Annotated in this window: 62 protein-coding genes, 1 tRNA gene and 1 pseudogene (1 of these 64 only partly in view); 26 read left to right on the plus strand and 38 right to left on the minus strand. The window is 61.6% G+C overall.

Translation table 11 applies throughout. From position 1 onward, the window contains the following. A protein-coding gene (locus CK222_RS09655; RefSeq protein WP_095800189.1) for an AGE family epimerase/isomerase crosses the window boundary here: on the minus strand, positions 1-714 show its 5' end (the start). It extends 1,524 nt beyond the left edge of the window; the window shows 714 of its 2,238 coding nt (coding positions 1-714); its start codon is at positions 712-714; the stop codon falls past the left edge of the window. Positions 715-724: 10 nt separating this feature from the next. Then, a complete protein-coding gene (locus CK222_RS09660; RefSeq protein ID WP_095800190.1) occupies positions 725-2,245 on the minus strand; it encodes a phosphomannomutase/phosphoglucomutase in 1,521 nt (506 codons plus the stop codon). Between the two features lie 200 nt (positions 2,246-2,445). On the opposite strand from CK222_RS09660, the gene CK222_RS09665 reads away from it, so the two are divergent. Then, a tRNA-Pro gene (locus CK222_RS09665) sits at positions 2,446-2,522 on the plus strand. 89 nt (positions 2,523-2,611) lie between these two features. Here the strand turns inward: CK222_RS09665 and CK222_RS09670 are convergent. Next, positions 2,612-2,797 carry a hypothetical protein gene (locus CK222_RS09670; RefSeq protein WP_095800191.1) on the minus strand — a complete coding sequence of 62 codons (186 nt, stop codon included), beginning with the start codon at positions 2,795-2,797 and terminating at the stop codon, positions 2,612-2,614. Next, positions 2,794-3,075, minus strand: coding sequence for a hypothetical protein (locus CK222_RS09675; protein WP_141247044.1), 282 nt, complete (start codon positions 3,073-3,075; stop codon positions 2,794-2,796). The genes CK222_RS09670 and CK222_RS09675 overlap by 4 nt, the downstream gene beginning before the upstream one ends. 594 nt (positions 3,076-3,669) lie before the next feature. On the opposite strand from CK222_RS09675, the gene CK222_RS09680 reads away from it, so the two are divergent. The 3 genes from CK222_RS09680 to CK222_RS09690 are packed head-to-tail and all read left to right on the plus strand — an operon-like array spanning position 3,670 to position 5,046. Continuing rightward, on the plus strand, positions 3,670-4,101 hold the full coding sequence (locus tag CK222_RS09680) for an Hsp20/alpha crystallin family protein (protein WP_095800193.1): 432 nt from the start codon (positions 3,670-3,672) through the stop codon (positions 4,099-4,101). 12 nt (positions 4,102-4,113) lie between these two features. After that, a complete protein-coding gene (locus tag CK222_RS09685) occupies positions 4,114-4,518 on the plus strand; it encodes an Hsp20/alpha crystallin family protein (RefSeq protein ID WP_095800194.1) in 405 nt (134 codons plus the stop codon). A gap of 27 nt (positions 4,519-4,545) precedes the next feature. After that, the gene (locus CK222_RS09690; protein WP_095800195.1) at positions 4,546-5,046 is read left to right on the plus strand and encodes an Hsp20/alpha crystallin family protein; all 501 of its coding nucleotides are present in this window, start codon (positions 4,546-4,548) and stop codon (positions 5,044-5,046) included. Between the two features lie 478 nt (positions 5,047-5,524). Here the strand turns inward: CK222_RS09690 and CK222_RS09695 are convergent, their stop codons facing one another. Then, complete coding sequence (locus CK222_RS09695) at positions 5,525-6,118, minus strand: SOS response-associated peptidase (protein WP_095800196.1); 594 nt, start codon at positions 6,116-6,118, stop codon at positions 5,525-5,527. Positions 6,119-6,491: 373 nt separating this feature from the next. On the opposite strand from CK222_RS09695, the gene CK222_RS09700 reads away from it, so the two are divergent. Together CK222_RS09700 and CK222_RS09710 are read left to right on the plus strand one after the other, a co-directional pair. Then, positions 6,492-6,713 (plus strand): hypothetical protein, encoded by a 222-nt coding sequence (locus tag CK222_RS09700; RefSeq protein WP_141247045.1) that lies wholly within the window; start codon positions 6,492-6,494, stop codon positions 6,711-6,713. Between the two features lie 863 nt (positions 6,714-7,576). Then, entirely contained in the window at positions 7,577-7,774 is a 198-nt protein-coding gene (locus tag CK222_RS09710; RefSeq protein ID WP_141247046.1) for a hypothetical protein, read from the plus strand. Positions 7,775-8,173: 399 nt separating this feature from the next. Here the strand turns inward: CK222_RS09710 and CK222_RS09715 are convergent, their stop codons facing one another. Beyond that, positions 8,174-8,401, minus strand: a complete 228-nt coding sequence (locus tag CK222_RS09715; protein WP_067320813.1) for a DUF768 domain-containing protein — start codon at positions 8,399-8,401, stop codon at positions 8,174-8,176. Then, positions 8,398-8,574: a hypothetical protein gene (locus tag CK222_RS32240; RefSeq protein WP_095800199.1), complete on the minus strand. Its 177-nt coding sequence runs from the start codon at positions 8,572-8,574 to the stop codon at positions 8,398-8,400. The genes CK222_RS09715 and CK222_RS32240 overlap by 4 nt, the downstream gene beginning before the upstream one ends. An 815-nt stretch (positions 8,575-9,389) precedes the next feature. Between CK222_RS32240 and CK222_RS09725 the strand changes: the two genes are divergently transcribed. After that, positions 9,390-9,599 carry a cold-shock protein gene (locus CK222_RS09725; protein ID WP_095800200.1) on the plus strand — a complete coding sequence of 70 codons (210 nt, stop codon included), beginning with the start codon at positions 9,390-9,392 and terminating at the stop codon, positions 9,597-9,599. A gap of 103 nt (positions 9,600-9,702) precedes the next feature. After that, positions 9,703-9,927: a hypothetical protein gene (locus CK222_RS31550; protein ID WP_141247048.1), complete on the plus strand. Its 225-nt coding sequence runs from the start codon at positions 9,703-9,705 to the stop codon at positions 9,925-9,927. Positions 9,928-9,982: 55 nt separating this feature from the next. Here CK222_RS31550 and CK222_RS09730 read toward each other — a convergent pair whose 3' ends face one another. After that, on the minus strand, positions 9,983-10,174 hold the full coding sequence (locus CK222_RS09730; protein ID WP_095800201.1) for a hypothetical protein: 192 nt from the start codon (positions 10,172-10,174) through the stop codon (positions 9,983-9,985). Between the two features lie 1,320 nt (positions 10,175-11,494). Between CK222_RS09730 and CK222_RS09740 the strand changes: the two genes are divergently transcribed. Next, entirely contained in the window at positions 11,495-11,725 is a 231-nt protein-coding gene (locus CK222_RS09740) for a hypothetical protein (RefSeq protein WP_095800203.1), read from the plus strand. A gap of 225 nt (positions 11,726-11,950) precedes the next feature. Here CK222_RS09740 and CK222_RS09745 read toward each other — a convergent pair whose 3' ends face one another. Continuing rightward, positions 11,951-12,856 carry an RNA ligase family protein gene (locus CK222_RS09745; protein ID WP_095800204.1) on the minus strand — a complete coding sequence of 302 codons (906 nt, stop codon included), beginning with the start codon at positions 12,854-12,856 and terminating at the stop codon, positions 11,951-11,953. A gap of 301 nt (positions 12,857-13,157) precedes the next feature. Between CK222_RS09745 and CK222_RS09750 the strand changes: the two genes are divergently transcribed. Further along, positions 13,158-13,835: an outer membrane protein gene (locus CK222_RS09750; RefSeq protein ID WP_095800205.1), complete on the plus strand. Its 678-nt coding sequence runs from the start codon at positions 13,158-13,160 to the stop codon at positions 13,833-13,835. A gap of 73 nt (positions 13,836-13,908) precedes the next feature. Here CK222_RS09750 and CK222_RS32865 read toward each other — a convergent pair whose 3' ends face one another. The 3 genes from CK222_RS32865 to CK222_RS09770 form a co-directional block, all read right to left on the minus strand. Beyond that, complete coding sequence (locus CK222_RS32865) at positions 13,909-14,046, minus strand: hypothetical protein (RefSeq protein ID WP_245432986.1); 138 nt, start codon at positions 14,044-14,046, stop codon at positions 13,909-13,911. A gap of 195 nt (positions 14,047-14,241) precedes the next feature. Continuing rightward, positions 14,242-14,634 carry a hypothetical protein gene (locus CK222_RS09765; RefSeq protein WP_245432987.1) on the minus strand — a complete coding sequence of 131 codons (393 nt, stop codon included), beginning with the start codon at positions 14,632-14,634 and terminating at the stop codon, positions 14,242-14,244. Between the two features lie 106 nt (positions 14,635-14,740). After that, on the minus strand, positions 14,741-15,592 hold the full coding sequence (locus CK222_RS09770) for a glycoside hydrolase family 108 protein (RefSeq protein ID WP_095800208.1): 852 nt from the start codon (positions 15,590-15,592) through the stop codon (positions 14,741-14,743). A gap of 150 nt (positions 15,593-15,742) precedes the next feature. Between CK222_RS09770 and CK222_RS31555 the strand changes: the two genes are divergently transcribed. Further along, a complete protein-coding gene (locus CK222_RS31555; RefSeq protein WP_245432988.1) occupies positions 15,743-15,913 on the plus strand; it encodes a hypothetical protein in 171 nt (56 codons plus the stop codon). Here CK222_RS31555 and CK222_RS09775 read toward each other — a convergent pair. From CK222_RS09775 to CK222_RS09820, 10 genes are all read right to left on the minus strand, one after another. After that, on the minus strand, positions 15,910-16,926 hold the full coding sequence (locus tag CK222_RS09775) for a contractile injection system protein, VgrG/Pvc8 family (protein WP_095800209.1): 1,017 nt from the start codon (positions 16,924-16,926) through the stop codon (positions 15,910-15,912). The genes CK222_RS31555 and CK222_RS09775 overlap by 4 nt on opposite strands. Then, complete coding sequence (locus CK222_RS09780; protein ID WP_095800210.1) at positions 16,923-17,153, minus strand: tail protein X; 231 nt, start codon at positions 17,151-17,153, stop codon at positions 16,923-16,925. Before CK222_RS09780 ends, CK222_RS09775 begins: the two co-directional genes overlap by 4 nt. Positions 17,154-17,183: 30 nt before the next feature. Next, complete coding sequence (locus tag CK222_RS09785; protein WP_095800211.1) at positions 17,184-17,573, minus strand: response regulator; 390 nt, start codon at positions 17,571-17,573, stop codon at positions 17,184-17,186. A gap of 80 nt (positions 17,574-17,653) precedes the next feature. Continuing rightward, the gene (locus CK222_RS09790; RefSeq protein ID WP_095800212.1) at positions 17,654-18,073 is read right to left on the minus strand and encodes a phage tail protein; all 420 of its coding nucleotides are present in this window, start codon (positions 18,071-18,073) and stop codon (positions 17,654-17,656) included. Next, a complete protein-coding gene (locus tag CK222_RS09795; RefSeq protein ID WP_095800213.1) occupies positions 18,073-19,080 on the minus strand; it encodes a hypothetical protein in 1,008 nt (335 codons plus the stop codon). The genes CK222_RS09790 and CK222_RS09795 overlap by 1 nt, the downstream gene beginning before the upstream one ends. A gap of 210 nt (positions 19,081-19,290) precedes the next feature. Next, on the minus strand, positions 19,291-19,983 hold the full coding sequence (locus tag CK222_RS09800; RefSeq protein WP_095800214.1) for a DNA methyltransferase: 693 nt from the start codon (positions 19,981-19,983) through the stop codon (positions 19,291-19,293). Continuing rightward, a complete protein-coding gene (locus tag CK222_RS09805) occupies positions 19,980-20,219 on the minus strand; it encodes a hypothetical protein (RefSeq protein WP_095800215.1) in 240 nt (79 codons plus the stop codon). The genes CK222_RS09800 and CK222_RS09805 overlap by 4 nt, the downstream gene beginning before the upstream one ends. Further along, entirely contained in the window at positions 20,209-20,496 is a 288-nt protein-coding gene (locus tag CK222_RS09810; protein WP_095800216.1) for a hypothetical protein, read from the minus strand. Before CK222_RS09810 ends, CK222_RS09805 begins: the two co-directional genes overlap by 11 nt. After that, positions 20,474-20,764 carry a hypothetical protein gene (locus CK222_RS09815; RefSeq protein WP_095800217.1) on the minus strand — a complete coding sequence of 97 codons (291 nt, stop codon included), beginning with the start codon at positions 20,762-20,764 and terminating at the stop codon, positions 20,474-20,476. Before CK222_RS09815 ends, CK222_RS09810 begins: the two co-directional genes overlap by 23 nt. Beyond that, positions 20,761-21,009: a Cro/CI family transcriptional regulator gene (locus tag CK222_RS09820; protein WP_095800218.1), complete on the minus strand. Its 249-nt coding sequence runs from the start codon at positions 21,007-21,009 to the stop codon at positions 20,761-20,763. Before CK222_RS09820 ends, CK222_RS09815 begins: the two co-directional genes overlap by 4 nt. Before the next feature lie 81 nt (positions 21,010-21,090). On the opposite strand from CK222_RS09820, the gene CK222_RS09825 reads away from it, so the two are divergent. Both CK222_RS09825 and CK222_RS09830 read left to right on the plus strand, forming a co-directional pair. Further along, the gene (locus CK222_RS09825) at positions 21,091-21,795 is read left to right on the plus strand and encodes a helix-turn-helix domain-containing protein (protein WP_095800219.1); all 705 of its coding nucleotides are present in this window, start codon (positions 21,091-21,093) and stop codon (positions 21,793-21,795) included. Positions 21,796-21,987: 192 nt separating this feature from the next. After that, positions 21,988-23,640: a DNA repair ATPase gene (locus tag CK222_RS09830; protein ID WP_095800220.1), complete on the plus strand. Its 1,653-nt coding sequence runs from the start codon at positions 21,988-21,990 to the stop codon at positions 23,638-23,640. A gap of 87 nt (positions 23,641-23,727) precedes the next feature. Here the strand turns inward: CK222_RS09830 and CK222_RS09835 are convergent, their stop codons facing one another. Together CK222_RS09835 and CK222_RS09840 are read right to left on the minus strand one after the other, a co-directional pair. Then, positions 23,728-24,489, minus strand: a complete 762-nt coding sequence (locus CK222_RS09835) for a thermonuclease family protein (protein WP_245432989.1) — start codon at positions 24,487-24,489, stop codon at positions 23,728-23,730. A 92-nt stretch (positions 24,490-24,581) separates the two neighbouring features. Beyond that, positions 24,582-24,959 carry a hypothetical protein gene (locus tag CK222_RS09840; RefSeq protein WP_245432990.1) on the minus strand — a complete coding sequence of 126 codons (378 nt, stop codon included), beginning with the start codon at positions 24,957-24,959 and terminating at the stop codon, positions 24,582-24,584. 382 nt (positions 24,960-25,341) lie between these two features. On the opposite strand from CK222_RS09840, the gene CK222_RS09845 reads away from it, so the two are divergent. Then, the gene (locus CK222_RS09845) at positions 25,342-26,061 is read left to right on the plus strand and encodes an HNH endonuclease (RefSeq protein WP_095800222.1); all 720 of its coding nucleotides are present in this window, start codon (positions 25,342-25,344) and stop codon (positions 26,059-26,061) included. 177 nt (positions 26,062-26,238) lie between these two features. Here CK222_RS09845 and CK222_RS09850 read toward each other — a convergent pair whose 3' ends face one another. Both CK222_RS09850 and CK222_RS09855 read right to left on the minus strand, forming a co-directional pair. Beyond that, a complete protein-coding gene (locus tag CK222_RS09850; protein WP_095800223.1) occupies positions 26,239-27,093 on the minus strand; it encodes a plasmid partitioning protein RepB C-terminal domain-containing protein in 855 nt (284 codons plus the stop codon). After that, positions 27,090-28,655: a recombinase family protein gene (locus CK222_RS09855; RefSeq protein ID WP_245432991.1), complete on the minus strand. Its 1,566-nt coding sequence runs from the start codon at positions 28,653-28,655 to the stop codon at positions 27,090-27,092. Before CK222_RS09855 ends, CK222_RS09850 begins: the two co-directional genes overlap by 4 nt. Positions 28,656-28,716: 61 nt before the next feature. On the opposite strand from CK222_RS09855, the pseudogene CK222_RS32870 reads away from it, so the two are divergent. From CK222_RS32870 to CK222_RS09890, 8 genes and pseudogenes are all read left to right on the plus strand, one after another. Beyond that, positions 28,717-28,923 (plus strand): annotated as a pseudogene (locus tag CK222_RS32870) (type II toxin-antitoxin system HicB family antitoxin); the annotation flags it as partial. A gap of 525 nt (positions 28,924-29,448) precedes the next feature. Then, complete coding sequence (locus tag CK222_RS32245; protein ID WP_176477606.1) at positions 29,449-29,595, plus strand: hypothetical protein; 147 nt, start codon at positions 29,449-29,451, stop codon at positions 29,593-29,595. 162 nt (positions 29,596-29,757) lie between these two features. Beyond that, on the plus strand, positions 29,758-30,075 hold the full coding sequence (locus tag CK222_RS09865; RefSeq protein WP_095800226.1) for a YMGG-like glycine zipper-containing protein: 318 nt from the start codon (positions 29,758-29,760) through the stop codon (positions 30,073-30,075). A 114-nt stretch (positions 30,076-30,189) separates the two neighbouring features. Further along, complete coding sequence (locus CK222_RS09870) at positions 30,190-30,807, plus strand: methyltransferase domain-containing protein (protein ID WP_095800227.1); 618 nt, start codon at positions 30,190-30,192, stop codon at positions 30,805-30,807. Positions 30,808-31,066: 259 nt separating this feature from the next. Further along, a complete protein-coding gene (locus CK222_RS09875) occupies positions 31,067-32,653 on the plus strand; it encodes a hypothetical protein (RefSeq protein ID WP_128203375.1) in 1,587 nt (528 codons plus the stop codon). A gap of 81 nt (positions 32,654-32,734) precedes the next feature. Next, positions 32,735-33,757, plus strand: coding sequence for a phosphatase PAP2 family protein (locus tag CK222_RS09880; protein WP_067327943.1), 1,023 nt, complete (start codon positions 32,735-32,737; stop codon positions 33,755-33,757). A 9-nt stretch (positions 33,758-33,766) separates the two neighbouring features. Then, positions 33,767-35,314 (plus strand): S8 family serine peptidase, encoded by a 1,548-nt coding sequence (locus CK222_RS09885; protein WP_095800228.1) that lies wholly within the window; start codon positions 33,767-33,769, stop codon positions 35,312-35,314. Positions 35,315-35,479: 165 nt separating this feature from the next. Continuing rightward, on the plus strand, positions 35,480-36,181 hold the full coding sequence (locus CK222_RS09890) for an adenylate/guanylate cyclase domain-containing protein (RefSeq protein WP_095800229.1): 702 nt from the start codon (positions 35,480-35,482) through the stop codon (positions 36,179-36,181). Between the two features lie 163 nt (positions 36,182-36,344). On the opposite strand, the gene CK222_RS09895 is transcribed toward CK222_RS09890, so the two are convergent. Both CK222_RS09895 and CK222_RS09900 read right to left on the minus strand, forming a co-directional pair. Continuing rightward, on the minus strand, positions 36,345-36,596 hold the full coding sequence (locus CK222_RS09895; protein ID WP_095800337.1) for a hypothetical protein: 252 nt from the start codon (positions 36,594-36,596) through the stop codon (positions 36,345-36,347). A 176-nt stretch (positions 36,597-36,772) separates the two neighbouring features. Further along, the gene (locus CK222_RS09900; RefSeq protein WP_141247049.1) at positions 36,773-37,084 is read right to left on the minus strand and encodes a hypothetical protein; all 312 of its coding nucleotides are present in this window, start codon (positions 37,082-37,084) and stop codon (positions 36,773-36,775) included. A gap of 184 nt (positions 37,085-37,268) precedes the next feature. Between CK222_RS09900 and CK222_RS09905 the strand changes: the two genes are divergently transcribed. The 3 genes from CK222_RS09905 (at position 37,269) to CK222_RS09915 (ending at position 39,996) form a co-directional block, all read left to right on the plus strand. Next, positions 37,269-37,784 carry a hypothetical protein gene (locus tag CK222_RS09905; protein WP_141247050.1) on the plus strand — a complete coding sequence of 172 codons (516 nt, stop codon included), beginning with the start codon at positions 37,269-37,271 and terminating at the stop codon, positions 37,782-37,784. A gap of 35 nt (positions 37,785-37,819) precedes the next feature. Further along, positions 37,820-38,467, plus strand: a complete 648-nt coding sequence (locus CK222_RS09910) for a hypothetical protein (protein WP_141247051.1) — start codon at positions 37,820-37,822, stop codon at positions 38,465-38,467. A 233-nt stretch (positions 38,468-38,700) separates the two neighbouring features. Then, positions 38,701-39,996, plus strand: coding sequence for a tyrosine-type recombinase/integrase (locus CK222_RS09915; RefSeq protein ID WP_095800233.1), 1,296 nt, complete (start codon positions 38,701-38,703; stop codon positions 39,994-39,996). 280 nt (positions 39,997-40,276) lie between these two features. On the opposite strand, the gene CK222_RS09920 is transcribed toward CK222_RS09915, so the two are convergent. The 6 genes from CK222_RS09920 to CK222_RS09945 form a co-directional block, all read right to left on the minus strand. Continuing rightward, entirely contained in the window at positions 40,277-42,067 is a 1,791-nt protein-coding gene (locus CK222_RS09920; RefSeq protein WP_095800234.1) for an alpha/beta fold hydrolase, read from the minus strand. Then, on the minus strand, positions 42,064-44,601 hold the full coding sequence (locus tag CK222_RS09925) for a glycoside hydrolase family 2 protein (RefSeq protein WP_245432992.1): 2,538 nt from the start codon (positions 44,599-44,601) through the stop codon (positions 42,064-42,066). Before CK222_RS09925 ends, CK222_RS09920 begins: the two co-directional genes overlap by 4 nt. 37 nt (positions 44,602-44,638) lie before the next feature. After that, positions 44,639-45,637: a DUF1839 family protein gene (locus CK222_RS09930; RefSeq protein ID WP_095800235.1), complete on the minus strand. Its 999-nt coding sequence runs from the start codon at positions 45,635-45,637 to the stop codon at positions 44,639-44,641. Position 45,638: 1 nt separating this feature from the next. Beyond that, entirely contained in the window at positions 45,639-46,562 is a 924-nt protein-coding gene (locus CK222_RS09935; protein ID WP_095800236.1) for an amino acid--[acyl-carrier-protein] ligase, read from the minus strand. 1 nt (position 46,563) lies between these two features. Further along, positions 46,564-47,703: an acyl-CoA dehydrogenase family protein gene (locus tag CK222_RS09940; RefSeq protein ID WP_095800338.1), complete on the minus strand. Its 1,140-nt coding sequence runs from the start codon at positions 47,701-47,703 to the stop codon at positions 46,564-46,566. Between the two features lie 68 nt (positions 47,704-47,771). Next, positions 47,772-48,017, minus strand: coding sequence for an acyl carrier protein (locus CK222_RS09945; RefSeq protein WP_066997751.1), 246 nt, complete (start codon positions 48,015-48,017; stop codon positions 47,772-47,774). A 351-nt stretch (positions 48,018-48,368) separates the two neighbouring features. On the opposite strand from CK222_RS09945, the gene CK222_RS09950 reads away from it, so the two are divergent. Further along, the gene (locus tag CK222_RS09950; protein WP_095800237.1) at positions 48,369-48,692 is read left to right on the plus strand and encodes a hypothetical protein; all 324 of its coding nucleotides are present in this window, start codon (positions 48,369-48,371) and stop codon (positions 48,690-48,692) included. A gap of 27 nt (positions 48,693-48,719) precedes the next feature. Here the strand turns inward: CK222_RS09950 and CK222_RS09955 are convergent, their stop codons facing one another. The 4 genes from CK222_RS09955 to CK222_RS09970 form a co-directional block, all read right to left on the minus strand. Continuing rightward, entirely contained in the window at positions 48,720-50,336 is a 1,617-nt protein-coding gene (locus tag CK222_RS09955) for an ABC transporter ATP-binding protein (RefSeq protein ID WP_095800339.1), read from the minus strand. Positions 50,337-50,353: 17 nt separating this feature from the next. Next, positions 50,354-51,478: an ABC transporter permease subunit gene (locus CK222_RS09960; RefSeq protein WP_067327929.1), complete on the minus strand. Its 1,125-nt coding sequence runs from the start codon at positions 51,476-51,478 to the stop codon at positions 50,354-50,356. Next, entirely contained in the window at positions 51,471-52,394 is a 924-nt protein-coding gene (locus tag CK222_RS09965) for an ABC transporter permease subunit (RefSeq protein WP_066997760.1), read from the minus strand. Before CK222_RS09965 ends, CK222_RS09960 begins: the two co-directional genes overlap by 8 nt. A 174-nt stretch (positions 52,395-52,568) precedes the next feature. After that, positions 52,569-54,161, minus strand: a complete 1,593-nt coding sequence (locus CK222_RS09970; protein ID WP_095800238.1) for a peptide ABC transporter substrate-binding protein — start codon at positions 54,159-54,161, stop codon at positions 52,569-52,571. Positions 54,162-54,385 lie beyond the last annotated feature (224 nt).

Here is a 54,385-nt window from a genome sequence, read left to right on the forward strand (position 1 = left end):
CATGTAGAGCCCGGAAAGATCGTTGGTCGCCGCGTGATAAGCGGCTTCCGTCGCCTGCCAGATCCTGGGCTCGAAGGCGGCGAAGGCAGCGCGCATGGCGCCGGCGCGAAACAGGAAAATGCCGGTATTCCAATAGAAGCTGCCGGCGTCGAGATAAGCCCGCGCGGTGGCGAGGTCGGGCTTCTCGACGAAGCGCGAGACGTCGAACACGCCGTCGCGATCGGCCGCGACCTCGATATAGCCATAGCCGGTTTCGGGCTGCGTCGGCTTAATCCCGAACACCACCAAGCGACCGGTTCTCGCCGCCGCAGCACCCGCTTCAACGCTCCGCCAGAACTGCCGCGCGGTGGAGATTTCGTGGTCGGAGGGCACCACGAGAACAAGCTCATCGCCAAATTCGGAGAGGGTGCGCAGGCTGGCAAGCGCCACGGCAGCGGCGGTGTTGCGCCCCGTGGGCTCGAACAATGGGCCGCCGCCGGCGAGATCAATGCCGGCAAGATCGGCATGGACGCGGTCGGCATGGCGCTCCGATGCGATGAGAAAGATCGGCGTCTGCCCTTCAGGCCGCGCGGCCAGCCGGCGCAAGGTCTTGGCCAGCATCGAACCGTCGCCGGAAAGGTCGTGGAATTGCTTGGGATTGTCCTCGCGCGACAGGGGCCATAACCGCGAGCCGACGCCGCCGCTCATGACGAAACTGACGATGCGCTGGCTCATGGCTGCCCTGTCAGAAGGTCTGGTTGTAGGCGCCGACTTCGGGACTGCGGCGCAGCACGGCGTCGACGGCTTCGAACATCTGCCGGCGCCGCTCGGACGATACCGGGCTCTCCACCACCACGACAAGCTCGGGCTTGTTCGAGGAGGCGCGCACCAGGCCCCAGGTGCCGTCCTCCGCAACGACGCGCACGCCGTTGACGGTGATGAGCTTTACGATCTTCTGGCCGGCAAAGTCAGCACCTTCGCGGTGCATCGTCTGAAAATCCGCCACGACGCGGTCGACCACGCCGTACTTCACCTCGTCGGGGCATTGCGATGACATGGTCGGCGTATCGTAGGTCAGCGGCAACGCGCGCCAGAGATCGGCCATCGAGCTCCGCGGATTGCGGTCGAGCATCTGGCAGACGACGATCGCAGTGATCAGCCCGTCGTCATAGCCGCGGCCGATAGGCGGGTTGAAGAAGAAATGCCCGGATTTCTCGAAGCCGGCGACGGCACCGAGCTCGGCAACGCGGCGCTTCATGTAGGAATGGCCGGTCTTCCAATAGTCAGTTGTGGCGCCGTTCGCCTTGAGCACATGGTCGGTGGCGAAGAGCCCCGTCGACTTGACGTCGACGACGAAGGCCGAGCCCGGATGGAGCGATGAAGTATCGCGCGCGAGCATGAGGCCGACCTTGTCGGCGAAGACCTCGTTGCCCTCGTTGTCGACGACGCCACAGCGGTCGCCGTCGCCATCGAAGCCCAGTCCGACATCTGCGCCCGTCTCCAGCACCTTCTCGCTGATGGCACGCAGCATCTGCATGTCCTCGGGATTAGGATTGTAGCGCGGGAACGCGTGGTCGAGCTCGACGTCGAGCGGGATCACCTCGCAGCCGACACGCGCCAGCGCTTCCGGCGCGAAGGCGCCGGCCGTGCCGTTGCCGCAAGCGCAAACGACCTTGAGCTTTTTCGAGATGTGTTTGCCCTTGGTAAGATCATCGACATAGAGCTCCCGGAAACCGGAGATGAACTCGTAGGCACCGGCGCCGCGGAGGTCGAAGTCGGCTTCGAGCACGATCTTCTTCAACGCGCTCATCTCTTCCGGACCAAAGGTGAGCGGCCGCGCCGCCCCCATCTTGACGCCGGTCCAGCCATTCTCGTTATGCGAGGCGGTAACCATGGCGACCGAGGGTGTATCGAGCGCGAACTGCGCGAAATAGGCCATGGGGGACAAAGCCAGGCCGATATCCTTCACCCGGGCGCCCGCCGCCATCAGGCCGGAGACCAGCGCCAGCTTGATCGACAGCGAATAGGAGCGGAAATCATGGCCGGTGACGATATCCGGCCCAACGCCCAGGCGCCGGATCAGCGTGCCCAGACCCATGCCGAGCGCCTGGACGCCGATCAAATTGAGCTCCGGCGCCTTGGTCGAGCCGGGATGGCCGACCCACCAGCGCGCGTCGTACTCGCGAAAGCCCGACGCCTTGATCAGCGCCGAGGTCTCGAATTCGAAGCTGTTGGGCCGGGCTTCGCCAACAATCGTGAAGGTCAATGGTCGAAACTCCAGAGAGCCGGAATGCCGATTTATAGAGGGCGCGGCTTATCACGAAAGCCTTTAAGCCGGGCTTTATCCGACGGCTAAATCGCATGCCATCCGGGCAAGATTGGTGAAAGCCGAGAAATGCGACAGAAGTGCAGCCATTGACGCTTGCAGGATCGGAAAGTGGCGGCTATAAGCCCGCCGTCTGGTCACGGAGTGTAGCGCAGTCTGGTAGCGCACATCGTTCGGGACGATGGGGTCGCAGGTTCAAATCCTGCCACTCCGACCAGAAAAAACAATCAGTTAGCTTCCTCCCGATTTTACCTCCCACCTGATATCCCACCTGAAACTCAGGGTCAGGCCGTCGCCCTGCTGGCTTCAGAGGTCAAAACGTATCGCCCTGCCCCGTTCGGCTGCGAACGTTCCGACCAGCGATTGCAGCTCGCCATCCGGCTCGTCGCTCCCGATCGCGCGCAGCGCGGCTACGCCGGCCTTGATCGACACCGGCCCGGGGTCGGCTGCGAGCAGAGCCTCAAGCGCGCGTTCGAATTGGTCGTTCGTCATTTCGGACCTTCCTCCTTCCAAACCGGCACCCGGTTGATCTTGATCGCCACCAGGCGCCGGATGCGCAAGCCGACGCCTTCGCGGCCGGTCGGGACGAAGGCCTCGACATCGAGCATGCCGTGATCGCCGCCGTTCTCGCATCTCATGCGGTAGGCGAGCGAGTCGACGTCGACATCACCGAAGATCTGGATCAGATCCGACGGGTGGTAATTGTGCTGCCGCTTGCAATACCGGCACCGCACCCGAACCAGGCGCATGGTGTCGTTCAGGGTCGACAACGGATAGTCCCGCCGCTTCGGGTCATAGGTCTCGGGCATGAGAACAAAAGAGGAACATTTTCCTTGATCGTCAAGACCGCCGTGTAATCTTTTAGGTCTGTCCCATAGATCACACAGACCAGCAGGCCATGCGAAGGAGTTGTAGCGAGCCGGCCTTGTGTCCGCGAGGCGCCAACCCGCTCGATCGTTTGCAGCGCCCGAGTAGGCTTGCTGCGGGCTGATTCGTTCGTGATGTAGGATTGCTCTTCGGGTCGCCCGGAAATCTCCGGGCGGGCTCTCGCCGCGCCTTTCGCCGAGCGTCTCATCACATCTTGAAACGCAATTTGCCTTACCTAACTCATTTTTGCCGGATGCCGCTATCGGGTCCTGGCACGGGAACGACGGTCCTATCATGGATCGAGTTCGGTTCATGTCGCTCGCATAGAGGATGTGTTCCGGCGTTTGCCCGAACCTCCCTCCTCGCGATTGCGAGTTGGCGCTTTCGGCCGTCTCGGTCATGCCTGATCGCGCCCCGATTGCCTTCGACCCAGTTCGCTTCCGGTGCACGCGTGCTTCGTGCGTTGCAACGTCTGGTTCAATCGAAGGAGGATACCCATGCTGCTATCGGATTTGGGCCGCGTCGGATTCGATCCGTTTCTGGAAATGCGGCGCATGCAACAGGAAGTGAATCAGCGCCTGGCCGGCCTGACCAGTGCCGCCCAGGAGTTTCCCCCGGTCAATCTTTGGGTCGGAGAGGATAGCGTAGCGCTGACAGCCGAACTGCCTGGGATCGCGCCCGATGAGATCGATCTTACGGTGCGCGAGAACACACTCACATTGAAGGGCGAATGCCAAGCTGGGGCGGAGGACGAGAAATCCGTCTGGCACCGTCGCGAGCGCCCCTATGGAAGCTTCGCGCGGACGGTGCAATTGCCGTTCCGCGTCAATCCGGAACAGGTCGAGGCACGTTTTGCCAATGGGCTGCTCGAGGTCGAGCTGCGTCGACCCGAAGCCGATCGGCCGAAGAAGATCGAGATCAAGGGATGAGAGGAGGAAAACATGGCTCAGGAACTGAAGACCACCGAACGCCAGGTCCCCAGCAAGCTTGACGGAGGGGAGCGGACCCGCTCGCGGCCCGTGTTCATACCGCGCGCCGACATCTATGAGACGCAGGACAACGTGGTCCTTCTCGTCGATATGCCAGGCGTCGCCTCGGATGGGGTCGATATCACCCTTGAGAAACGGACACTGGCGATCCGCGGCTACGCGGCCGATCAACAGCATGAGAATTATCGTCAGGTCTATGCGGAATATAGCGCCGGCGATTATGAGCGCGTCTTCACCTTATCCGAGGACATCGACCGCGATGGCATCGAGGCGTCGCAGAAGAACGGCGTCCTGCGACTGGTGTTGCCCAAGGCGGCGCCGGCCAAGGCTCGCAAAATCCAACTCAAGATGGCTTAAGCAATGGAGGGTAAAAGGAGGTTGACGATGCAAATCAGAGACCAGATTCCATGGAGCAACAATAAGGGCGGCGAAATTGCGAAGCGGGAGGAGGACAACCCCGTCTCTTCCCTGCAGCGCGACGTGAACCGCATCTTCGAGGATTTCTGGAGACGGTTCGATCAACCCTTCGGGGCGCTCGGCCGCCGGGAAGTCGGGAGCCCACGAACCGACATCGCCGAAACCGACAGCATGCTGGAGGTTTCGGTCGAGCTTCCCGGCATTGACCGGCAGGACGTCGATGTCTCGCTGACGGACAACACCCTCACCATCAAGGGCGAGAAGAAGAGCGAGCGTGAGGAGAGCAAGAAGGGCTACCACCTGTCGGAGCGCTCATACGGTTCGTTTTATCGCTCGATCCCGCTGCCCTCCATCGTGGACACGGACAAGGCGAACGCCGAATTCAAGAATGGCGTCCTGACGGTGACGCTTCCAAAGACCCAAGAAGCACTTTCGCGGGTGAAGAAGATCGAGGTGAAAACCGACTGAAGCCGCGAAGGGCAAAGAGGTCGATGCGGCGGACGCCCCCGCCGCATCTTCAATACTACGCCAAGCTGCAAGTGGACCGTGAGCGCTGCTCGTGCACGCGCCAGACCTTCGCGGGCCACTAGCAGCCCCGTGGTACAGTCCCTTTGTCTACCCGCGAATCCATGGTTCCTAGATAGGTAGCAAAATGGGAGACCGCCTGAATTGGGAGAGCCCGCTCGCGAGAGAGGGTCGAGCGGGGCTCTGTCGGGCCGGTCCAGCCTGCGACAGGGGCCCGGCCTGTCGCACGGGGTGAGAGAATTGCGGAGAAGGAGGTGACTATCGAGCTCGAGATGCGCAACAAGGCGCATGCCCTGTCCGTTCGAACGGGTCCTGCGAATTCGATCGAGATTGGCGCCATATCACCTCCTTTACCTTGGACGGACTGCGTAGGCAGATCCTGTAAGTAGCGCCCGGATGACCGAAGCGCTGCGGAGCTGAACTATTCTCTCTCCTGCCTCACCGTCTCGACGGCAAGCGACCCGCCCGGAAGCGGTCGCAACAGATCGCTCTCTGCTTTGGTCAGATTCAGCCAGGCGGACCAGTTCTCCGGCTCAAGAACCACGACCTGTCGGTTGTGATACGGCGCCACATCCGGACTAGGATCTGTCGTCAGCATCGTGAAGCTGGGCGGCTTGTTGCCGACCGCCTCGCGCCAAAGCCCGGCAATTGCCATGAACGGCGCGCCGTTGAGGGTGAAGCGGTGTTTCGCTTTCGGATATTTCGTTCCGGTGAATTCGAAGAATGCGGAAGCCGGAACCAGGCAGCGCTTGCTGTGGCCAAACTGTCGGCCCTCGGAGCGGAAATTGAAAACCGGCCCGCCTTTGGGACCGGCCGGCGGGAAGCCGAAGGTCATTGAGGCCAGCTCGATTGCCTCGCCGGCAACGCGCATTATTGGCGCCGGGTCGTTTATGCGGATGTCGTCAGCTTGCGGCAGATCGAGCTCCGTCTGATGGCTGGAGATCTGCAACGCGAGCGACTCCATCATGCGGCAGTATTCAGCCCAAGCAATGTGCTGCTCGTAATCGTTGCACATACCGGTCTCGCAGGAACTTTGGACCTCCCCTTCACGCGGGAACGCTCTGTCCGAACCGAACGTTCCCAGGCGGCTTCGCGGGTCAGCATATTTGCAGTTCCTAATGAAACGGGCGCTCTTGCTGCCAGTTTGAAGCTGCAGGCGGTCCTATCCAGCTGTCACTGGGGATTTGCCGCTCAGCCCGGCGTCTGTTCCCCCAAAGCCTCTCGGCGACGGGCTTTTTGCCAATCAGAGCCACGAGGGAAATATCATGAGCGGCGTCTGGTGGCATTGAGCCGCCTTGCGCGGCCTGCCGAGCCCGGCTGTCACATTTTCGTGAGCTTGGCTGGAACCTTCCCGACTGGGCACGGTTGCTCCAGAAACGGAGCCGAGCATGCCACAATTTCATGTTGAAGAGATGGCCGGTGAAACTGTCATCGCGAGACACGTGACCCGTGCTGCCGACGCGCTGAGCGCCGTCAGAGCAGTCACCGGGGGCCAAATTTCTGCCCGAACTGACCACCAGCGCTGGTTTCGCGTCGTCGACGAACGGAGCGCCAGCGTCCACGAGTTCGGCGTCGAAGAGCCGCCGTTGCGCACAGACTTCGCAAAATGATGAAGCCGTCTAGGCGCCCCGGCCGCTATCATGGTGACACAGGATTTGGCGGCCGGGCGCGCCCAGTAGGGCCAGGTTTGCCTAGCCTACCTTTTCGAGTTCTATCAATAGCTGGTCACCGTCGGTCACACCACGTCCGAACAAGCACATGACTTTGATCGCGACGCTTTCGCGCTCATCCACGCGTTCAATATTGTGACTTGAGCAGTAATCACTCACGGCTTTTGCAAGAATGCTGACCTCGGCTGGTTCGACTATTCCGTATACCGCTGTCCTGAGCGGGACAGCATTATGCTCGCTTCCACGCATCGTTTACCCTCTACCCCGATACCCAACAACGCGAAGAGGATACACCTGATAGAAGTCAGCTTCGAGTCAATTAGCGTCGGACTGAGGTCCGAAGCTGACCCCCTCTTTCGAACTTCTTGAAGCGCAGTACGGGTCACCGAAATTTCCGCTGCGAACGCTCGCTAGGAGGATTTTTCTAGCCGGGAAGCACACAGAGCATTTGCAGCCGGAACATTTTAGTGTTCCACGCCTATGGACAGCCGTGAAATACTCTCAGGACAACAATCAAAAGCCGCACGAGCTCTATTGAACTGGTCGCGAGTGCGGCTCGCCGACAGGGCCAATCTCAGCGAAGCGACGATCAGCGAATGGCGATTATGTATTTGACAAACCCGAACCGATAGTGCCGGAACCTTGTTGCCCCATCGAAGTTAGGTCTAAGCGGCGCGCTTCCCAGCAGATGATGCGCCGCAAGAGGCGCTATCCCGAACGGATTGGCGGGATAAGAGGGCCTCCAAAAGAGCCCGCTCTGGGGCATGGAGCGGGCTCTTTTGGGCGTCATTGGAGTGTTGGCCGTGGACGATGTCGGCTATTTCTTGGCGGTTTATAACGAAACGCTCAAGCTGCGCGCCGAGCGGCAGAGGATACTAGCGGTCGCAAATACTGAACAAGAACGCGCACAGCGAACGCGCCTCGAAATCCGAGCAATTTTTGAAGGGCAGCGCGCGACCGACGACGCGCGGTCGTCTAATCCTTCGAAGCAGGTGACTTAGCCACCTTCTCCGGTAGCGGCGGGGCCTTTCCCCTTGGTTGCGCTCCCTTGACCACCTTCTTTAGCACGCGGTCGAAGTTTTCTTCGCTGTCGTCGGTTTCGAGTTCGCGGGCGGCTTTTGGCAAATATATAATCGCCTCAGCGAATGCGAGAACGGGTTTAGAACACCGAATCCCCGCAATGTTGCCGCCATACCCGGGCCCTGGAGGGCGCGGGGATCGTCTTTCGTCTTCAAGGGAGCCCATCACTTACCCGCTCTGAAGCTCAGCATCGGACTCGCGATCCCGACGATAGAACGTGGCGGCGGCGGCAGGCAAACCGCTGCCCCCTAGGCCCGTGGAGACCGAGCGCTGCACGCCGGTTGAGGGCGTGCCTTGGGACAGCGCTTAGCTGCCAAGGGTCAATCCGTCTTCTTGACTTCTTCGGTGCCGACGATCGCGGCCAGGATCGCCTCGTAAGCGCTCCCGGTTTCCTCCTCGATCTCGCGCTCAGAAATCCCGGCAACCCTTGCATCGGTGAATAGCTTAGTCGTCAATTCCGCGACGGAAATGATGTCAGCGCCGACGCTGCCGCGCAACACGTTGTCGGTAATCCATTCGCCAAAGAATTCTGCCCCGCGTTCGCTCAATGCCGCGCCTTCAGGAAATGAGCCTCTCGAAGCAGGGCATTCCAGTCGATCCCGTTCAACTCCATCAGTTCGCGGGCTTGCTCTTCGGCAATATCTGCCTCTCTAGCCAATCGGCCGGCTAGGATCTCGTCGGGGCCGTCGCCCAACTCCCCATCGCCAGTGTCTTCGTTCATGGAACCTCCTGCCTTCCAAACTACCGAAAAGCCAACAGGTTCAGGCTTGGATTGAAAATTCTGAGCGGCCGCGGGGCGGTCGCAGGTCGGTCCGCTGATGCCGATGCCATGCGGACGGTGCTGGAACGCTCCTGAGACGAAAGAAGCTGCTCTGATCCCACAGCACCTAAAGGTTGCCGGCGTAGCGGGTGCGCCACCCTGCCAGTTGGGCCCTTGAATCCAGGCTTGCTGAACTCCGCACGGCAAGGGGCAGGCAGCCGCGTCGGTCAGGAAAGCAACAGCCCTGCCAGCAGCACAGTCAGGGCAAGCGAAGCGGGCACGGCGAGAAGCCAACGAGCTTCCAGGACACTGTTGCGAGGGTCTTGCATTTCCTTCACTCCTACCAAGACGGCTCCAGCGCATACCCGCCAAGCGCTGGAGCCGATGCTTGCGCTCAACCGCCGTTAGCGGGAGCTGCCGGCACCCTTTTCAACGGTGCCTCTATCCATTCGTTCCGAGTTCGGGCACACAGCCGGCCGCTAGGTACGACCGAAGCCCTGTCACCGCGCGCATAGGTCCATACGGTGAAACATATAGCCCGCTGTCGCATTGGCTTTCGGACGGCGACTAATCCCTTTGTCGCTTCCGGGCAGTATTAAATCGCAGCCCTTGCCTCCGATGGGATTGAGCGTTATATCTTTTAAATCGATCTTGCTGAACGAACGTTGTTCTGGCGCAATCTGCGCTCCTACGATCTTCCATCTCAATTTCGAAATTGCATCGTTTGGCAGTTGCCGAGCGAACCTAATTTTGCGTCGATTTGAAAGGAGATCGCAATGACCACTGGAACCGTAAAGTTCTTCAACTCCACGAAAGGCTTCGGCTTCATCGAGCAGGGCACTGGCCAGCCGGACGTGTTCGTTCATATCTCGGCCGTGGAGCGCGCAGGAATGCGTTCTCTCGTCGAAGGCCAGAAGGTTAGCTTTGACGTGGTGAAGGATACTCGCACCGGCAAGAGCTCGGCCGACAACCTGCAAGCCGCCTAATCACAGCGCTTTAGGGGCCTTTGACCACGGATGTACTGGCATTGGCCCCAGAGGCGCGTTTGAGAAGGTCGGGCTTGCCCGGCCTTTTCGGTTAAGGAGAAAAATGAAGTCCCTTCCCGCTGGTATCTTTAAGCCGGTTCCGTCCCGAACAGAAGCCAAGACCGATGCGACCACGCGCATCGCCCGGCAGATTGTCGATCTTGAAGCGACGGCAAGGTCTGTCAAGACAGAGAGGTTGCGCGCTGCCAGGCTGGCGCAGGCATCCCAAGCACCTGCCATCACTCCTGCAAGGAAACCCGGCCAGAAGCGGAAAAACACGGCATCGTAGTGCGCTCTCATGGCTGCGCTGGCCGGCTACGTTGTCTTCTGGCGGTGGGGGTCCCCTATTTGAAGGCGAATTTGTGGACCGCTCGGTTGGTGTCGTCGGTGACGCGAACCCATTCGGACTCGTCTCGCCTGTCCTGCACGTTTCGGCCGGTCACCCATTCAGCGGCTGCTTTCGGTGAGGTCGTTTTCGCGTAGGCTACAGAGACCGCGTCCATCCCCGACATCGTTTCAACGGTATAGCTGTTCATTGGAAAGCTCTTCAATAAAGCGCCGTCAGTACATTGAAAGAGCCCGCCCGGTGTGAGGGGACGAGTTCTTTGCCGGGGCCTCCGCCAGGGGGTCAGCTGCTCCAATCTCCCGAATGGGAAGCCGACATGCCGTCCCGACGCGTCGCTTATAATAGCGCCGCCTAGCCACCGAACTTAGGCAAGGGGCATAGGTTCCAGGAAGTTAGTTCCGTGAGGTCTTTCGGGCTGGCGTCGGGCGAAAGCAAGAGCCCGCTCGCCTGAGGGGGTCGAACGGGCTCCCGTGGGGGAGCGCCCCAGCGCGGCGGGTGAACCTCGTGCCGGAGGACACACGCCGCGACACTCAACCGGGACACTGGAGGAATGTTCCCTTGCGGCGATACGACCGAAGTCGGAACAGCTAACGCTTTAAGATGGCTGCCGGCCGCTCTACAGCCTCCAGGCTGGTGAGCGCGGCAGGCTTCTAGTCTAGCGGAGGCCATAGCCCTGGCTATGTAAGTTGCCCGCCATTCGAGAGTGCAGAACGAAAAGAGACCAAGAGCGTGGTGACCTCCCTATAGCCGAGGAGAAAGACGGCTCTGGTGCCCGGCCGAGTTGAAGGTTCCGACATTCATCTGAAACCTTATGAACGGCCCCGCGTTGGCTTCTCACGATTTCGTTACCGCGGAGGTAAGATGCAAGGTGTGAAGCGGTCGCGCTGGACGGAAACCTACCGCCCAGACGAGTTTGCGGCAAAGCACGGTTTGACAACCAGGCAGGCCGAAATTGTCATTCAGAGCAATGGTCCATCCAAGCGCAAATGCGACTTGGCAGCCGAGGCATTTAGGGCCGCGCTTAGATATTGCCGTCACTCGCGAGAAAAAGGTGCGAGAAGATCCCCTCTCAAGTCGGGAAGCAATGAAGCGCCTCAGGGTTGAAGTTATGTCCGGGGGAGCCTGAGAGGGGCGGCGCTCTGAACGCCGGCTCTTGAGCTACCGCCGCCTCGCGAGAAGGCGTCGGGAAAAGTCCGCCGTGTGTCGACAGGCTTGGAGAACCACAACATTTGTTATTTTATGCGGGCCGAATCAATGACATAGTGAGCCAGGGCCGATCGCAACGCAGTTTGCTGACTCTATGGCCCCTTGTCCTCCGACGACCGTCGACACACCCCGAGCCCCCCGCCCCGCTCGGCGGTCGTCGTCTTCTTCCAGAGTAGTACAACAAATGAGAGTGACCACGTCATAGTGCGGGTGTAAGTTACTGTCGTCGCCCGCACCTCTGACGGCAAACGGGCGCTTGGAAGTCAACTCAGGTGCTTTCGCCCAATTCCGCAGGGAGGAAGCCATGAGCAAGCGCTCTGCAAATTTCATTTCCGCTTTTGAATTTGACGTCATCCGAGAAGCCTTCCGGCGTTCGGTGGTAGAAAGTTGTCTTCCGCCACAAGAATGGGAAAGGCATGCATCTGACCTCGTTCGCAGCTTCATTGGCATCGAAGCTCCGGCCGAAGTCCTCGCCGCATTGCTCGACGTGACAGAAAAACAAAAAAGCCCGCCGGCCGGCGCCGACGGGCTTTGATCTGAGACGAAGCGAGCTTAACGCGGCTCGATGGGCGGCCCCGAAATCGGAGCAGCCGCTACCGCAGCCAGACGTTCACGCTTGCGCAGAGTGGGCTTCTCGTATGTCTTCTTCATAAAATTCCCCCCTATGATCCTCAAACGCCGCGAAACTGGCCTGTGCTATTGCTGGCTGTCAAGAGCGCCGGGGCGGCTTGAGCGAAGCCTTCACGCCCGACCGGCGCCGTTAGCAATCGGTCGGGTCGCTTCCTTCCTCGAAGTCTTGCAGCGTTGCATGGCGTAGCGTGTGTTCACCGCGAAGGAATCTTACCCGGCCAGTGATGCCAGGCTTCACCCACTCCACATCATCGGCGAAGGCGCTGGGGACACGCTGCGCTGGCTTGGCCGCCCTGCCCTCCTGCACGCGCTGCCAGAGCCGTTCCCTGAGGCCGCTGGACAGCGTGATAAACGCCGTTCCGGCATATCGGCCACCGCGCGCCATGATCGCTGCGGCGGGCTTCCCTGGCTCGCGCTTGATGCCGAGAAGTTCGAAGTCGCCGACATCCCAGCACTTCGTTTTAACCCAGGTATCGACCTTCCCGCTTCGATAGGGGCTCTCGCGTCGTTTCGAGACCATGCCTTCGAGGCCCATCTTCTCGACGGCTTCGAAGAATGCGGCGCCACCGCCCTCAACATGGTCGCTGTATTGGATGATGTCCCTGGCCGGCTTGACCAGATTCCAGAGCTTCGCCTTCCGCTCGATAACCGGCAACGAGCGCAGATCCTCGCCATCGATGTACAAGATGTCGAAGGCTACGAATGCTAGCTGCTCCGCGTTCCATGTCATGCGGGAGTGCATCCGCTGGAAGTTCGGCCGGCCATCGGGCTCCGGCGCGATCATCTCCCCGTCGAGAACGAAAGATTCAGCAGGAAGCTTTTCCGCCGCAGCGACTATCGGCCAATACCGCTTCGACCAATCGTGCCCATTCCGAGAGAAGGCACGCGCGCCAGCCCAGTCGAGGGTCAGTTGGGTCCGGTAGCCGTCGAATTTGATCTCGTGAATCCAATCATCGCTGACAGGCGGGGTCTCGACCTGGACCGGCTCAAGCGGCTTGATGAAGGACAGCCGCGATCGGCCAACAGGCTTATCCATACTAGGATCCCCAACGCAAAACTCGAAATTGATTCAATATCGCACAGCCGTAAGCGTTCCGTTAGAAATTGCTAAAGAGCCCTGAGCGTGCCAACGGGTCAGAGCGGTGAGAAGCTTCGGATTTTGGGAAGGCGGACGCCTTGGCGGCGAGCTAGCATCAGAACGCGACGCTTCTATAAGTTCGTCATGAACCTGTTGCTTGGCCGACACAAGGGATTCAAATCGCGCAACGGACCTCCCCGGGGGATATCCGAGTTTAGGCATCTCGATTATACCCCTATTAGTAGCAAGGGGCCCCGTCATGAAATCGATTCTGCTCGCGACCGCGACTCTCATTGCCGCAACCGGCGGCGCTTTCGCTGCTGATGTTGTGAACCAAGAACCCATCGCGTCCACGTACAATTGGACGGGACTCTACGTCGGCGCCCAGGCCGGCTACGAGTGGGCGAGGACGAGCTACAGTTTCAATGGTCCTGTCCCAAGCGGTACCTTTACCCCGAGCGGATTCGTGGGCGGCCTATACGTTGGGTACAACCATCAGTTCGACTCCCCGTTGGTCATCGGCGTGGAAGGCGACATCGAATATGCCAACGTCAAAGATAGCTTCAACAACCCCTTTGGGGGATTGAGTGCCGGTAGCGCCGAATTGCGCTGGCAGGGCTCGGCGCGCGTTAGGGTTGGGTACGCCGTCGATCGCTTCCTGCCCTACGTCACCGGCGGCGTTGCCTTTGGCAATTTCCGCTTTGAGGGTGGCCCCGACCCGGCAACGTTGCAGGCATGGACGAAGACCAAAACCGGATGGACCATCGGGGCCGGATTGGAATACGCGTTCGCCGACAAATGGAGCGCGCGGGTTGAGTACCGCTATACCGACTTCGGGACCGCCAATGGAAGTCTGGCGCCACTCTTCCCGGGTGTGATCGAAACTATGAAGGTCCGGGACCACGCAGTGCGCGTTGGTGTGAGCTACAAGTTCTGATCTCCTTAGTGGGAGGTTCGAGCCGGACATTTCCGGGGCTTCGCCAGAACCCCGAGCAGAGCGGCAGATCGTGCTAAGGCGCAAAGCCGCCCCTAATCATAAACATGACGATGCCGCTGACGATGCCGGCGAGAACGAGCCACATAATACGAGACAGATCGCTCGATATCTTGTCGACCTTCTGGCCGACACCGTCGATCTTGTCGTCCATATGCTTCCACCTTTCGTCGTGGCGCGCGCTCTCAATGTCCCGCTGAACGCGCCAGTTTTCGAGCGCAACCACGCGTGCGCGAAGGTCGCTGGTGTCCGTTTGGTCTTCCGCCATTTTTGCCCCGATGCTTTTCAACGCATGCTGGATTTCAGTTCGGCTCGCCGATCAGCGCTCGCCTTGGTGTGGCGATCGCATTCAGCCAGCGTGTAGAGGCCGATCGCGCAGCTTGGCGCCATCGTCCTGTCGATCTTGTTCTGATCGGCGATCGTCTTGCCCTGCGCGCCAGCGAGGCTGTTGCCGATGGCCGAGCGCAGCGCCGGCGCACCGCTGACGGCGGAAGTTGTACACGCCGCCAGCGTCGATGCACTCATCAAGAGACTTGCGAGCATCAATGCCCTTTCGGATCGCATCCTGATTATCCTTTTCGATCTTGGCGCGGACCTCTTCGGCGCCGCGGTGCTTGATGACTTCGTAAACGGCGAAAGCGGCGCCCGAGACGAGGGCCGCGATGGCCGCCCAGGCGATAGCGCCGGCGACTAGTCGCGAGACGCCGAGGCGGCCGACAAGAAGGTTGAGGAGGAAGCTCATAGCAGCCACCAGATGAGGAAGCCGGCGATGAGCGCCAGGCCTACTGCGGCGACCGTGCACAGGGCCCGATCAAGGATCACGGCGAAGACGGAGGCGAGGTTTTCCATTACGTCGCCTCACCCCCAAGAGCCGCGGCGAGGCGCTTCACCTTGCGGTTCGCATACCAGCGCCAGGCGAGACCGCCGATCGCGAGCAGCGCGCTTGCGATTGCCAGGACGACGACGACCTTGCCGATCCATTCGCTGGTGTAGGAGAACGGCGAAAGCTGGTTCTGGAGATCGTACAGGTAGCCGGAAAGGCCAAGCCCGCCAGCACCGGCGCCGGCTGCCGCATCGGCCGGCGCGGTCGATGGGGCAACCTTCCCGTCCTCGATAAAGGCTTTCGCCTGACCGCCGCCGACGAAGTTCGCCGCCTGCGGCGTCAGCCCGGTTGCCCAGGACTGGCCGATCGAGCGGACCTCCGCGACGCGAGATGACCATCCGCGACCGAACTCCGGCCATGTGTTCAGGTGCTGAAGGAAGTTCATGCGCTGATCGCAGATCCGGCCGATCAGGGCATCGTGGTTGTTGCAGGCCTGGACGGCCGCGATGGTGCCCAACCCCATGACGCCGTCAAGCCGGCCCTTGTAGAGCGGCCCGAGTGCCCGCTGCAGCCAGAGGATCGACTGCTTCGGGCCGGAGTTCACAGCGCCGTCAAAGACGACATAGTCCACCCCGGCGGGCAGTCGGTCGCCTTTCACCGCATGCCAGTACTGGCGGTCGTAGATCTCGAAGAGTTCCTGGCTGGTGATGCTCTTCACCGAACGGAGGGCCAGCTTTTTGCTGCTGCGATAAGCGTCATAGACCCGCTGGGTCACGCCCTTCATCGTGGCGCCGCCCGGGTCGGACGGGTGATTGCTGTAGCCACCCTCGTGCGCGAGCACGCGGGCGAGCGATTCCTGCTCGCGAGATGCGGTCATGAATTTTTCCTTTGCGCTGGGAACTTTCCTGCCCGCCGGCGATTGAGGGGCGCTGCGGCAGGGGGATTTGCGTATTGGATTGTTTCAGGAAGCTCGAAACGCTGATCGACGCCGGCGGCGCCAACGCCGTAGGAGAGGCGCGCGCGCTTCTTGCTCAACTCAAAGGCAAAGTCGCAGGTGCTGGCTGAGGCGATCGACGAATTCCTGCTCGACATGATGACGCTGGATTTCCTGCTCGAAGCCGAGCGCGAGGCGTTTCAGAACTCAGCGCGACGACTGGCGCATGGCCGGCTGACGATGGTGAAGCTGCTCTCGGCCTAGCGGGCGTCCGTTCCGGCCGAGCCCTGCGGGTTGCCGAGCGAGATCTGCGTCGTGTAGCCGCTGCCGCGGTCGAGCGTGTCGGTGATCGAGGATATCGTGTAGCTGCCGTCGACGCCGGCGCGCAGCTGGATCACGGCCGTGCCTTCCGGCTCGGCGGTCGGCTCGCCCTCGATCGTGATCGAACCGGCGCCTTTCTGCCGCGCGCCATCGATACGATCGGAATCGGCGCGCGTCTGCGCTGCAGTCGCGTCCGGCTGCATGAAGCGCAGCACGTCCTCCGGCTCGACGTCGTCGCCGGTCTCGACCTCTTCGATGACCTGACTGGCCCTATGCAAGTCGTACCAGCGGCCCTTCTTCTTCTTGAAGCGCGGCCGGTCGGTCGCCGGCGTAAGGCCGCTCGCCGAGATTACCATGCCGCGGGTGATGACGATCGTCGGCAGCGGCTGGCCGGTCGCCGAGACGCCCCGGTTGCGCGGCACGAAGCCAGCCCGTGCGCCCCTAATGGCGAACGTCGCGCCGTGCTCGCGCCCCAGCCTGTCGGCGAAGGCTAAGAAGCTTTCGTTGTCCTGCGCTTCATATTCCAGCTGCCGGCCGGCAAGCGAGGAATGCACCTTGATCGACAGACCGGCGTCGCCGGCGGCATCCTGGAGCACCCGTCCGAGCGTGGTCTTTTCCCAATGGCGATCGGTCGGCTGCTTGACCTTGCCTCTGAGGCTGGCCGAGCGCGCGGTGATGGAGAGCACGCTGCCCGAGCCGCGATCGAGAGACCAGTCGCAGGTGTCGACCTCGCCTTCGAAGCGGCGCATTGCACCACGTGCCCAGCCGAGTTCGATCGACACCGGCGTGCCCGTCTTGGGAAACCGGACCGTCGCATCATGATCGTCGAGCGTGAACATCGCCGACTGCGTCGCCTCGGTGCTCGACTTGGTGATCGTCAACGAGATCAGCCGCGGCACGAAACGAGAGGTAACATCCTGCCCACCGACCACGACGCGGAAATGACCTTTTCTCATTCGAAGAGATCGATCACTGGCCTGGGGGCCGCGCCTTCAGCCGCCATTTCCGCCTGTGTCATCACGGTCACGACTAAACCCACGGGAAGCTGCGGACCGGACCTGGCAAGATCCTGGTTAAGGGCGAAGGTCTTCGCCACCATGCCCGAGAAGACCTTGCGATAGTGCCTTGCAAGAAGAGTGGACAGCGTCGTGCCTTCCGTCCTGACGGTGACGGTCTCGGTCATGGGCTCCAATCCAGAATCGTGTCCGAGCGGCTAAGTGTTTTCGCCGGGCGGCTGATCGTTGAGCAGGGTGGCCAGTGCGGTCGTGATCTGCGGCATGAAGAACGGCTTCGCAATCATTACGCTGTTGGGGACGCCTTCGGAAGGCCAATGAACGGCGCTGTCGCCGCTGATGTAGATTACTGGCATGGCAGCATTTACCGCACGGATTTCGCGAGCCAAATCCCAACCTGATTTCCCCGGCCCCAGACGAATGTCGGTAATGAGGGCTTTGATCGTCTCAGGCGCCGCATCGAACGCGCTCAATGCAGCTTCGGCACTGGTCAAGCCCGACACGGCAAAGCCAGCTTCCTCCAATGCGGTTTCGATTTCCAAGAGGATGAGAGGTTCGTCCTCAACGACCAGAATCGTGCCGCCGCCCATAAGGTCCCTTCCCTCATTTGGTCTACTACGCTCTCGACAGCGGTTCGGTTCCAAGGAAAGTAATCGTTTTCGCGCGCCTTTTAGCCGAGCAGCGAAAACAGCGACGCGAAGAAGTCGCTCGCCGCCGGCGCCGCCGATTTCTGCATCTTGACGGTGATATCGACGATCTGGCCGATCCCGTCGCGATCGAGGAATGTGTGCTCGTCGTTGACCGACTGCACGACGTAGAAGCCGAACACGCTGCCGTCGCCACGTGTGACCAGCTGCGGCGTGCCGCCGAGCTGCGCATGGCGCAGAATGTTCAGCGTGCCCAGTCCACCAAGCTTTGAGGGGATCAGGCGGCCGGAAACGGTGAGCGTCTCGGACCCGACGCCGACATCTTCGAGAGGTGGCATCGCGCCGACCACCGGCTTCTCGGCATAGGCGTGCGTCGTCTCACGCGCATGCGTGTCGATGTTGAAGGCAAGATCGCATTCGACCAGCCCGATCTTCATCAGCATCAGCGCGGTCCTCCAAAATCGATCGCTTGCCCGCGCGTGGCGGACTGCACCTGCTGCCCGGTCGTCCTCCCCAGCGAGCCGACTGGACGCATCAGGTCCGCCTTGGCGGACGAGAGGAAGCTGCTGACGCCGGCGATGAAGGCGGCAGCGGCGTTCTTGCCGAACGACGATCCCGCGCCCGCGAGGCCAGACGTAAAGGTCTGCGCGGCGTTTTGGCCCGCCTGCGTGCCGCCCTCAGCGATCTTGCTGCCGGCGTCGGCGCCGCCGGATTGCAGCCGACGCTCGAATTCGTCGGCATCGAAGCCGGCGACGTTCGGGCCGATGCCCGGGAGACCCGGTGGCGGCGGCACATAGGCCTGGCCACCCCTGGCAGCCGCATGACGCCCTTCGGCGTACACCTGGTACTGTCGCTCGGCAGGGGTCATCTCTGCCCAGTTCCTCGGACCTGGCGTGGGGATCGGCGTGCTCGAGCCCGGCATGCCGGTGTTCGGCTCGCGCGTCTGGCGATCTTCGAGGATCTTCGTCTGCAGCGCATCGAAGACACTCTTGATCTCGCCGCGGCCGAGCTGCGCCAGCGCATCGCGGAACGCCTTCTCGGCCGGCGCGCCGGTGAAGCGATCGAAGAACCCAAGCTCGGGATGATGCTTGTTGTAGCGATCCTTGAACTCGCCCATATAGGCCAGCGGATCGCGGCCGCTTGCCCGCAGCGTCTCATAGCCCTTGTCGACGGCCATCAAGTCGGACAGACGGCTGTTGACCTTTTCGAGGACCGGGTTGAGTGCCCTGCCGGAGAGGTCGCCAAGCACCCTCCCTGTTTCCTGAATGTTGTTGATCAGCTGCTGCCAGTTGCCTTCGGCATCGCCGGTGATCTGAGCGAAATCCTTCGCGACGGTGCCGGACGCACTGCCAAGCGCATCCAGATGCTTCTTCAGAGCACGCCTCCAGCAACCCCTCGCGACCATGCAGGTCGAGGCCTTCGCAATGCGCCACCATGCCGATGCCGTCATTTCCGCCAGCGCTACCAGCCCGGCAGTTCCATTTGTTCTTGGCGGTGTTGAACGCAAAGGTGTCCGTGCCTCCGCAATGCGGGCATGGCTGCGGGTGCTCGTGTCGGCGGCCGGTGAATTTCAGGCCGAGCCGTTTGGCGGCGTCGTCGATCGAGACCGCGCGGGCGTCTTCCACGAACTGTTCAATGACGGAGCCACCAGACTGCGCGCTCAAAACAGCGACTCCTGTTTCGGCTCAGCTGGGGCGACAAACATGTCTGGCTGCGCGTAGGCCTTTCGGATCCGCTCGCAGGCGATCTCGAAATAGCCGGCATCAATTTCGATGCCGATGAAGGGGCGGCCCTGCTTCACGCACGCTACCCCAGTGGTGCCTGAGCCCATAAACGGGTCCAGCACCGTCCCTTCCGGCAGGAAGGTCAGGCACCAGATCATAAGCTCGACGGGTTTTTGCGTGGGATGGACCTTGCCGTCCTGGAGCGCTCTTGCGCGGGGGTAAGTGAAGATATGAGCCGCCCTGTTCTCGTTCACCCATGCGAACTCGCAATCCGCAAGCGAGAAGTCCCGCTGCCCCTTATCCCAGACCAGCCACCGCATGGTCGGTGGAAGATAATCGGTAAAGTAGTTGCCGCCCCAGATAATCTGCCGAGGCGCGATCTTCCGAATCTCGTCGAAGGTACGCCGGTCTGGCCGCTCTTTGTCCCATTCAGGGGCGCCATAGGACTTCCAACCGTTCTTGTCCGAACCGCCCCTGCCGTCGCCCTTGCCTTTGAGAAGGCTGCCATAGTCAATTCCGTAAGGCGGGTCCGTGAGAACGCCGGCAACGTTCGGCAGTTGACGCATCACCGTCAGACAATCTCCGAGGATCAAGCGGCAGGCGCCTATGATCTCTTCGCGGTGGTTCATTCGGACTCTTTTCCGATGCCCTCGCCTCCGCGCGAGAAGAGACCTTCGGCTTCGACCAGCGCCCGCACCTGCCGGGCGGAAAGCCCCAGCCGCGCCCGCACTTGCTCGAGGCTCTGGCCCATTTCGAACAGCAGCCGCACGCCCTCGGCCTGCATCGGTAAAGGCAGCTTGAACAGCGTCGCCGCGTCGATGCTGCCGGGCGTTCCGAAAATCGCTTTTGGAGTTCTAGCCAGCATCGAGGTTGCTCCTTGTTTCAGTGCTCGTCCCGTGAAACATCGCGTCAGCCTCTCGCGGGGGCGGCAAGTAGAAGGCGCGGAAGGAAAGCTTCAGCCAGTCGCAGACGGCGAGGACCTTGGGCGCCGAGACACTCTGCCCGTTGCAGATGCGCGAAAGGTCCGAGGCGCTTACCCCAATGTCGGCGGCGCAAACGCGCCAGCCGCGGCCGTCTTCCTCGAGCTTCGCCCGCAAGAGCTTACCCAATTCGCGATAGTCATAGGCAGCGAGCCTGACCATGCCTGGCCTCCTTTTTGAGAAACAGCGCCGGCTCCTCGCCTATCCAGGCGCAGAGCGCGAGAAACTCGTCGGGGCCCGGATCGCGGCCGCGCGCGGCGCGAAAAACCGCGTCGACCTCGACCTCAGCCTCCCGTGCAACCCTCGTCGGCGACTTGCCGCGATGGATGCGCCGGGCTTCGAGGAAGAGCGCAAAGAGCGTGAAGTCCACCGGCGCTTTCTGGCCTTCTCGGCCATTTTCCGGCACTTCGGTCGAGGAGGCGCGGCTCATCGCGGCGCCTCCTCGCCGCTGCCGGTCCCGGCTTGGGAGGATGCGGAACCGGCAAGGATATCGGGACCGAAGAGGTCGGGCCGCTGCGCATGCCGCGAGATGCCGGTGGCGCGCTCGATGTCGAGCACGCGCTCGGCCGGCACCCGATTCCAGGAGTAGAAAGCTTGGTGGCGGATGCCCAGATGCGAGGCAAGCGCGCCCAATCCGCCAACTTTGGCGGCTGCGATTCTGACGATTTCGATCATGGCAGGATGGTAGGTATTACCTACCTACTGTGTCAACAGGCAATCGCTTGCAAAAAAGTAAGCAATAATTACTATGCTGGCATGATCGCGACGATACGCACCGACTCGACGACACTTGGCCAGCGCCTGCGCCAGGCGCGGGAGGCTGCCGGCCTGACGCAGAACGACGTCGCCGACCATTTCGGCATCAAGCGCGTCTCGGTCACGCAATGGGAGGCCGACACCACCCGCCCCTCGATGGAGCGGCTGCCCGAGCTCGCCGCGCTGCTCAAAACCGATGTTGCCTGGCTGCTCGACGCCTCAGGCGCAGCACCCGTGCCGATCGTGCGCGAGCCGAAGCCGCGAGCATCGCGCACGCCGATCATCCCCGGCGACGAGCTGGTCGGCGGCCGCGACCTGCCGATCTACGCCGCCGCAATGGGCGGCGAAGGCCACATGATCGTGACCTTCGAAGCGATCGACTGGGTGAAGCGGCCGGCGGTGCTGCAGAATGTCCGCGGCGGCTATGGCATCCTGGTGCGCGGCGAATCCATGATCCCCGCCTATTGGCCCGGCGACACCGCGCTGGTGAATCCTCACCTGCAGCCGGCGCGCGATTCCGACGCCGTGTTCTTCCACACCCCGCCCAAGGAGCGCGGCGACGAGGAGGCCATCATCAAGCGCCTCGTCGGCATGAACGACCGCGAATGGACGCTGGAGCAGTACCGACCCGCGAAGACGTTTACCGAGAGCCGCGTTGACTGGCCGATCTGCCATCGGGTGGTGGGTAAGTACAATGCGCGGTGATAGGGGCCGTCCCGTGTTTTGCGCCGCGCAAAGAGCCGATTGTTGACGATCTGGCTATAGGCGCTCGATCTTAGAGATCCTGGTAGGCCATCTTCAGCCACCGAATTGTGAAACAAACCTGTCAGCAACTGCGCTCGGCTGATTGTCACGACAGCAACCTCGAACTACGCTCGTCAATCGGAGGGGTTTCCCATGATTAAAGAATTTAAGCACAATCCTGTCGTCATACGTCCTGACACCACCATTGGTAACATATCGGCAGAAGCAGATGACGATTTTCTGTTCGAGTGCTTTGTAGACCATCCTGCCCTAGAGGTGGCGCGAACGCTGAAGAATTCGAAGATGTTCGTGTCTGCAAGAACCGGTAGTGGAAAAACGGCACTGCTTAGGAAAATAGAACATCAGTTTCCGGAAACAACGTCTATCATCGACCTTCCCGGACTTTCGATGGACTATGTTGCAAATTCCGACATTATACGGTTCTTGAAATCGCTGGATATCGACCTTGACCTTTTTTTCCAAGCTCTGTGGAAGCACGTTCTATGCCTCGAATATATCCGAATGAGATACAACGTAAAGAACGCAGAACGATCCAAAGAAATTTTTGGCTGGCTCAAGGATTTTTTCCGCGCCGACGAACGGCGTGAATCGGCTTTAAAGTACCTGGCACAGTGGGAGGGCCGATTCTTCATTACGATGGACGAGAACATCAAGGAAATAACCTCGAAACTCGAATCGCAGGTGACCGGAGAACTCGGAGGCGAGGTGGATAAGTTCTCTGCCCGGGCCGGCTACACTCGGACATTGAGCGCAGAAAAACGGTCTGAACTGGTGGCACGTGCAAAACGAATTGTGAGCTCTGCTCAACTCGCTGATCTAAATCGCGTCCTAGATTTGCTTTCCAATGTCGACAGCGCTGACAAATACGCGGGCAAATATTACATCCTAATAGATCGCTTAGACGAGAAGTGGGTCGATGAGTCGGTTCGCTTTGATTTAATTCGCGCTCTGATCGAATGTCTTCGTACGTTCAACAAAGTTCACAATCTGAAAATTTTGGTGGCAATTCGCGAAGACGTTCTTGAGCGAGTTGTACAAGAGACTAAGGACATGGGATTCCAACGAGAAAAGTACGACGACTATTTTTTGCGTGTTATTTGGGATGAAGCGCAACTTAAAGAACTGATCAGAAAGCGGATCAATCTACTTTATAAAAGGAAATACACTTCTGCAAATGTGACGTTTCATGACGTTTTCCGCAATAAGGTGGCCAATAAAGACCCAATGGACTACATTCTTGAGCGAACTCTATTGCGGCCTAGAGATGTCATTTCGTTCGTTAACGAGTGTTTTGAAAAAGCTCAAGGCGGAACTGAGGTTACACCAAAGATCATTAAGGAAGCGGAGTCTGAATACTCCCGGATTCGGATGCAGGCCTTAATTCAGGAATGGCAAAGCGCATTTCCGTCCCTATCGGTTGCTTTTCGACTCCTTTCGAGCCGCCGAGGGAGGTTCAAGTCGACTGAAATCGCTTCGAAGGAATTTATGGACGACTTTGTCCTTGAGGTCCATCAAGTGCCTTCATGGGAAAACGACCCGATCAAGCAGTGCGTTGAACGTTATATGCAACAAGGGTCGGAGGCATCCGCGCTGGCGGTTGCAAAGAATTTGATCAGTGAACTTTACCGGATTGGGGCCGTCGGCGTAAAAACGTCGGCGGCGGAAAGGTATATCTACTCCTATCAGGACGTTCCCGTCATAAGTCCAGATGCAGTTGATTTGCAGACTAGAATCCATATTCATCCAATGCTGCACCGAGCGCTGAATGTTCAGGACCACGGCTAAAACGCTTACGTTTTTCTATTGAGTGATATAGTTTCTTGTATGCCAAGGACGAATCCACAGACGGTTTACTCCATTACCGCTACTGCACTACTTCCTTGACCGCCTCCAACCTGCGGCTAGAGCATCAGCTTCCGAGCAGAACCACCTCTCGCCTTTGGCCCGGTTGATGATAGTGACGCTGTAATATTTTTGTCCGGGCACATGGTAGATTCGTTCGCCGTCGGCTGAAAGGTTGCCCTTGATATTGCAGCCGGCGTTGCCGCCGCCCAGCGCGAAAGTTGGTGTCGACGGTACCTGCGCGTCGGCGCTGTGCTGCGCCCGCCAGTCCCAGGGTGCCTGGAAGTTTCCAACCCACAAGCCCAGTTTTGCCGCCCGAGCCTTGGCCTGTTGCGCTGCATGAGCGCCGTAGCTGTATTTCGGCCAATCCAGCGCTTGCCCGTGCTCGACCATCCAGGCGGCAACGTCAGCCCCGTCGGCGCGCGCGCAGTTGCCGACAAAGCGCCCGTAGCGGTCCCATGTCACGAACGAGCACTGCACCGGCTTGGACGCCGCAAGGAATTTGTCCAGGGCTTCGGCGGAGCGGCGGCCGCAAGGATACTCGAAACCCTTTGCATCGTCGCAATATTGGCGGCTCTCCGGCGCGTCGATGCCGTTGAAGCGCACGCGCTGGCCATGAATCTCGATCGTGTCGCCATCGATCACCGAGGCGACGCCGGCTATCGATACCGGCCTCGGCTTGATGATGTTCTGCAGGTTGACTTCCGGAAGCGATCCGCTGTTGTGCATGACGAACTGCGTGACCAAGGCAGAAAACGCAGCCACCGTCACGAGCACAAGACGAAGCGGCACGCTTGCCCATCGCCCGGATCGTGAGCGCTTGGAGCCTGCGCGCCCTCGCCACTGGCTAGAGCGGTTGTCGTGACGAGACTTGTCAATGCCGATCACGGCGCGCCGCCCGGGCGGCTCTCGGCCGAGCGGCCGCCGCAGCGCGATCCATCCGCCGCCCTGCTTTCGTCGGTCGGACAATTGCCGGTGTAGCCGCCTCCGCCTGATGCAGGCGATCTATAGCGTTGGATCACAGCCACGCTGCGTTGCCCGTCGCCTTCAATATGCGTGTTGTTGCTGTTCGGATTGAACGGATCGACCGTTTGCAGAAGCGAATTGGTGTTGTTTGCATCGCCAGACGCAAGCGTCATCGTATCGTAATTGTTCAAATAGTCGGCAGCACAGCCTGACAACAGCACCACACTCGCTGCGGCAAAATACGATCGCAAATCCACTGAGGCATCCCCTCGACACCGGCTGGCATAATGCTCCATTTGCATTTTGTTGTCGAATCCCGCTTTGACGGCTTGCCATTCGCGCCAGGCTAAGCAACGTTGGCAGCGGGTCGGACATATTGGGGGGACTATGAAGCGGCTTGTTTTGACCGTCGCTGTTTTCGTTTGCATTGCGGGCTGCGCCACTCCACCGGACAAAATAGCAGGCGTGCCGAATGCTGGCCCTTGCACTCAGGCAGACAAAGAGCGTCTGGCGGTTCTGACCAATCAGCAGAACAAGGCAGCAACCGGCGACGCTCTGGGTGTGTTCCTTATCGGCGTCCCGGTCTCGTCTATGTCTGGTAGCGACCACGAAACCGAAATAGCCGTTCTGAAGGGACGCTGCGGACCGCCTAAGACGTGATTGCGATGGAGCACCGAAATGCCTGTGACCAGCGGTTCAGGTAATCCGAAATGGACCCGTGACGAGACTTTGCTGGCCCTGGACTTGCTCTATCGCCACGGGAAGCCAATTGACAAAAACCATGCCGATGCTGCCGAGCTATCGCGGCTTCTGCGGGCGGCGCGCATCTACCCCGAAACCAATCGGAAGGACAGTTTTCGCAACGCCGATGGCGTAGCGTTGAAAACTCAGAACTTGTTTTCTGCGCTCAATCCCGAGCGGAGGCTAAGTTCGTCCGACATGGATAGAAAAGTTGTTGTCGAGTTTCCGACTGCACGAAAGTTGGACCTAGCGCAGATAGCCAGTGCAATCCGACAAGCGTTATCTGGCGAGGCGGCGACTGTGCTCGATCGAGATGACGAGTTTGAAGTTACTGAGGGTAAGGTGCTGGCCGCCCGCCATCGGCAGAGAGATGGAAGATTGCGAGAAAAGCTAATCGAAGCGCGCCGCGCAAACGGACTCAGATGCGAAATCTGCGACTTCGCCGTGAATGCAAATGCTCCTCGGTCCGCCGAAAGTCTTTTTGAGGGCCACCACACCATCCCACTGGCCGCGGCCGAGGGGGAGCGAACCACCCGCCTCTCGGACATGGCGCTTTTGTGCGCCTGCTGTCATCGCTTCATTCATCGGCTGATCGTAGATAACAAGCGTTGGGTGGGAATTCCGGAGGCGGCAGAGGCACGGAAAGCCCTGGCTTAGGTAACAAGGGAGTGCTGGTGAACTCCAATGTGATAACGCGGCGCCGATCCCTAGACACGGAACCTGAACCGGCCCGCTGGTCGCCAGCGATTCATACTCGAAGGAGTTGAACACGGTTCTCAGCGAGCTGAAAACATCTGACAAGAGAAGCGGGTGATCTCGCGGGGATTGGAGAGCTTAAATCCACGCGCTTTGTTCAGCGATCGGTGCACGTTTCTGAAACCCACTTTCGCGAAAGTCGAGCAATTCCTGATACACCTCAAGGTGCCCGGCAAAATTGCGCGCCATAAACCGCACTAGCGCGGGGTTGTTCAGCAATTTGTCAATATAACCGATAACGGCGATCAGGTTGAGCACTGTTGCGCCATGGGTGCTGGCGGCGCTCAGATATTCATGGCTGACCTTGGCCAGGTCAGTTTGCATGTCAGCCAATTGCGTCGGGGAGATGCCCTCATATTGCTTTCTGGGCGCAAAGGGATCGGTGAGCTGCGATCGTGGTGTGAGCGCGATCAACACTCTCGCCACTCGAAACTGCACGCGGTCCAAGGCTAGCATGAGACGCACGATCTCAACCTGCCGGCCCGGCACGACCTCTCGCAGCATGGGAAAAATCTTCAGGGGGGCGCCATAATCGTTCAGCAGGTCGAGAGCCTCGAGACAGACCCCACTGACAAGCTGCGGCTCGGCCGCGACACTGAGCGGGCCTTGCTGGTCCTCGTGGAATTCCGTTCCTCTCGCCGAAGATTGCGCCAGGATCCAAGGCAGCGTTCCGAGACCATGCGCCTGCAGCAAGGCGCGGAACGCAGCGTCGGTTAGGATTTGGCCGGTGGCATTGACGACGACTTCCAGTTGATGCCGCGCTGCGACGGCTTCTCTGATGAAATCCTGCATCCGATCGAATTGGCGTTGGTATGTCCGCAAGAATGCCGGGCCACGCAATGGATTCTGCGGCGCCTGCAAATTGCTCGTCAGACGGGTGGCATGCCGGTTGTTCTCGACGAAGCGACGAAGCTCGGCCTTGGTTACTGTCACTTGAGCGCCGAAATCGATTCTCGTCTCGCCATCTCCACGACAGGATCGAGAGAAGCGAAGAGGAAGGCATCAAGGCGCACGCCGTTGTTTGCGTTGAGCATGCGAAGGGCGGATTGCGCTTGATGCGCGGGCGCAATGAGGAAGTCACGAACAGTTTGATGATCAGGCTCCATTCTGATCAAAATCGTCACATCTGGCCCAACGAGACCGCGGTTCCAAAATATCCAGCGTGGATAGCCGGTGACGATAATCCGATAGCGCGCGATCCATATCGCGATGGAGAATTCCTCATTGACGCGCAAAAGCTTTGTTTTGGGATCGTACAGTGCCGAACCACGGACCTTGTCAATCTTCGACATCAATTCCTCGACGACTTGCTGCCGGATCTGTTTGAGCCGGTTGCTGACATCGAGTTTCCGATAGTTCGCCGAGGCGTCGTATCCGATCAACTGGTAGGCGGCCTTCATGCTTCCAAATCGGTGCGCGTAAATGGAGGCTGAATGACAGAAGGGGGCGGCGTCAATGATTGGGCTCGACAGCTTCCCCCGCTCTTTGAGCAGCTTGGTCAGATCGGCAAGCAGCTCCTCATCGGGCTTAAGGTAAGCGCGCGCGCGCCTGATAGCTTGCGCACGATCGAAAAGCGCCCGGGTCACGAGCGGCTCGATGACATTGTCGGCGCGAACAAATGCGCTTGGCGGATTTCTTACCCGGTCGTGTAGAAGCCTATGGGATATTCGGTTCCATACATTGTTGCCGATGTACTTCTCGCTCGTCAGTATCGTGCCCACGCATGCTTTGGTCCATGGTCGGCCCCGTTCAGTAACCGGGCCGCGAGCGTTTAATGCAGTCGCAATTTCGGCTTCCGTTTTTCCCTTCGTCACGAATTGATTGAACATCCATCTTACGGTGGAGACCTCCTCTTTCGGCCCCGGCACTAGAATGACGCGATCGCTTGCCAGCCCTTTTCGCTCATCGCGATGAAGCATTGCCTTGGGATTTCCGGAGCCATCAACAAGAAGGCGCCTGAAGCCATAGCCGGCGGGGCCACCGCCGCTGAAACCCAGTGCGACTATCCGGCTTTGACCGGCGAAGACCCTGTTCGACAGCATGCGGCTGTACTCCGCGGCCATGCTGCGTTTGATTGCCTTCAGGACGTCGGACCCAATGCTGCCATCGTTGACGAATAGCTCGGCGCAGAACTCGATCCGCACTCCGGCCATCTGGCACCGGTATTCATAGGTGGCGCTTTCATCGGTATTCTGGAAGCGCCCCCAACGGCTCACATCGTAGACAACGACGGTTTCGAAATCGGCTCGCCGGCTTTCCACATCTTCCAACAGCTGCTGCAAGCCTGGGCGTCCCACGAGGCTGAGGCCACTTCGGCCGGGATCCTCATAGGTTGCGACAATGTCGTAACCCATGACGTTCGCATAATTGCGGATCGCATCTCTCTGGTTGTCGATCGAGTAGATCTGCCTGTCTGTGGACATGCGCAGATACTCGGCCGCACGGATCCTTGGCCTCCCGAGGGGGCCGGCGGGAGCCGTTGCAGACTTGTCCATCTTGCACCGTCGTGCGGGTGTTCTAAGCTAGGGGCCGGCCGCCGCGCGGCAAGAGGAAGGAATGCGCCAGTACATCGGGTTGATCCACAAAGAAGACGCCAGCGATTACGGAGTGTCCTTTCCTGACTTCCCCGGCGTCGTCACCGCCGGCAGGACAATTGCCGGAGTGCGTCGGCTCGCCGAGGAGGCGCTCGCCTTTCACATCGAGGGGCTCATAGAAGACGGCGTATCGATTCCGGAGCCGACGCCGCTCGAACAGGTAGTAGCGAAAACCGACGTACTCGCCACTTTCTCGGTGCCTCTGAAGCCTGCGACACGGTCAGCAGGTCGGCCGAGAAGAAGGTCGCATGTCTCTCGGCATCGCTGAGCCCGTCCCGTCGCACTGCACGCAACGCACGCTCACGCCGGGACATCTGTGTTGATGCGTTCCTGCCGGGCAGCAATGGCCGTTCGAGCTGCGCCATCTCGGACATTCGAACATCGTGCCGGTGCCGCCGCACCCTTGGCACTCGCCTTCGCAAAACGCCAGTTCCATGTTACCCGACCCACCGGCGTTGCAACGCCGCAAACCCAGTCGGCTGGCCCCCGCTAGCCGTCTGCAAACATTACGATAGGGCAATTAAGGTTTTTCTAAAGCAGGGGTGGCTTACAGCCATTGTCTGCCCGCTCGGTTGACCGACACTGGCACATCGCCCGACGCGAGGATGCAAATGTCACCGCGGCCTTGCCATTATCTTAGTGATTGCTAAATTCATCACGGCTAAACTTCCATTTCTCTGTCCGGGATCGTCGGATGAGGTTCCTGAGTCATGTTTTCTCCGGCCTGTGGGCAGCCGGAGTGTTGGCGATGGTCTGGCAGGTATGGAAGCGCCCGTCGCCGCCGCTTTCCGAAACCGAGCAGGAACGCGATTTGCGGGAATGGCTGGAAGGGCAAATGTAGCTCCCGCATCTTTCCTGTTTGGAAAGCATCCTGTTCAACAGCCGGGAAACCATGACTCAGTTCGTGAGCAGGCTCCGCCGCCGTTCCGCCGCAATGCGAGCCCACTTCGGCCAGGTACGCCCCTGTTTTAGTTGGTCTTTGGGGCTTGAAGGAGTTCTGGAGATGATGATCAAGAAGGTTTTTGTGGCGGTGCTGATGACCGCGGCACTCGCCGGATGCGAGACCCAAACCGAGGGCCAGCAGCGAGCAACCACCGGCGCGCTGATCGGCGGCGCCGGCGGCGCGCTGGTTGGCCAGGCGATCGGCGGCAATACCAAGTCGACGGTTATCGGCGCGGCAAGCGGCGCGCTGCTCGGCGCCGTCGTCGGCAGCGCCACCACCCCGCAGCGCCGCGGCGAGCAGCTCTGCCGCTATCGGGACCGCTACGGCCAGATCTACACCGCGCCTTGCGACGATCGCTATTACCGCGGCGATTATTGATCCTGTGAGTGACTGGGAGACGGCGTTTTCTGCGCCGGCTCCCCTCTTCCGTCATGCTTTTGTACGCTTCTCGCTGTAAAACCGCCGCTGCGGTGGGCTGCGGAGGAGGCCGAAATGACGACGAGCCTTGCCGGCGCGCTGAAGGACCGTGGCAAGCGCGCGGTGAAACGGCTGATCGGCTATGATTCGCGCAACTGGCTGCGCATTCGCCAGATCGAAGCTTTCACGGCCTTCCTCGAAGCGGCCAATCGCAAATCCCGCGACGTCATCGAAATCTCACCCGGCTGGAACCGCTACTGGCGGGCGATGTGCCCGAACTACCGCTCGGTCGATTTCCCCGAGTTCGACATCTGCCGCGACCGCACCGACGAGCAATTTTCCATTGTCATTGCCGACCAGGTGCTCGAGCACGTTCAGCGGCCGCTCGCGGCCGCCGCCAACATCCATGCAATGACCAAGCAAGGCGGCTGGGCGATGGTCGCCACGCCTTTCCTGTTCCGGGTGCATGCCCGGCCGCACGATTACAACCGCTGGACGCCGGCGGGATTGAAGCAGGTCATGATCGAGGGCGGCTTCGCAGAAAATGACGTGCAGGTCTTCGGCTGGGGCAACAAGGCCTGCGCGAGGGCGCACATCGGCGGGCCGGTGCGGGCCTACGGCCTGTGGCGGGATCTCAGCAACGACGAGGAGTACCCGGTGATGGTCTGGGCATTCGCGAAAAAGCGCTGTTAGCCTCGGTCCGGGGAAGCCGATTTTGGGCCGGTGCCGGTCAGGCAGCTTGAAATGCCGACGATAGAAGCGGACGTATCGAGAATTGCCGAGAGCTACAGACAGATTTATATTAGTGGATCATATATTAGGGGACAATGGACGCGAGGGGCCGCTAGTGTACTCGGATGGCCGTCCTTTCCTTAGATTGATTGGGCCATTCGCGATTGAGCGCGCGGATGGCGCGGACGTTACGCCGCATGGCAGACGGTCCAAAGCGCTCTTGGCCATGCTTGCCCTGGCACCCAACGGTACGCGGAGCCGAAAATGGCTGCAAAGCAAGCTCTGGAGCACTCGCGGCGAGGAGCAGGGTGCGGCAAGCTTGCGGCAGGAACTGTCCGAGGTTCGGAAGTCGCTCCGCAACGCCGGCCTTGATCTAATCTCGACCGATCGTGATGTGGTTCGACTCGACGTCGCTTCGATCGGCATCGATTTGAAGGATCCGCCCGAAGGCTCTGCCACGCGTGATCTGCTTGAGGGCCTCGATATTCGCGACCCAGAGTTCGAGGATTGGCTTCGTGAGCAAAGAAGCCAATGGCCGCGACCTCGCACAGTGCCAGCAAACATCTGTCCTGTTGGCGCGGCAGATCCATTGTCCGGACAGCAAATCGCCTCACCTCTGAATTCGTCGCGGCTATGCTTGGGCCTAGTTCGCGATGCCAGGTGGACGGAGGGCTCCGCTAACAGGGCCGTCGGCGACCTTGTCCTGGATCTTGTGGTTCGATCGATCCTGAATTTCGAAGTGGTCGACGTCGTGGATTTTCAAGCGCAGGGACCGCTGACCCAAGCGCCTGGCACTGCGTTACCGGACTGGCTGTTGCAAACCAGGGCAACGGTGGTGGGCAACAGAGTGGGCCTGACATTTGGATTGATTGCGCCCGGTGACAGCCGGCTCTTGTGGTCGCATACGGATTTTCTCGAGCTTGCCGAGCTGACTGGCCCGGCGAGCCAGAAGCTGATGTCGCTGGTCAATCAGATCGTGTTTTCGATCCTCGAATTCGTTCTCAATCCTAAGTCCATCCGCGACGAGCCCCGACACCGGGCGTCTCGGCTTGCATTGACAGCGCTGCGACAGGTGTTCCGCATGCGCGATACGGACCTGGATTCGGCGGAGCGCATGCTCGCCGAAGCATATGAGCTCGACCCGCGTAGCACATATCTGGGGTGGCAGCTGTTTGTGTTTGTCACCCGCTTTGGCGAAAGACGGGTCGGCCGTTCGGGCACCTTTCACGATCAGGTTCGGGATTGCGCCAGTCGCGCCGTCGAAGCGGCCCCCTTCAATCCTATCACGCTGGCGTTGGCCGCTCATGCCCATTCGTTCGTCTTTCGTGAATACGCACAGGCACTGGAACTCGCCGATCGAGCGATAGCCGCTAACCCGCTGCAAGCCATTTGCTGGGACATGCGGGCCCTGACGCTCGGCTATCTCGGCGAGGTGAAGCGTGGATATGAGGATGCGATGCGCGCACGTGCACTGGGCGGGCCTCCCCTTTATCGTTACTGCATCGATACCACGTGCTGCATCTTGGCAACTCTGAACGGGCGCTTCGAGGAGGGGATACGTCACGGCGAGCGTGTCCTTGCGCAGCAACCTACATACCTACCCGCTTTGAGATACTCGGCTGCCTGCCACGGGCATCTGGGGCAGACTCTGGAAGCAGTTAGAACTGTCGAACGCCTGCGCGCCTCGGAGCCCGATTTCTCGCTCGAGCTGCTTTCGGACGAGAATTATCCAATTGCAGGCGTACTCGGAGTTTCGGTTATCCAGAGCGGGCTGTCGCGGATAACGCTGCCAAGGTACGCGCCCTAGCGTTGCGCACCGCACTTACGTCGAGGCCCCGACCACCAAGTCGCGCGGATCGAATTTGCAAGCTTTAGTTGAGGGGTGGACATGATGGCGATAATTGATCTTAACAACAAATTGTTTAACGCCCGCTTCCTGGTCAGAGGATCGGACATACGACAATATCCGCTAATATTGGGTGACGCAAAACCTGAAAAAGCTCTTGAGGAATACATCAAAAATAGAGGCGGCGAAAAACTGCATCCTTTCGTGGCCATGATGGCCAAGAGCAGCGTTCTGTCGATTCAAGATGAGCAGATCGTGATAACGATTTCTGATGACCCTGTGGAGGGTGTCATGCGCCTTTCGCCAGCCTTCCGGGCGGGGCCGAGCGCAGGTCGAGGTCGAGGCAGGGGCAGAGGGCGCGGACGAGGACGGGGACGCGGCAGAGGGCAGACGGCTTTCGAAACTGGCGAGGAGGCTTTGCCGGCGTGGCACGACAAGCGTGCCCTGCACACGATCGGACTAAGCGTCGCCAACAAATATCTCGGCGCGATCTGGGAGGACATTCTTATCGATCCCCCGCCCGGACCTTCAGAGAGCCTCAGGGAGACAGAAGCGCTTCTCGATCTGCAGAAGAGGAGGGAAGGTGACCCGGTGCGGCGCGAGGAGATCGTCCGCCAGGCATCGTTCGGGATTTTGGACTACACGGCACCGCTCGGAATAGACACTCTCGCGGGCTTCGAGGGGACATGCGCATTGATTGTTGCGATCCTCGAACTCACAGAGGAGATCGGGCTCAACTACAAAGATCGATTCAATCGGCCGCGGCCCAACATCATTGAGCAGAGGCTGCGGCCGGCGCTTCCGGTTCCTTCGCACGCTTCCTACCCGTCCAACCATTCATTTCAGTCATTTGCGGTGGCGAACGTTCTGCAACGCATGTTGCCCGAGCACGCAGGCGTAACCGCGCTTTATGCGCGCGCCCGCCGGGTGGCCGAGAACAGGGAATGGGCAGGGCTGCACTACGCCAGCGACACCGATGCCGGCGAGGAACTGGCTGCGCGCATTTCTCCGTACTTGGTGGACGCGATGGATGAAACGATCCGACGTGCCCAGAGCGAATGGTAGGAGGGTGCCATGACGGACGACATCAAGAAGGGCGAAGGCCATCTTTGTTATGACTGGTATCACTACCTTTGGCACCTGATCGCAATCGGCGCCTTACGCGATCGTCCGCGCATCCCTGAAACGCGGTTGCCGCACGAGGCCGCATACCTGCTGGAGGCCGACGCCTGGGATTTGTTGGCTACTGACAAGCCCGGTTACGGCGAGGTCATTGCCCAGATTGATACGGGGGTGAACTCAAGCCATCCCAATCTCGACCCTCGTATCCGTCCTGCGGTCAGCTTCGCCGCTCACCCATTCGGGTTGAGTTACGTCACACCCAAGCAGCAACCGGCCGTCTTGCGAGGGCCGGAAAAACAGCAGAGCAAGAGCTTTGTGGGCGACGATACCTGGGCATGGGCGGCAGGCCTGATCAAATCGAGAAACAATGCGCAGGAAGTCGAGGTTCAGAAATCGCTGCTTCGAGCACTGAAAGATGGGCGCGGCGTAATTCAGGAGACTGCTGAGACCTCGCGTATGCGCTACTCAGCGCACGGGACCGCCTGCGCCGGGCTGATGGTCGGCGCCCCTGAGGCCTCGCCTGCGAAGTTGAGGCAATTTGGCAACGGTGAAGGCGCGATACCTTATTGGGGCGCCGCCCCAGGCGCTGAACTCCTGCCGATCGAGATTTCCGCACGGCCCGACGCAGCGCAGCTCATTCTGGCGTTCCTCTATGCCCGCGACCAGAAGGTTTCAGTCATACACTTTCCCCGGGAAGTACCCGATCCATGGCGAGCGCACCGTTCCTATCCGGGATATGGCGACAGCAGATATACTTCGGTCGAACAGGCAAAGCCAATTTGGGATTATTTCGAGAAGCTTTTCGAGGCGATCAGCGAGGAAATCCCCATCATCTGCGCAGCCGGCAACGATGGCTACGACCATCTGATTTACCCGGCGAGCAAGGCCGGCGAAAGCAACGGCGTGATTGCGGTGGCGGCCGTCACTTATCGAGCGAGACGTTCAGCATATTCCAACTACAGCGGCGATCCGACCGACAATTCCGTCACCATTTCCGCGCCATCCGACGACCAGGAGGTGTGCACGCGCTGCCAAATACGACTGGACAGGGAGTCGCCGCGTTCACGTGACCACAATTTCGATATCTATGAGAAGCTCCCCCAGGTTGAATACGCGCCGCAGGGTGTGCTCACCACCGACATCCCGGGCTACCACGGCTATTCCGGCGGACAGTTGGAAGGGATCCAGCCACCGAGCGTCGAAAGCAGAGACCGCGCCGGGCTGTACACGGTGTTTGGCGGAACATCTGCCGCCTCAGCCATCGTCGCGGGAGCAGCCGCTTTGTTGCAGTCGAAACATCGCTCCACGGGTAGGCCGCTCAACGGCATAGAAGTTAAGGCGAAGATGATCCAGTCGGGCGCAAAGGAGGTTTCATGGCCTTGGCTTGAAAAAGCTAACGTTCCGATTCTACCGGATAGCCCTAATTGCGAGAGAAGGGTGCCTTCGTTCGATCAGCAGTTTGGAGCGGGGCTGCTTGACCTCCGTAAGTTGTTGAGCTGAGGGTCCCGCCGAATTTGACTAAAAAGGTCGGCTGCAAGCCGCTAAAGCCGGCCTGAATGGATTTCTGACGTAATTCTGACGTGCCCCCCACGGCAGGCTTACGATCCGCCTACGCCGTCCAGTCATATTCGAGCGACGTTTGAAATCGCTCGGGGCCGGACTCCAATGCATCCGATCACTGCCTATACGAATTCACAGACTGACCGCGTGCTCCCGTCATTCGGCATCGGTGAAACGAAATTCCAGCGCGCCATCGCCACCATCATGTTTACCGACGTGGAGGACTCGACCGGCTTGGCGAACGCGCTTGGCCTGGTCGAAACCACGCGGTTCATGATCGAGCACTTCGCGTTGACCCGCCAGGTCGTGGTGGCCCATGGGGGGACCGTTCAAAACTTTACCGGCGACGGCGTGCTAGCGCTCTGGCCGGGGAGCGAAATGACGCCTAGCGAAACGGCGCTAAAGGCGCTGGCCGCCGTCGCGGAACTGGTACCGCAAATCTCGCTCGGCAACGCTTGGAAGCGTTCTACGGGTTCCCTGTCGCGCCGCATCAGGATCGGCTTACACTCCGGCGAGGTGATGTTCATCAACGATCGCCAGTGGGATTTCTCTTTTTTGGTCGGTTCGGAGGTAAATTTCGCCCGCCGCGTCGAGCAGGCTGGCAAGAGGGAGAATGGTGCAGGCGTCGACGCGCTGGTGATGGTCAGCGGTGCGACCCTCCACCTTGCTGGCCTGGCGACTGCGTCGATCGACCCCTACGAGGTTGTGCGGCTAACCCCCGCCGAACTGGCTCATCGCCAATCGCTCGACTGTCGTCGACCGTGTTCGCGAAGCAGAACTATGGCGCGTGCAAATGTCGGCCTTTGAGGAGTTAGCTGACGTTGAACCCTACTTCAGCCAAATGGCGGCTCGTGGCGCACTTGCGACCTCCAGCGCAGTCGCCGGCAATGTCCGCTTTAAGGCAATGACACCGCAACTTTAATGACCGAGATGCGGCGCAAAGCCGCCGTACCTAAGGGTGGCTCAACGTTCAACAGGCTACCGGTATTTCAGCCTCAAGCGCTGGAACGATCCCGTTGGCGTAGAGAATGATGGCATCTTCGAACTCGCCGCTCGAAGGATCGCCCGTACGGCTGAACGCCACGACGCCGGCCGAACATTCCGCCAGTTTCTCTGCCAGTCGCAAAGCATGCTCGACATCCTGTACTTCCACCGCCGCTCCAGCGGCGATCGCTCCTTTGGGCGTGAAATTGAAACTCTGAACCACGAAATATGTCAGCAATGCCGCCTCCTTAGCCGCGTCAATCTGACTCGGCCGGCAGAACAAAACAAGTACAAACGCAGCGGGCCGGTGCGACAAATCCACAGCCCAGGGCTGAACAGAAACCTACCTGCCTTGACAATGTAGGTAGGTGTTGCCTACTATCCGGAATTATCACTTGGAGCCGGGCGGTGAAATCAATCTCTGAAGCGCAGCAGTCCCGCGATCCTTCCGCTCGGCCCGTAGAGCATCAGCACTGCCGCGCAGGCGAGGTCTTCGCTTTTGCCCTCCCAAGCCCGGACGGTTTCCTCGACCTTGCTCCGAATAACCGCGCGAACCGTCGGGTCGTCGAGCTTGACGTCCTCGGCGGCGAGCATCAGGGCCATAGCGCCTTGGTTGATTTTCAGCTTCGGACAGATCTTGGTGCCGGCAATTGCCTGCCCGACATGGGACATAACGGCCAGTTGCCCATCGCTGTAGGCAAAGGCCGAACCGGTCAGGGCGAACAACGAGACGGCAGCTCGCACCAACATTCTCATCCAATACCCCCTGCCCGCAATGCGCGGTTTGAAAGCTATCACAAGGACGAAGCCGTCGCGAAGCGGCTCGCCGCCATTGCCTTCATTGCCGCCACCCTGTTCTGCGCCGCTGTCACCGTCGGCGCCCTCTGATTTCCGTCCAAGGAGACCCGTCTTGCTCGATAAAGTTCAACGTTCATCGCAAACCCGCCGCGAGTTTCCGGAAGCCGGGTTCGACACCCATCCGCGCTGCTTGGAAATGTCAGAGGCTATGCGCGATCTGTTTGCTGTTGGCGGCGGCGTCCGGCTTGAGGACTTGATCGGGGCCGGCTTCACAAGCGCCGAAATCATCGAATTTCAGGACAGCGCCGCACGTCTGGCTTTGCTCGCCAGCACCAAGCAGATCACCATTCGCCCGGATCTGCTTGCGGACATGATTGAGAAGGCCCGGCACGCCGCGCCCAATCGGCCACCGCTACCCGGCGACGCGCAGCCTACACAGAGCCTCATCCTGGCCTGGGGCCAGTATTGTGCGGCTCACGGCGCCCTGCTGCTCGACCCCTGGTCGGGTCAACGCGAACGCTGCATTTCGGTGCTGTCGGGCTACCTCGACCGGCTGCCGATCTTCCCGGCCATTCGCTCGAGCGTTATCAACGCCGTTGAAGCAGCCATGCCGCAGGTGCACCAATGAGGCCCGCAAGCAAGGCGCTTGGCGGCAGACCCGCCATGATCCCAACGTTCAAGCCGGATGGGTCGGCCTTCGACCTCCTCGAACCGAAGGCGTCCGACATCAGCTTCGCCGATATGGCCAACACGCTGTCCAAGCTCGCCCGGTTCAATGGTCTCTATCGCTGCCCGGCCTACTCCGTGGCGCAGCATTCCGTCATGGGTGCCGACGCGCTGTTCCGCGAAACCGGCGACGGCGTGGCGGCCGGCTATTTTCTTCTTCATGACGGACATGAATACGCGCTCGGCGACATCACCAGGCCGGCAGTCGACCTGATCCAGCATCACATCTGCCGACTGGCGAGCGACGCGGGATTGGCTGCAGATTTCATCGACCAGCTCGCCCACCGCGCGATCGCGTCGGTCAAGCGAAGCATCGACGTTGCGATCTACCAAGCAGCCGAATTGCCAGACATTCATGCCGTGCCCGCCTACGGCCGTCAGATCCGCGAGATGGACGATCGCATGCTGGTTGCCGAGGCCGCGGCCCTGTTCGGAGCCAGGCCGAACAGCGCTTGTCTGCCGCGCGTTTCGCTGCCTCCGCCAAAGCTTGTCGGCGCGATCGTACCGTGGGGTGCGATGAAAGCAGAGCTTGCCTTTATCGACCGCCTGCAGCGCTATCTTGGTATCGCGGCGCGGGCGTGCTGAACGTGCAGTTTTCGTCAGGAACACCAGCGGCAACGGCACTCCATGAACGGGTCCGATGAGTACACGGAAAACGCGCCGCTGCGGCTGGACATCGCGGCCCGGATTGCTTTCCCTGATGGGTCGATGGGCCCAGCCGGTTTGCGCAAGGAGCGCGACCGCGGGCGGCTAGAGACGGAAATCATCGCCGGCAAGGAATATACCACACTCGCAGCAATCGGGAGAATGAGGAAGCTATGCCGCGTCCAAGCAAGGGAATTAGACTCGTCTGGCGGTCCGAGAGCCGAAAGGCCGACGGCAGCTTGCGCAGCAAGGCCGGCTGGTACATCGAGGACGCCGGAAGACGATATCCCACTGGCTGCGGCAAGAGCGAGCTTGTTGAAGCTCAAAGGCAGCTCGCCGAATACATCAGCGAAAAACATCAGCCAACGCGCCAGCGCAACCGCGACCCGGACCAAGTAAAGATCGCGGACGTCATCAATGTCTATGCCGAGGACGTCGTCGCGCTCAATCCGTCGCAGAGCTATCGCAAGGAAACGGCCGCGCGGCTGCTCGCCATTCTGACTTTCTTCACCGGCACGGTCGCCGACATCTCAGGCGCACTCTGCCGCGAATATGTCAACGGCCCGGCCAAGAAGGGCCGGATCCTGCCGACGCCGGCGATGGCACGCCGGCAGCTGGAGGATCTGCGCGCGGCCATCAACCACTATCACGCCGAAAAATACATCACGGCCGTGCCGAAGATCGTGTTGCCGGCGCGATCGGAGAAGGCCAAGCGCGCGCTGACGCGATCAGAGGCGGCGAGGCTGCTCTGGGCAGCTTGGCAGATGCGGCAGACCTGGAAGGGGCAAGAGAGCGATCGCCGGACGGGCCGGCACGTGGCGCGCTTCATCCTGACCGGGCTCTACACCGGCACGCGATCCGCCGCCATCTGCGGCGCCGCGACACGGCCCACAGTGGGGCGCGGCTTCGTCGACCTTGAGCGCGGCGTCTTCTTCAGGCGAGCCGCCGACATGGTCGAGACCAGGAAGCGACAGCCGCCGGTCAGGCTGCCGGACCGGCTGCTGGCGCACATGCGCCGCTGGGCGCGCACCCCGGTTGACATCAAGACCAAGGGACGCGGCAAAAGCCGCACGATCGGCCGCATGATCGCGCACGACTTCATCGTCGAATGGGAAGGCGGGCCGGTTCGATCGGTGCGCAAGGCGTTCAAGTCGGCCTGCGAGAGCGCAGGCCTCGGCTGGTACGAGGCGCGGATCGTCAAGGGCGTCGAGACGCAAGTGTTCGTCACAGATGTCACCCCGCACACGCTGCGCCATACAGCTGCGACGTGGCTGATGCAGAACGGCGTCGAGCTTTCCAAGGCAGCCGATTTCTGCGGCATGACGGAAGCCGTGCTGCGCAAGCACTACTACCACCATCACCCCGATTTCCAGGCCGACGCCGCCGCGGCGATCACGGCCAAGGCGCCGGCGCCGCGCCAGAAGAGCAACATCGTCCGATCGGGCGTCTCCCACCTGAAACCCACCTGAAACCCCGGAAACAAACGTGAACAAAGGCCCCAACAGCGGCCAATCATTAATCGCAAAAGCCCGGAATTCCGGGCTTCTTCTGGCAAGACAGCTTGTTCGGGACGATGGGGTCGCAGGTTCAAATCCTGCCACTCCGACCAGAACGAAATCTCCCGAAAGTCTTTAGTTTCCCTGATTATTCAAACCTTTCGGCTTCGCGCAGAGAACCGTATCGCTGCGTGATGCTTCAAGACGCGACGCGCTTGCCGCATATCAATGCTCAAGCCGAACTGATGATCGCCTACGGCGCCAGGAAGGAAGGGCTTGCCGTCGCGCGCACCGGCTCGGAACGAGCATAACCGTCACGCCTGATGCCGCCATGGTCGATCAGGCGAGCGATCACGGCGCGCCGTGCGTGATACGGCGTCAGCGTGTGGTCGGCATTCGGCAGCGAGACCCTGGTCACGCCGCGAATGCTATCGAGCCGCTCTTCCTCCGAGCCAAAATGGCGGGCGATCTCCTTGAGGCTCAGATCGCCTTCCGAGGTTACGAGGAGGACCCGCACGCCGCGGCCGCATAGGTCGCGCATCCAGCGTTCCACCCGCCGCTGTCCAAGCAGCGCGGCCGGATGCAGCATCGACAATGTGGACTTGATCGCCTCCAGCCCGCGCCGGATGATCAGCCGGGCGCATCGCGAAACGATCCCGCGCCATGCGGGGGCGGCCGGCTCGCGGCTCTCCTGCATGGCGCCAGCGTTCTGCCCGAGCACGGCCTTGGAGGTCTCGTAAGTCTTCCAGACCGCCATCTCCAGCGCGTAGGAACTGTTCCAGGCGAAGCAGAGCGGGTTGATCATGGTCAGCATCCGTACCCGCCGATCGGCCCGCGCGGCGTGAAAAGCCTGAAACGCGCCGGCGCAGGTGCCGACCAGGCCGACCCCGGGGTAGCCGGCTCGCTCCATCCAGTTGATCGCACGACTTACATCATGGCGCGTGCGCCGGTCATAAAGGAACAGGCGCCCTTCCTCGGTCGGATCGCTGAGGCCAAGTCCGGGCAGGTCGACGCGCAGCGAGGCTACGCCTTCCGCCGCCAGGGCTCGCGCCGCTTCCACCGTGCCGCGCGCCCAGCCGACATGCGGCACGCCACCGGCATTGAGGAAGATCACCGGCTCGGCCTCGGTCTGGCGTTCGCGCGGTCGGCAAAGCACACCGCAGATCATCGGCGCCGGTCCGATCAGCACCGGGCTTTCCGTGTAATGCGGACCGTCCAGGATCTGCGACACATCGCGCGGCATGGCCTTTCCCGCTGCCGCTTTGCCGGGCTGGTCGGCGATCCAGGCGGCGCAGCGATCGAGAGCGGCGGCCGGAATCCGGTTGGCGGTCGGGTCGCACATCAAGAGAGGATAGCCATCGAACTCGGCCGTCGCGATCTCCGCAGCGCCCGCCGTGTCGCCGCCGACCTCTTCGGCAGCCAGCGGCTTGCCGTTTGTAAGCACCAGCATCGGCAGGGATGGAAGGCCAGCCGCTGCATGCCGCCAATCGAGCGCCGAGAGATCGGCCAGCGTTTCATGCGAAATTCGGAACCCGGCGGCCTCGCGCCCCTCGGTGAAAACCCCTTCGCCCGCCGAACGGCTGGCCAGCGGCGCGTCGATCATGCGCGACATGGCTGTGACCTCGCGAACATAGGCCTTGCCGGAGGACGGCGGCGCGAGCAGCACGAGACCCGCCACGTCGTCGCGTCCGGCCGCCGCCAGCGGGGCCAGCAGGGCACCAAGCCGGAAGCCGACCAAAATGACGTCCGCCACGCCGCAATCCTGCTTCAGCCGATCGATCGCTGCGCCTATGCTCGCCGTCCACCGTTGCACCTGACCGGGCGTTGAATGATCCCCGGCGGCATTGCCGCAGCCGGGATAGTCGAATTGCAGCGCCGGCAGACCGTTTTCGGCCACCTTGTCAGCCAGAAGCCGCAGGAAACGCCGGCTGCACAGGTCCTCGTGGCCATGCGCCCCGGCGATCACGACACCCCGGCCGCGCCGCCCGGTTCCCCTGCCTTCATGAAGCCAGCCGATCGTGTCGGCGAAGACGACCCCCTTCATGCCACGCTCCCGGCAGGCCGCAACGAACGCATGATCTCCGCCCTGGTCTCTACATTGTCGGCTTGCGGCGCATCGTAGGCCACCTCGCGATCGCCATTCAGCGCCGTCACGACGCCGGCCGGCGTGGCAGAGGCCGGCCCATCCAGGCCAATTTCCTTCACCGCGCCAGGCATCAGGTGGAAGCCGTTCTCGCGCGGGAAGAACAGCCCATCCTTGATGGCGACGTGATAGGCGGCGCGTCTGCAGGCGAGCCGCAGCCGCCAGCCGTCTCTGCCGCGCATCAGCGCTGCCGACAGGCCGACATCGCGTCGCGCGGTCATGACGCCGGGAAGCACATGAAAGGCTTCGGCCAGGATCTCGCCGTCGCGGCCTTCCAGCCTTGCCACGGTTACCTCGTGCCCCGCTGGGCCGAAGCGATAGGCGTAAGACAGATCAAAGAAGGCGCCGAGCAGCGAGAATGCCGCAAGCGACTGCGCCCCGCGCGCCTGCAGAGTGACCGGCCGGCGCGCCGCCACCACCGGGGTGACGCCGTCGCGCAGGCAGACAAGCGATAGCGTCGCCTCGACTGCCCTTGCCGTGTCATTGACGAGATGGACGCCCAGCCCGTTGACGCCCTCATCGCTCAGCGTCAGCCGGAGCGGCGCGAAGGCGCGTCTCAGCGCATGCCAGACCGATTTCGGCCGACCGGCAGAATCGACGACGCCCCACCCTGCTCCCGGGAGCAGATCCTTCCAGAAGAACACCAGCGCGCCCGCCGTCGGGGAGGCCGGTCTGCGCCATTCATCGATCGTGCGCTCAACCACCTCGGCAATGACAGCGCGCGAGAGGTCGAGGTAGCGCGCTGGATCCTCCATGCGCAGCCGGCGAGCGTCGACGCCGAACAGCGTCTCCAGATAATGCTCGCGCACGTCCTCGAAATCCCACGACGCACCTGCATCGCGCGGCACGCCGGCCTTCCAGCGCGGATCGTGGCCGGGCGGAACGGGCAGATGCTCATCGAGCGTCGCCTGTTCCGGCACGTTGGCGAAGGCGAGGCATTCGCTGGCGAAACGCACCTCCGCGCGGCGCGCGTCCTCCAGTGGCCGGCAATAGGCGCCGACGCCATAGTAGTGCGTCGGGCCGCCATCCGCGGCGAAGGGCAGGCTGCCGCCGGAGGGCGAGGAGGACACGAGCGCCAGATCGGGCAGGATAGCCTGCGCGGCCGGACGCACGACATCGTCGAACCAGGGTGTCGGATCCATCGCCACCGGCATGCCGAGCATCGCGGCCTGCTGCGCCACCTCGCTGCCGCCGCACAGCACCGCCAGCGACGGCGAATGCCGAAGCCGCCCCAACAGGTTCTCCACCTCGCGCGACAGCGCCGCCCGCCAGGCCGCGCTCTTCGCCGGATAGTCGAAATTGGCAAGCATCAAATCCTGCCAGACCAGAATGCCCATCTCATCGCACAGCTCGTGGAAGGCATCGCTTTCATAGGCGAAGGTGCCGCCGACCCGCAGCATGTTGACGCCGGCTTGGCGCACGAGATCGAGATCGGGCTGGATTTCGCCTCGCTCGCAGGGCAGTCGCACGGGATCGGAGGGCGTCCAGACCGCGCCGCGGCAGAACACCGGCACACCGTTGACGACCAGGCGAAAATCGCGTCCGTCGGCGCCGCGATCGATCTCGATGCGGCGGAATCCGACCCAGCCCAGCCGGCTGCGCACCGTGCCGAGCGTCGCTATCGCTTCGTGCAGCGCCGGCTCGCCATGACTGTTCGGCCACCATGGGGCGACATCGGCAATGGCCAATTCCGCCGTCAGCCGGGTGGGTGTCTCGAACTTGAGGGGCGCGCGCACTCCGGCACAGCTGACATGCGCCGTTTGCGCATTGTCGAAGGGTTCGGCGAGGGTGATCGCAACCGCAAGATGCCCGGTCATGCCGTCGAGCCTGGCGCGCATGTCGGCATCGAGGATGCGCTGCCCGCCATTTTCGTGGATCAGCTTGACCGGACGCCACGGCCCGACGACATCGAAGCTCGGGCACCAGCCCGGCATATGGCCGATCAGGGTCGTGCGCACCAGCCGCAGCCGCTGATCGTCGATCATGCGAGGGCGCCAGCGGGCGCGCGGACCGATCGCCGTTTCCAGATGGCGGTCGAGACTGCGAAAGACGATGGCGAGCTGCTCGCCCCCTGAAAGGCTTACCGCAGCCTCATGGCGCTCGAACATCGAGGTCGAGGTGAACAACAGCCGATCGTCAAGCCAGACCTCGGCGACAGTCGCCAGCCCCTCGAACACTAGCCGCACCGGACCGGTCGCGTCGAGCCTGCGGCTGTGCCAGACATCGCGGTCGTGCAGCCGGGTTGGCTGCTTGCGGTCCCAGCGGCCATGCTTTTCCAGCGTGGCGGCCGCCGTGCCGGGACAGGCCGCGTCCAGCCATTCGGCATTTGCGTCTATGTCATTCGGCGAAGCCCAGGCACCTGCCGCCGAGATGGCCATCCGCCACCCCCGATCCAGCAATCCGGCAGTGCCGGCGATCGACACCGTGGCGTCCATTCCCCCACCCATCATCAAATGCGCGTCGGCCGGCCCGCTAGGCCGCCTTGGAGGCGACACCGGCCATGCGGGCGTCCAGCACCTTCATCACCGTTTCGTAGGCCTGCGCCATCGGCGCGATTGCTTCGGTCAAGCCGTCGAAGCGCTGCCGCGCCATCGCGCGGGCGAGCTTGAACTGCATGACCTTGGCGCCCTCGGCAATGTTGCCGGCGGCTTGCACCGCCTCTGCCAGGCAGGTTTCGCCGTGCTGCCCCAGCCATTCGAGATGACTGCCAAGAAGTTCGAAATTCGCGCCGACCTGCCGCAGCGTGTTGAAGGCATAGGTGTGGAAATAGGCAGGCGACTTCGTCGCCAGCCTTTCAGCGTGGCGGCCGAACGCGGCCCCATAGGCGTCGAGCGGATTGCGCTTCGGCCGCCGCTTCAGGTGATGCGCGAGCAGCGCCGCCGCGGTCCCGACCGCGTCGCGGGCCGGGCGCGTGGCGTCGAGCTTCACGAATTCCGCGTAAGGAAACAGCGGCAGGTCGCCCGCCGACACACCATCCCATTGGCCGAAGATGCCGTCATAGTCTTGGCCCTCGAGCGCGAAGTAGCCGTCATTGTGGAAGTAGCGCATCTGCCGCGACTCGGGATCGAGCGCATTGATGCCGACTGTGGTCTTGGAATGGCCGCTGCGGTAGGTGAGGCCTTTGGTGTCGGGCAGGTAGAAGGCATCAACCTCGACCAGCGGCAGCCGGCCGAGCTCGACTTGCGTCAGCACATGCGTCTCCAGCCGGTCGAAGACCGCCAGCTCTTGGATGTCCAGCCCCGCCAGCCTCTGCAGGTCGGCGGTCGGGAACTTGAAGAACGTGAACTGATCACCTTCGAAATCCTGCGCCGCGGTGAAACCGAGCGCCGCGACCGGATCGTGCCCGGTCGCGTGCAGAACCTCGATCAGAAGGTCGACATAGCAGTTGGTCTGCGGCCACCGCCTTTGCGGATCGTGCAGCCAGTGCGGCCGGTAGCTGGCCGGATCGAGGCCGGCGATAGCCCTCAGCATCTCACACGCTCCAGAGCACGTCGCGGACCGCCGCCGGCCAGGCTTCCGTGTCCGGCCCATGGTGGCGGAACAGCGCCAGCGCCACGCGCTCCAGCCCGAAGCCGACGCAGGCCGAATGGCAGAACTCCCCGTCGGCGAACTTCAGGCCCCAGGTCTGGCCAAAATGGTCCTGGTGATAATTGAAGCTCAAGCAGGCGGTCGGCTTCTCGATGCTGGTCACCGGAATCAGCAGCTCGAATTTCAAGCCCTGATCGCGCTGGTTGTTGGCCATCATCCTGCCGCCACGGCCGAAGAACGGATCGTTGGCAAGATCGACCTCGCAAGGCAGGTCGAGCGACTCGATCATGGCCCTGCCGCGCTTCAGCCAGCTTTCGCGGAACGAGCGCACCTGCTCGGCCGTGCCGATCTTGACGAACTCGCGCATGCGGAAAAGCTGCATGCGCGCCGGATCTCTCGACGGCTCGTGGCGGAAGCAGTAGGAGGAGAGTTCGAAAAGAAGGCCCTGCGCCGGCACCGGGCCGCGCGCAGCTATTGTGGGATAGAGCGGATAGCAGGCGGCGGGTGTCAGCGCGAGGTCCGTCGCCTTCTGCAGCTCCGTCCAGTCTCCGCCGTCAGCCATCATGCCGAGCAGCTGCGCATGCTCCCGCTCGCCGCCCATGAAGGAATGCACGCAGCCGGCAAGCTGCGGGAAGCTCTTCATGTAGCCGCTCTTCTCCAGCGTCGCGCGGCTCATGCCCGGCGGAAAATGGATGCGGGTGGCCTTGTCGGGCGCGCCGAGCCGGGTGACGAGACGCTCGAACCGCTCGATCACGTCCTCGAATGCGCCCGAACGGCCATAAAGGCCGTCGACGCCGGATTCGAACAGGATGCCGTTCTCGAACAGGCTGTCGAGCAGCGACTTGGAGTCGAATGTCTTGGCGTCCATCTCAGCTCCCCAGGCCGGTGTCGAAGCGGCTCATCAGCATGAGCGTCGCGGTATTGGAAAGGATGCGGTCGTTGGAGATCATCACCGGCGCCGAGGTCACGTCGCGCAGGTGCCGGCCGACGCTGAACGGGGTACCGTTCTTGTAGCCAAGAATGCCGTTGACCAGCATGGCGAGACGCACCACGGCGCCGGCCTTCTCGCTGGCCGCGACCTTCAGCGCGTTGATCTCGGCGGCGAAGCCGATCGAAGACAGCGCGTCGTCGTCGCCCGCGGCCGCTTCGAAGCGGTGGATGGCGGCCGCAAGGTGGCCTTTCATCTCCTGCAAAAGGGCGGCCGCTTCGGCAAGCCTCAGCGCGCCCGGCGGCATGGAGTCGGGCTGCTTGCGCGCCGCCGCCTTGACGAAGGCCTGCGCCCGATTGAAGGCGTCGGCGGTGATGCCGAACCAGGTCGCCGCCCAGAAGATGTGCGAGCTGGCCAGCATCGACTGCGCCGCGATCTCGGAGAACGGCTTCGGGAATATCTGCGCCGCGTCACCCGTGGCGACCAGATGAAAGCCGTCGGAGCAGGTGCCGCGCATGCCGAGCGTGTCCCACACCGACGTGCGCTCAAGCGTGCGGTTGCCGTCGGCCGGGATCACCACCATCACCTGATCGGAGCTGGCCGCATCGGGGGCGCGACGCGCCGTGGCGAGGATGGCGTCGGCATAGTTGCCATAGGAGATGACGGTGGCTTCCTTGGTCAACGCGAAGCGCCCGCCGGCGACCTCGACCGCACAGATCGAGTTGCGCAAATTGCCGCCGATGCCGGCCTCCGTAGTCGCCGAAGCCATCAGAAGCTGCTCGTCGGCGATGCGCCGCATATAAGCGCGGTGCCAATCGCTGGCGCCTCCGTGAGTGACAAAGCTCGACGTCTTGATCTGATGCATGGCATAGATCATCGCGCTCGAGCCGCAGGCCTGGCCGAGCTGCACGATGAGGTCGGCGATCTGCATCGTGCCGAGCCCCTCGCCGCCATGCTCGATCGGGATCGCCACGCCGAGCAGGCGCTCGCGCTTCAGCGCCTCGATCGTCTCCGCCGGGAAACGCCCCTCCTTGTCGACGGGGTCGGCATGGCCGGCGGCGATTTCGGCGACGCGGCGCATGCGCTCGGTCGCGGCTTCGGGCGCCTCCGCGAGCGAGGCCGCCTCTATCTTTCTCAACACGTTCATGGCTACGCCGCCTTGCGCGTCAACTGCGAAACCGCATCCGCGATGCTGGCCAGCGAAGAGAAGGTGCGCCGCGTCAGCATCGTCTCGGGGAATTCGATGTCGAACTCCTCTTCGAGCGCCAGCATCATCTGCACTGAGGCGAAGGAGGTCAGCCCCGCGTCATAGAGATTGGCGTCGTCGGCGAGCGCGCCGAAATTCAGCGGAATCATCGGATGCTGCTCGAGCAGCGAGCGTATCTGGTCGATCATGGAGTCCCCACCTTGCGTTGTGCAGCCGGCAATATCGCAGACGCAGCGCAACCGTGGCGTTAACGCCGCAGAGCAGTTTCAACCATGCCTAAGGATCGGTAACGGACCGCAATACAATTTTACGGCTCTCGATTCGGAGGGACCTCTGTCCGGGATTTTTTGTGGCTGCGTGTCCGCATCGATATCACGCCACGGCCCCTCCGCCGCCGCCGCGACCTGGCAAAAGCCTGCCGTCAATCAATCGATCAGATAAATGGTCGACAATAGGCCCTCACTTTGGCCTAATGGTTGCCGCGATCCCATTCGAGAGCTGCTGGACGATTTTTGGAACGGCGAGACCGGGGTAAGAGTATGAAGTTCACGCTGCGGGCTCTCTTGCCGTTGACCTTGATCGCAGGCTGCTCGTCGAGTGTTGCGTCGATCAATCCGGCGAAATACCACGGGATGAGCTGCGCCGACCTCAACAGCGCGCTCGGCGACACCGCCACCGATATTTCGCGGACGGCGATCAGCCGCGGCAAGGTCGCCAATACCAGCGTGCCGACTTGGCTGCTCGGCGGCGAGCGCGTAAAGACGGTCGTGGCCAATCGCGATACCGCCAGGATCGAGCGGCTGCAGCAACAGCAGCAGGCGATCATCGCGGCCAGGAAGAGCCGCTGCCCGTCCTCGCAGTGAGCAGGGCGTCGCCGAGCAGCGGAAATCTCAAGCGCTGATGCGGAACCTGGTCGTATCGATCGCCGCCTTCATCAGTGTCTGCGTGTAGGCTTCGCGCGGATTGCCGAAGATCTCCTCGGCCGGCCCTTCCTCGACGATCTTTCCCTGCTTCATGACGATGATGTAGTCGGCCATGGCGCGCACCACTGCGAGGTCGTGGCTGATGAAGAGGTAGGACAGTCCGTGGTCCGACTGCAGCTTGCGCAATAGCTCGACGATCTGCTTCTGCACCGAGCGGTCGAGCGCCGAGGTCGGCTCATCAAGCACCACCACTTTCGGCTTCAGGATCATAGCGCGGGCAATGGCGATCCGCTGGCGCTGGCCGCCGGAGAACTCATGCGGGTAGCGGTTGCGCGCGTTGGGGTCGAGGCCGACCTCGCGCAACGCCTCGACGGCACGCTGGTCGCGCTGTTTGCCCGTCAGCGAAGGCTCGTGCACCAAAAGCCCTTCGGTGATGACCTGGCCAACCGTCATGCGAGGCGACAGCGAGCCGAACGGATCCTGGAAGACGAGCTGCAATTCGCGCCGCAGCGGCCGCATCGCGTGGCGGTCGGCCTCTGAGATGTCGCGGTCGCCAAAGCGGATGACGCCGTCGCTGGGGAGCAGCCGCAGCAGCGCGCGGCCGAGGGTCGATTTGCCGGAGCCGGACTCGCCGACGATGCCGATCGTCTGGTTGCGCTTCAGCCGGATCGATATCTTGTCGACGGCCCGCAGCATCAGCGGCTCGCCGCCGAGAAAGCCACCGCCGATTTTGAAGACGACCTCGACGTTGCGGCCCTCGAGCAACACTGGCGAATTGGCGGGCGCGGCCGCCTTGGTGCCGGTCGGCTCAGCGGCGAGCAGCATCTTGGTGTAGGCGTGCTGCGGATTGGCGAAAAGCGCTTCCGCCTCGCCCTCTTCCACCACCTCGCCCTGGCGCATGACATAGACGCGGTCGGCGAAACGGCGGACGATGCCGAGATCATGGGTGATGAAGACGATCGCCATGCCGAGCTTGCGCTGCAGTTCGGCAAGTAGCATCAGGATCTGCGCCTGAATGGTGACGTCGAGCGCCGTCGTCGGCTCGTCGGCGATCAGGATGTCGGGATCGTTCGCCAAAGCCATAGCGATCATGACGCGCTGGCGCTGGCCGCCCGACATTTCGTGCGGATAGGATTTCATCCGCCGCTCGGGATCGGGGATGTGCACCAGTCTCAACAGCTTCAGCGCCTCCTCACGCGCGGCCTGGGCACTCAGGCCGCGATGGCGGCGGATCGGCTCGATGAGCTGGTTGCCGATGGTGTAGAGCGGATCGAGCGAGGTCATCGGCTCCTGGAAGATCATGCTGATCTTGCGGCCGCGAACCTTGTTGAGCTCGCTCTTGGTCATCTCCAGGAGGTTGCGGCCGCGGTAATCGACCTGGCCGGTCGCTTCGCCATTGGAGGAAAGCAGGCTCATCGCCGCCATCATCGTCTGGCTCTTGCCGGATCCGGATTCGCCGACGACGGCGACGGTCTCGCCGGCATTGACCTTTATGCTGATGCCCTTCACCGCCTCGACCGTGCCGTCGAGGGTCTGGAAGCGGACGCGCAGGTCCTTGACGCTGAGGATCGTTTCGGAAGCCATGTCGGCGATCCCCATCCTTATCGATCTTTGGGGTCGAGCGCGTCGCGCAGGCCGTCGCCGACAAAGTTCAGCGCGAACAGCGTCGAAACGAGGAAGAAGGCCGGGAACAACAGCAGCCAGTTGGCATAGCCGATGTTCTTGGCACCGACCGAAATCAGCACGCCCCAACTCGTCATCGGCTCCTGCACGCCAAGCCCGAGGAAGGACAGGAAGCTTTCCAGGATGATGACCTGCGGCACCAGCAGCGTCATGTAGATCACCACCGGCCCGAGCAGGTTGGGGATGACGTGGCGCACGAGGATGCCGCGCTGGCCGACGCCCATCGCTTCCGCCGCCTGAACGTATTCTTGCCTGCGGATCGACAGCGCCTGGCCGCGCACGATGCGCGCCATGTCGAGCCACAGCACCGCCCCCACCGCCAGGAACATCAGCACGAAGTTGCGGCCGAAGAACACCACCAGCATGATGACGAAGAAGATGAAGGGCAGCGAGTAAAGCACGTCGACGATGCGCATCATCACCTCGTCGACCCTGCCGCCGGCAAAGCCGGCCGTCGCGCCGTAGATCACGCCGATGACGCCGGCGACGACACCGGCAAGCAGGCCGATCGCGAGCGAAATGCGCCCGGCCATCAGCGTGCGAGACAAGAGATCGCGCCCGGTGTTGTCGGTGCCGAAGAAGAAATACTGCTGCTTGACGGCCGAGCTCATGGTCATTTCGAGCCCATCGGGCGACTTGCTCTCGATCTTCGTGTCGTCGAAGGCGTCGGAGCGGTCGAGATAGCGGATATTGCGGTCGTCGATCGGCTTCTTGGAGGTGACGGTGACGACGACGCGGCTGCCGTCTTGGTGCCACTCCTTGATGTCGACGCGCATGCGTTTGATCGCGTCGCTCAGCGCACCCTGGATCATGTCGGGCTTCGGATAGGCCGACAGGCTCGGCGGCGTGCGCACATAGTCGCCGTAGATGGTCGTGTATTCATGCGGCACGACCATAGGGCCGAACACGCTGATGACGGCAATGAATGCCAGATAGTAGAGGCTGAACATGGCGGCGCGGTTGCGCTTCAGCCGCGCCCAAGCATTGCCCCAGAGCGAGCGGCCGACGATCGGCTCCGGAGCGGCTACGGCAAGCTCAGTCATAGCGCACCCTCGGATCGACGACCGCATAGAGAAGATCGACGATCAGGTTGAAGACGATGGTGAAGAGCGCGATCACCACCACAGTTCCCATGACCAGCGTGTAGTCGCGGTTGAGCGCGGCGTCGACGAAGTAGCGGCCGACACCTGGAATGGAGAAGATGGTCTCGACGATGATCGAGCCGGTGAGCAGCGCCGCCGCCGCCGGACCGGTGAAGGAGACGATCGGCAGCACGGCGCCGCGCAGCGCGTGCTTGACCACCACCGACCAGTCGGAGAGGCCGAGCGCGCGGGCGGTGCGGATGTGGTGCGAGCGCAGGCTCTCGATCATCGAGCCGCGCATCAGGCGGGCGACGATGGCGATCTGCGGCAGGGCAAGCGTCAGCACCGGCCCGACCTTGTTGATTAAGGCGCCGTCGCCCCAGCCGCCGATCGGCAACAGCTTCCAGGAAAGGCCGAAGACGAGCTGGATCACCGGCGCGGTGACGAAGGTGGGGATGGTGCTGCCGGCGGTGGCTAGAGCGATCACCGAATAGTCGGCTATTTTATTCTGGTTGAGCGCGGCGATCGTGCCGAGGATCGAGCCGAGCAGCAGCGCCAGCACCAGCGCCGAGGTACCGATCTGCACCGAGATCGGCAGGCCCTTGGCGAAGAGTTCGGTGACGGTGAAATCCGGCAGGTTGTAGCTCGGTCCGAAACTGCCGCGCAAAAGATTGCCGAGATAGTGGAGATATTGCAGCCAGAGCGGATCGTCGAGGCCGAACTGGGCTTCGAGATTGGCCCTGATCTCGGGGCTCAAGCCCCGCTCCTGGTTGAACGGGCCGCCTGGCGCGACGCGGATCAGGAAGAACGCCACCGTCACGATGACGAACAGCGTCGGGATGGCGGTCAATAGCCGCCGGAAGACATAACGCAGCATCGGCGCCCCGCTTCAGCCAGGGCGACGGCTCTCCAGACGAGATCGTGGCGCGCTGGCATCTCTGATCTTCGCACCGCGATCGCCGAAAATCCAATGCGACTTTCGGCCCGGCACGACGACAGACCGCGGCCGCCGCTCCCTAAAAGAGAGCGGCGGCACGGCCAAGGTTCCTTGTCAGTCCTTGGAGATGAAGCGAGACGGATGAATGTCCATCACATTGTCCTCGAAGCCATGCAGCTTGGAGGAAACGATGTCGTGGTAGCTGTAGTAGAGCAGCGGGATTTGGCCGACATCGTCGACGAGGATGCGCTCCGCTGCGGCGAGGTCCTTCATGCGCTCCTCAGGCTTGCCGCCGGCGGCGGCTGCCTTGTCCATGGCGGCTTCATAGGCAGGGCTGTTATAGTTCGAGTAGTTGTTGCCGCTCGCCTTGCGCGAGATGCCGAGGAAGGTCTCCGGATCCTTGTAGTCGGCGATCCAGGCGGCGCGGGCGACGTCGTAGTTGCCCTTCTGCTCGAGGAAGCCATAGTGGGTCTTGGTGTCGGTGTTGAGCAGCGTCACCTCGATGCCGAGCGGCTTCAGCTGTTCCTGGATGGCGACCGCGGTGTTCTTGTGGTTCTCCGAGGTGTTGTAGCGGATCTCCATCTTCAACGGATGCTCGGGTGTATAGCCAAGCTTTTCCAGCACTTTCTTGGCCGCATCCTCGCGGTCGATCTGAGACATGTCGGCGTATTTGGCCAGTGCCGGCGTGTAGCCCTCGATGCCCGGAGGCACCATCGAATAGCCGGGCAGCATCGAGTTCTGCCAGACCTTCTCGGCGAGGAAGTCGCGATCGATCGCCATCGAGATGGCGTTGCGCAGCTCGACGTTGTCCCAAGGCGCCTTATCGGTCTTGACCGCATAATAATAGGTGCCGAGATATGGCCCCACACGGATCTGGTCACCGAATTTGGTTTTGAGATCGGCGAGCTGTTCGGTCGGCAGGTCGCCATAGCTGTCGAGTTCGCCGGCCTCGAAGCGCTTCATCGCGGACGAGCGATCCTCGGTCGGGATGTAGTTGACCACGTCGAGCTTGACGCTCGCGGCGTCCCAGAACTTCGGGTTCTTGACCAGTTTCATGTGGTCGTTGGGAATCCACTCCGCCAGCGTATAGGCGCCGTTGGAGACCAGCTTGCCCGGTTTGATCCAGTCCGCGCCGAGCTTGTCGATCGAAGCCTTGTTGACCGGATAGGTCGCCTGGTGGGTCAGCATCTCCAGGAAGTAGGGCGTCGGAGCCTTCAGCGTGACTTGCAGAGTGTTGGCGTCGATCGCCTTCACGCCCATATCCTCAGCCTTGCCTTTCTTCGTGTTGAAGTCCTCGGCGCCTTTCACCGGATAGAGCATCGAGGCGTATTCTGCAGCGGTGGCCGGGTCTTCCAGCCGATGGAACGAGTAGACGAAGTCGTCCGCCGTCACCGGGCTGCCATCCGACCACAGGCCGTCCTTGCGCAGCTTGAAGGTGTAGACAGTGCCGTCGTCGGACACCGTCCAGCTTTCGGCGGCGCCCGGAATGAGGTTCGTCTTCGGGTCATGCATGACGAGGCCCTGGAACAGGTCGCGTATAATATCGGCCTCGTAGACCGTCGACGTCTTGTGCGGATCGACCGTCTCCGCCTCGGCAGCGGATCCGCGATTGTAGACGGTCTCGGCAAAGGCGGGCGTGTAGAAAGCACCGGTCGCCAAGGCCATCGTGGTGGCGAACACGGTCGCCTTCAGCAGGTTTTTGAGCATGAAGTCTCTCCCTTGTTGGCGCGGCCCCTCAACTACGCCTTGAGTGTTGACGCCCCGGAACCGTCAACGGGTCCCTTTTGAGCGCGCCCCGGTTCCCTTCCGGCGGCTGGTGGCGGGAGACTAGACAGAGGAATATCTTATTTCAACTGCCCGCTGCTTGACGTTGAGTGAGCAGCGTTTCGCTAAAACAGCGATATCTAAAGCTTAGGCGTCCCGTTCAACTG

It is taken from the genome of Mesorhizobium sp. WSM3866 (genome assembly GCF_002294795.1).
Classification (GTDB): domain Bacteria; phylum Pseudomonadota; class Alphaproteobacteria; order Rhizobiales; family Rhizobiaceae; genus Mesorhizobium.

Excerpts from the sequence above, each read along its gene's own strand:
- CK222_RS09910 (WP_141247051.1), top strand. The coding sequence starts at position 37,820 with ATGATCCCAACGTTCAAGCCGGATGGGTCGGCCTTCGACCTCCTCGAA.
- CK222_RS32865 (WP_245432986.1), bottom strand. The coding sequence starts at position 14,046 with ATGGACGACAAGATCGACGGTGTCGGCCAGAAGGTCGACAAGATATCG.
- CK222_RS09870 (WP_095800227.1), top strand. The coding sequence starts at position 30,190 with ATGACGACGAGCCTTGCCGGCGCGCTGAAGGACCGTGGCAAGCGCGCG.
- CK222_RS09820 (WP_095800218.1), bottom strand. The coding sequence starts at position 21,009 with ATGATCGAAATCGTCAGAATCGCAGCCGCCAAAGTTGGCGGATTGGGC.
- CK222_RS31550 (WP_141247048.1), top strand. The coding sequence starts at position 9,703 with ATGAAGTCCCTTCCCGCTGGTATCTTTAAGCCGGTTCCGTCCCGAACA.
- CK222_RS09845 (WP_095800222.1), top strand. The coding sequence starts at position 25,342 with ATGCCTGTGACCAGCGGTTCAGGTAATCCGAAATGGACCCGTGACGAG.
- CK222_RS09725 (WP_095800200.1), top strand. The coding sequence starts at position 9,390 with ATGACCACTGGAACCGTAAAGTTCTTCAACTCCACGAAAGGCTTCGGC.
- CK222_RS09885 (WP_095800228.1), top strand. The coding sequence starts at position 33,767 with ATGACGGACGACATCAAGAAGGGCGAAGGCCATCTTTGTTATGACTGG.
- CK222_RS09890 (WP_095800229.1), top strand. The coding sequence starts at position 35,480 with ATGCATCCGATCACTGCCTATACGAATTCACAGACTGACCGCGTGCTC.
- CK222_RS09925 (WP_245432992.1), bottom strand. The coding sequence starts at position 44,601 with ATGGACGCCACGGTGTCGATCGCCGGCACTGCCGGATTGCTGGATCGG.
- CK222_RS09825 (WP_095800219.1), top strand. The coding sequence starts at position 21,091 with ATGATCGCGACGATACGCACCGACTCGACGACACTTGGCCAGCGCCTG.
- CK222_RS09795 (WP_095800213.1), bottom strand. The coding sequence starts at position 19,080 with ATGACGGCATCGGCATGGTGGCGCATTGCGAAGGCCTCGACCTGCATG.
- CK222_RS09680 (WP_095800193.1), top strand. The coding sequence starts at position 3,670 with ATGCTGCTATCGGATTTGGGCCGCGTCGGATTCGATCCGTTTCTGGAA.
- CK222_RS09730 (WP_095800201.1), bottom strand. The coding sequence starts at position 10,174 with ATGAACAGCTATACCGTTGAAACGATGTCGGGGATGGACGCGGTCTCT.
- CK222_RS09940 (WP_095800338.1), bottom strand. The coding sequence starts at position 47,703 with ATGCGCCGCGTCGCCGAAATCGCCGCCGGCCATGCCGACCCCGTCGAC.
- CK222_RS09745 (WP_095800204.1), bottom strand. The coding sequence starts at position 12,856 with ATGGATAAGCCTGTTGGCCGATCGCGGCTGTCCTTCATCAAGCCGCTT.
- CK222_RS09805 (WP_095800215.1), bottom strand. The coding sequence starts at position 20,219 with ATGCTGGCTAGAACTCCAAAAGCGATTTTCGGAACGCCCGGCAGCATC.
- CK222_RS09700 (WP_141247045.1), top strand. The coding sequence starts at position 6,492 with ATGCCACAATTTCATGTTGAAGAGATGGCCGGTGAAACTGTCATCGCG.
- CK222_RS09750 (WP_095800205.1), top strand. The coding sequence starts at position 13,158 with ATGAAATCGATTCTGCTCGCGACCGCGACTCTCATTGCCGCAACCGGC.
- CK222_RS09775 (WP_095800209.1), bottom strand. The coding sequence starts at position 16,926 with ATGAGAAAAGGTCATTTCCGCGTCGTGGTCGGTGGGCAGGATGTTACC.
- CK222_RS09670 (WP_095800191.1), bottom strand. The coding sequence starts at position 2,797 with ATGACGAACGACCAATTCGAACGCGCGCTTGAGGCTCTGCTCGCAGCC.
- CK222_RS09930 (WP_095800235.1), bottom strand. The coding sequence starts at position 45,637 with ATGCTGAGGGCTATCGCCGGCCTCGATCCGGCCAGCTACCGGCCGCAC.
- CK222_RS09790 (WP_095800212.1), bottom strand. The coding sequence starts at position 18,073 with ATGCTGATGAAGATCGGGCTGGTCGAATGCGATCTTGCCTTCAACATC.
- CK222_RS09935 (WP_095800236.1), bottom strand. The coding sequence starts at position 46,562 with ATGGACGCCAAGACATTCGACTCCAAGTCGCTGCTCGACAGCCTGTTC.
- CK222_RS09965 (WP_066997760.1), bottom strand. The coding sequence starts at position 52,394 with ATGCTGCGTTATGTCTTCCGGCGGCTATTGACCGCCATCCCGACGCTG.
- CK222_RS09685 (WP_095800194.1), top strand. The coding sequence starts at position 4,114 with ATGGCTCAGGAACTGAAGACCACCGAACGCCAGGTCCCCAGCAAGCTT.
- CK222_RS09915 (WP_095800233.1), top strand. The coding sequence starts at position 38,701 with ATGCCGCGTCCAAGCAAGGGAATTAGACTCGTCTGGCGGTCCGAGAGC.
- CK222_RS09830 (WP_095800220.1), top strand. The coding sequence starts at position 21,988 with ATGATTAAAGAATTTAAGCACAATCCTGTCGTCATACGTCCTGACACC.
- CK222_RS09815 (WP_095800217.1), bottom strand. The coding sequence starts at position 20,764 with ATGAGCCGCGCCTCCTCGACCGAAGTGCCGGAAAATGGCCGAGAAGGC.
- CK222_RS09690 (WP_095800195.1), top strand. The coding sequence starts at position 4,546 with ATGCAAATCAGAGACCAGATTCCATGGAGCAACAATAAGGGCGGCGAA.
- CK222_RS09855 (WP_245432991.1), bottom strand. The coding sequence starts at position 28,655 with ATGGACAAGTCTGCAACGGCTCCCGCCGGCCCCCTCGGGAGGCCAAGG.
- CK222_RS09945 (WP_066997751.1), bottom strand. The coding sequence starts at position 48,017 with ATGATCGACCAGATACGCTCGCTGCTCGAGCAGCATCCGATGATTCCG.
- CK222_RS09970 (WP_095800238.1), bottom strand. The coding sequence starts at position 54,161 with ATGCTCAAAAACCTGCTGAAGGCGACCGTGTTCGCCACCACGATGGCC.
- CK222_RS09960 (WP_067327929.1), bottom strand. The coding sequence starts at position 51,478 with ATGACTGAGCTTGCCGTAGCCGCTCCGGAGCCGATCGTCGGCCGCTCG.
- CK222_RS09785 (WP_095800211.1), bottom strand. The coding sequence starts at position 17,573 with ATGGGCGGCGGCACGATTCTGGTCGTTGAGGACGAACCTCTCATCCTC.
- CK222_RS09865 (WP_095800226.1), top strand. The coding sequence starts at position 29,758 with ATGATGATCAAGAAGGTTTTTGTGGCGGTGCTGATGACCGCGGCACTC.
- CK222_RS09770 (WP_095800208.1), bottom strand. The coding sequence starts at position 15,592 with ATGACCGCATCTCGCGAGCAGGAATCGCTCGCCCGCGTGCTCGCGCAC.
- CK222_RS09800 (WP_095800214.1), bottom strand. The coding sequence starts at position 19,983 with ATGAACCACCGCGAAGAGATCATAGGCGCCTGCCGCTTGATCCTCGGA.
- CK222_RS09810 (WP_095800216.1), bottom strand. The coding sequence starts at position 20,496 with ATGGTCAGGCTCGCTGCCTATGACTATCGCGAATTGGGTAAGCTCTTG.
- CK222_RS09740 (WP_095800203.1), top strand. The coding sequence starts at position 11,495 with ATGAGCAAGCGCTCTGCAAATTTCATTTCCGCTTTTGAATTTGACGTC.
- CK222_RS09765 (WP_245432987.1), bottom strand. The coding sequence starts at position 14,634 with ATGAGCTTCCTCCTCAACCTTCTTGTCGGCCGCCTCGGCGTCTCGCGA.
- CK222_RS09695 (WP_095800196.1), bottom strand. The coding sequence starts at position 6,118 with ATGTGCAACGATTACGAGCAGCACATTGCTTGGGCTGAATACTGCCGC.
- CK222_RS09880 (WP_067327943.1), top strand. The coding sequence starts at position 32,735 with ATGATGGCGATAATTGATCTTAACAACAAATTGTTTAACGCCCGCTTC.
- CK222_RS09950 (WP_095800237.1), top strand. The coding sequence starts at position 48,369 with ATGAAGTTCACGCTGCGGGCTCTCTTGCCGTTGACCTTGATCGCAGGC.
- CK222_RS09955 (WP_095800339.1), bottom strand. The coding sequence starts at position 50,336 with ATGGCTTCCGAAACGATCCTCAGCGTCAAGGACCTGCGCGTCCGCTTC.
- CK222_RS09840 (WP_245432990.1), bottom strand. The coding sequence starts at position 24,959 with ATGGAGCATTATGCCAGCCGGTGTCGAGGGGATGCCTCAGTGGATTTG.
- CK222_RS09780 (WP_095800210.1), bottom strand. The coding sequence starts at position 17,153 with ATGACCGAGACCGTCACCGTCAGGACGGAAGGCACGACGCTGTCCACT.
- CK222_RS32245 (WP_176477606.1), top strand. The coding sequence starts at position 29,449 with ATGAGGTTCCTGAGTCATGTTTTCTCCGGCCTGTGGGCAGCCGGAGTG.
- CK222_RS32240 (WP_095800199.1), bottom strand. The coding sequence starts at position 8,574 with ATGAACGAAGACACTGGCGATGGGGAGTTGGGCGACGGCCCCGACGAG.
- CK222_RS09920 (WP_095800234.1), bottom strand. The coding sequence starts at position 42,067 with ATGAAGGGGGTCGTCTTCGCCGACACGATCGGCTGGCTTCATGAAGGC.